Genomic DNA, 57,671 nt, shown 5'->3' with positions numbered 1-57,671 from the left:
TAATTTAACTCTGCCTTCTGTATACAAAAAGGTGTGAAATTCTTAAAAAAAGGTTAATTATGATAAAATAGAAAAGATATTTGTTTGGAGGCGATCATGACGTGAAATTAAAAGGTTATATCGGGACATACACAAAAGGTGATAGTGAGGGTATTTATACCTTTACTCTTGAAACAGAAAACGGAAAGCTAAGCACAGCTACACTTGCCGCCCGATTAGAAAATCCTACATATGTGACAGTAAGCAAAGATAACAGAAATTTGTTTGCTGTAGCCAAGGAAGAGGATTCTGGCGGAGCAGCCGCATACTCGATACAAGAGAACGGAGAACTTTCTTTGCTTAACAGTATAGTAACTGAGGGTGCTTCCCCCTGCCATATTGATGTTGATAGAGCCAAGCGGAACATTGTGACTGCGAATTATCATAGAGGGACAGTGGAATCCTACTTAATTGAAAATGAGGAAGGAGCCATAACCGACCGCTCTTCTATTATCCAGCATGAAGGTATGGGACCAAATAAAGAAAGACAGGAAAAGCCGCATGTACATTATTCTGGTTTTACTCCTGACGAAAGATATGTTGCAGTTGTCGACTTAGGAACCGACAAAATTGTTACTTATCAATTAACGGATCGCAAATTAACGGAAATTCAATCATTAAGCGTAAAACCTGGAAGCGGTCCGAGACATTTGGTTTTCCATCCAAACGGTAAATATGCTTATGTAATGACTGAGTTAAGCAATGAAGTAATTGCTTTAGCATATAATAACGAGGATGGCAGTTTCAAAGAACTTCAATACCTATCAGCCATTCCGCAAGATTTTACTGAAAATAGCCAAGGAAGCGCCATCCGAATATCCGCTGATGGGCGTTTTGTCTATGCTGGCAACCGTGGACATAACAGTATTGCTTTGTTTGCTGTGGACCAGGAAACGGGCAAATTGGAGTTTGTAGAGCACACATCCACCGAAGGGAGCTGGCCACGGGACTTTGAGATTGACCCAACTGGAAAGTTTGTAGTTGCATCCAATCACGAATCACACAACCTTGTCCTTTTCTCCAGGAATGAGGAAACAGGTCGATTAAGCTTAGTTCAGTCTGATGTAACTGTCCCATACCCGGTTTGCGTGACGTTCTTACATGTTTAATTTCTCATATATTTCGCACAATACTTCTATGCAGGATGAGCAGTTTTTTTGCTCATCCTTTTTTAAATCGATATAATTTTGTTGGTTATCAAAAGTAAGTATCGGTAAATTTGTAATGTTACAGTACTTTTTTTAGAAAGAAGATGAAAGTATGTCGAATGGAAGCAACCAAAAGAAATTAAGTGATATTAAATTTTCTGTGCTTGACCTCTCCCCTATTGTGGTCGGGGGAACTGCTTCAGATGCGTTAAAAAACACTCTTGACTTGGCACAGCATGTCGAGAATTGGGGATTTACCCGTTACTGGCTCGCTGAACACCATAATATGACTGGAATTGCCAGTTCTGCTACCTCAGTTGTCATTGGCCATGTAGCTGGGGGCACATCGAAGATTCGCGTTGGATCAGGCGGCATCATGCTTCCAAATCATGCCCCACTTGTTATCGCTGAGCAGTTCGGAACACTCGAGTCCCTCTATCCTGGGCGGATCGACCTTGGACTGGGTCGCGCACCAGGAACTGACCAACTTACCGCTTATGCTTTGCGTCGGGACAAAATGAGTAATGGCGAGGATTTTCCTGAACAAGTTGAAGAGCTCCGTTCTTATTTAAACCCGGCGTTGGGATCAAACAACAACCATGTAAGAGCCGTTCCAGGTGAAGGGCTAAATATCCCAATCTGGCTGCTTGGCTCAAGCGGTTTCAGTGCCCAAATGGCAGGCCAGCTTGGACTTCCATTCTCATTTGCTAGCCACTTCTCGCCAAAAAACACTCTTGGTGCACTAAGGTTATACCGAACAAGCTTCCGTCCATCTGATGTATTGGAAAAACCATATGCAATGGTTGGGGTCAACGTCATAGCAGCTGATAGTGATGAGAAAGCAAAACGCCTTGCCACGTCCATGCAGCAGCAATTTTTAGCACTAATCCGTAATAATCCCGGCCAATTGAAACCACCAGTTGACAACATGGATGAACTATGGACACCGTATGAAATGGCGGCCCTTGAGCAGCAGCTTGGCTCATCCATAATTGGAGGACCAGAAACAGTTAAGGAGAAATTGCAGGCATTCCTAGATGAAACCCAGGCGGATGAAATGATCATCAACGCCCAAATATTTGACCATTATGACCGTCTGAGATCTTATGAAATTGTTTCTGAAATTACTGGAATTAAACCGGCATCCAATCAATAACCAATTTTTTTCACCGGAGGTAAGCGATGTTTCAGAAGCTTGCCTCCTTTTTAATTAAGTATCTTCGATGTATTTTGTTTAGATGGAGGATAGTATAGAAAGACTTTTGAAGAAAATTCTCAAAAAAGAGTATCATAGAAAAAATGCTTGATTCATACTTTAATATGTACCAAGCACTTTCAGTATAAAAGCAAGATTCTTTTTTTCGTTACGCGACTACTTTTCCGGATTTTTGCGCCTTATAGGACGGAAGAAATTGATATCCAGCCCAATAAATGAATGCGCTAATTGGTAAACCAACCATCCAGGAAATTTCAAGGAAGACGATACCGAATACTCCTCCAATGATAAGCGATCCCAGCCCTAACCAATTATATTTTATTGTATCCTGATATAGTGCGTCTATGTTTAGCTTTTGTTTGTGGACCAAGTAATAATCCGCTATTAATATGCCCAGCAATGGCCCAAGGAAAGCGGAGTAAAATGCTATGAATGTGTTAAAAGCAGAGCTGGTTATTAAAAGCCAAGGGAAGGTGACAATACTTAGAATTCCTACAATAATTACCGATACTCCCCAGGATAGATTGAAAGTTTCCATTAATACGAGTGCGGGCGGCTTAATATTAATTGTTAAATTACTTGTGAATTGTGCCACAACGATAAAAATCATCATCGCTACTGCTACAGCTGGGTTAGGAATGACAGATACAAGTGCTTGTACCGGATCCCATATGCCAGTAGCAGCTGCTGCTAAAACACCGATTACAAGCATGATTATATACATAGGGACAATTCCAACCAAATGTCCGATCCAGTTATACCTAGGCTTATTTTCCAAATAACGGCTTAAATCTCCATTATTAATGACAGCTGTTATTAAAACACCCACTGAGGCGGTTATTGCAGCATAAAATGGCATTCCCCAAGTTCCTTCTGAGCTCCAGCTACTAGCAATCTTTAACCCTCCTACATTAATTAACTGCACAGTAATGTATATTAAAAAACCTAGTACGACAATAGATAGCAAAGAGTCGAACCACTTAATAGAATTCATTCCAAAGTATGCGATCATAGTTTGGATAACTTGAAATAAGATAAAATATAACCAGATATTGCTATATCCCCAAATCGTTTTTGTTATATAATCAATAGCTGCAGCACCGATCCATGAACCAATCCCATACCAGAATACAGCTGGCAAAACCCTTATCAGCGATGCAATTCTCGCACCGTTATATCCAAAAGATGACCGTGCCTGGACAATAAACGGAATTCCATATACCAATCCGGGCTTTGAATTGATGACAAACAATGCACCGGTTAAAACAGCTGAAATAATGGTTACTACCCCTGCTTGAAATAAATTCAATTTTCCGGCAGGAGGAAGATACGATTGGCCGATCATAAAAATTTGAATAACAACCATGGAAGAAATCCAAAGTGTTATGTAGGTTGTCAGGCCAAAAAGGCGATTTTCATTCGAGACTGGATTTAATGATTCCCTTTTTGAGCTACTGGTGATATCCGTATTGTTGTGTCCCATTAATATCATTCCCTATCTTTTTTTTAATTTTCCAAGTCTGATTCAAAAGTGTAAAAATGAACAAGAATTATAGCTCGTGAATGCAACAGCATATGCCAATGTTGATTTATCATAAATAAGTAGAAATACTGAACAGTGAAACTTAAATTTCGGGCTGTTCAATTATTTCATATAATGTATTCCTCACAGCAGGAACTCTTCCTAAATCTAGAATCAACCGATTAAATTCTTCTGGATCCATGTCTCTTCGAAAGGGGCACCAGCTGAACGGGTAAGTAAAGAAAAAAGCCAAAAACCAAATACAAAGAGTTACTAAAGTCCTTGTATTTTTTAATATAATGAATATTCTGAAATTTATAAGATGAAAAAATTTTGTACGGCAGCCAGAAATGGCTGCCATACGCAGTTTAAATATGCTCTAAAACCGATTCATAAAGAACCTGTGTTCCAGTAACAATATCATCAATTTCTGCCCATTCTTTGGGCTGGTGGCTGATACCACCCCGGCAACGGACAAACACCATGCCAATTTGTGTGATTTCCGCTAGTAACATGGCATCATGACCGGCGCCGCTAATCATAACAGGAGCCTCTATCCCCAGCGATTTACAGGCTTCCTTTATTGTTTTAACAATGTTCTCGGAGCATTTCACTGGGTCAATATTAATACTCCTTTCAATCTCATATTCTAATCCTCTGTCTTTACATACGTGATTGATCTTTTCTTCTATTTTCTTAATAGTATTGTTTCGTCTTTCCAGATCAATGTCCCTTATATCTAGCGAAAATTCAACTGACTGAGGAATAATGTTACTTCCCCCCGGGAACGCCAATATTCTGCCTATTGTACCTACAGCAGGTGCTTCTGGATCTTCTTTGCAAAGACGTTCCACCTCTATGATCACTTCTGCAGCACCCGGCAAGGGGTCTTTACGAAGACTCATGGGTACGGTCCCAGCATGCCCTGCTTCGCCTTTTAACTTCACATTGAGCCAGGATGGACCAGCTATACCGCTAACAATCCCTACCGGATAATTATATTTTTCCAAATATGGCCCCTGTTCAATATGAATCTCGAAGTAAGCTTTAATATCTCCGTTTTTTCTGATTGACTCTTCTTTCAGGTCTGGATTAATCCCAAAACCAAAAGTTTTCAAGGCCTCGTACCTTGAGATGTTGTTGTCATCAACCATTTTTAAATCATCTTCGGAGACTTTCCCCACCATTCCTCTGCTGCCGAATAAACCGTCATTGAATCTTGAACCTTCCTCTTCGCAAAAAGCGACCACTTCAATCGGATGTTCATGTACGGTATTTGATTCCGTTATATTATGAGCTATTTCTATACCGGCAAGTACCCCAATAATTCCATCAAATTTTCCGCCATTTCGGACCGAGTCTATATGGGAACCGATCATTACCGGTGGCAGGCCAGGTTTGTTTCCTTCTTTGCGGCCAATTAAATTCCCAAAGTGGTCATGAGAAACAGTAAGGCCCGCTTCCTTCATCCATTCAGAAACTAATAGAGTTGCTTCTCTATCTTCATTTGTCAATGCAAGACGCTGGACACCGTTATCTTTTGTCCTGCCTATTTCACCTAGGTTTTCTATACGATTTTGTAACCTTTGTCCATTGATTGCTATAGTTTTCATGGAATCCTCCAATTCTTACCTTAGCGTTTTCTAAGTTGGTTAGTCTTCTGATAATCTATTTCATTCGACTCTGTAATGGCGACTCCATAATATTCTAAAGCATTTTCTCTAGTAATGAAGCCATCTAGATAGTCTGAAAGAACTTTTTCGGGCTCCCGTTCTAGTGGATCCCCGTAGCCGCCCCCACCCGGGCCGGTCAATTGAATCTTGCTTCCCGCTTTTGCAGTTCTGTTTGGAAGCTTTGAAGGGAGTTTGATTGGTTCTTCTGTTACACTTTCTTGAATGGTCAAACTTCCGACAGAACCAGATTTCCCTCCATCAAAACCCCAAGGAGCGAATTTATGTCCATCCGCTTCAACCGAGAAACTGCCATCAGACAAGAAACTGATTTCACGAACGGACCCTATGCCGCCACGCCATTTTCCAGGGGCACATTCATTATCTTTCAGTTCATAACGCTCTACTCTTAAAGGATAATGGGATTCGATATCCTCGATTGGGTTATTTCTAGTGTTTGCATACAGAGTATCAACCGCATCCATTCCATCTTTGCCATAGCGGCCTCCATAGCTACCTTCCATTATATCCATATAAACCCAGTAATTCTCATCCTTTTCGCCGCTGAAGGCAACAACTTGAAGGTTTCCGACACCAGCACTTACTTGGTGTGGAACTACTTGGGCCAATGCTTTCATTAGTGTATCTGCCACGATATTTCCTGAATTGAATCGTGCAATCGTTGGAGCCGGGAAAATCGGATTGCAAAGTGTACCTTTAGGTGCGATGATCTGGATAGGGCGGACCAGCCCTGAGTTTTGCGGGAAACTTCCATAAATTGTAGAGTCCAATATTATAGATCGTAGAGTTAGATAAATTGCTATATCTACAGTTCCCAATAACGGCATATTTACCGGCCTGTCTTTTACTTGTGGACTAGTGCCTGTTAAGTCCACAATCATATCGCTGCCGGTTATCTTAACGGTTACTTTAATTTTTAAATCCTTTTTGGCAGGATCGTCACTATCCAGATATCCATCCAAATAACCTTCTGCTGAGTATTCTCCATCCGGAATCTTTTTAATTGCTTCCCTCATCATTTTTTCTGAGTAGTTCATTAATTCTTCACTTGCCGCCACGACTGTGTCCAAACCAAATTTCTCTATGATTTCAATATATCGTTGGGCACCGATTTTAGCCGCTGCAATTTGCGCTTCCATATCCCCGACAACCATTTTAGGTGCACGGATGTTGTCCATCAGCATATCCCAGACATAGCGGTTCTTCACACCTTTTTCATACACTTTAATCGCCTTGAACTGAAGACCTTCCGCATATGCATCAACCGCATCTACAATCCCACAGCTGCCGGGAGTAGAAGATCCGATATCCAAATGGTGTGCGGTAGTAACGGAAAATCCAATTAATTCGTCCTGATAAAAAACAGGGATACAAAATCCTACGTCAGGTCCATGGGAAGCACCGTGGTATGGCGAGTTATGCATAATTACATCACCAGGATAAAAGGAATCATTACGTTCCTCCATAATTTGACGGATTCCTTTAATGTATCCAGGGATTGGACCGGACTGCAATGGCGTACTATGGGTCGACTCGCATAATTGCTGTCCTCTTATGTCGACCAATGCGCACCCAAAATCCTCAGATTCCCTAATTATGCTTGAGTAAGCCATCCTTGCAAGCTTATGCCCCATTTCTACTGCTACATTTTCCAATGCACCAAGAACAACCTGAACGGTAATAGGATCAATTTTTTTTGTTTCGACTTGTGTCATCTTTATACACCTACCTTAATAATCATATTTCCGTATTCCTCAACATAAACAGTACAGCCAGGAGGAATGACAGTCGTTGTGTCTTTTTGAAGCACAATGCATGGACCATGGAATTCTTCACCAACTGGAATTTTTTCACGTTGATAGAATTTCGTTTCTATTTTTTCAAGGTTTCCATTAGTATTGAAGATAGTTTCGCCTGTTTTTAATAATGCATTTTCCAGCGTGAACTCATGGTTAATTACCTGTTTTTCGATCTTCGGCATAAAACCTGTCCCAGTTACGCGGATATTTACGATTTCAATTGGGCTTTCCAAGAAATGATGTCCATATTCCGCTTTATGGCTTTCATGGAAATTATTAAAGGCTTCCATGATTGTTTCTTCATTTAGAATGCCGCTTGGCAAATCAATCCGTAATTCATACCCCTGGCCTGCATAACGAGCATCAGCGCTTCGATGTATCTGGATCTCATTCTCCGCAACTCCATCTTCTTTCAATTGATTAATAAGTTGGGTTTCAAGTGTTTGATAATCTTCATTAAGACGATTAAAATCCATATTAATGCTTAACATAAATTCTGTTTTGATGACGTCATATTTTAAATCTGTCGTTAAAAGCCCTGTGGCAGAGTTGATGCCTGGATATAAAGGTACAATAACCTCAGGAATGTTTAAGATTCTTGCAACATCAACAGCATGGAGCGGACCAGCGCCACCAAAAGCAACCAATGAGAATTCCCTTGGGTCTTCACCTTTTTGAATGGTTTTTTCACGTATGGCATTCGCCATATTGTTGTTCATGATTTGGAGGATACCCTCAGCAGTTCTTTCCCTTGTTAAATCCAATTTTTCAGCTAATTCGTCAATAACCTTATAAGCGGCATTTGTATAGATGCTCATCTCTCCACCAAGGAAGTTGTGTTCATCAATTCTACCAAGTACTACATTTGCATCACTTACTGTTGGCTTTAACCCGCCATGGCCATAACAAGCAGGACCCGGACGTGAACCAGCGCTTCTTGGCCCTACCTTAAATGCACCGCCTTCATCAATGTGTGCTATGCTTCCTCCCCCGGCCCCAATAGTATGAATATCGATCATTGGTACCATAACAGGGTAACCTGCGATCCATGTATCACGGGCTGAAGATTCGCTATACCCACTATCGGTAATAATACCAATGTCTGCACTTGTACCTCCAACGTCGAAGGTAATCAATTTCTGCCTGTTCGTTAACTCACCTGCCCAGGCGCCTCCTAAAATACCTGCAGCAGGACCTGAAAGCAGTGTATTTACAGGTTTTTCGGAAACTGTCTTAGGTGTTGCCACACCGCCATTTGACGCCATTATATGAAGTTCAGCAGACATGCCGGAATCTTTCAAGCGCTGTTCTAAGTTTTGAATATAATGTTTTACTTTCGGGCCAACAAATCCATTTATTGCGGCAGTGGTAAACCGCTCGAATTCACGGAATTGTGGAGAAACCTCTGAAGAAACTGTCACAAACGCTTCAGGGTATTCTTCTTCGATAATTTCTTTTACTCTCTGTTCATGTGCTGGGTTAATATAGGAAAATAGGAAGTTTACAATAATGGAATCTACACCCTTTTCCTTCAGCGTGGCAACAGCCCCGCGAACTTGATCTTCCTCTAATGGCTTAATAACCTGGTCCTTGGTTGGACCCATGCGTTCTGAAACCGCCAATCGATTCCGCCGTTGGACCAATGGTCTAGCTTGCCAAGGAATATCCTGCATGATGGAATGGTTTTGTGGCCGCTGGTGCCGGCCGATATGTATGATGTCCCTATAACCTTCCGTCGTTAACATCCCGGTTTTGGCTCCGTCGTATTCAAGAATCGCGTTTGTTGCAATTGTAGTGCCGTGAAAAACGTGATCAATTTCCGATTTGTCAATATTTTGCCGTTCACAAAGTTCTAGAATTCCCTGAACCACTCCATTTGAGGGATCCTCCAATGTTGTCGGGACTTTATGGATTGCTGTCATTCTCTTTTCTGTATCGTTAAAAATGACATCCGTAAAAGTTCCTCCGACGTCTACTCCAAATAATTTCATATTCCAGTGCCCCCTTAATTGGTTGTCGTCTAATATAATGCAAGAACCGTGCCAACTCATTAAACACCCAAATATTAAAGAACATGGTATTTTAATTCATTTCAGGATTGCATTTTTGCAATTTATATTTCACTTTAAAATACTGTAATTTCAGAATATTTATTAAAGTAAACGTTATCAAAATGTATTGCAAGATTACAATTGAAATTGCAATTTTGCAACGTTAATTCCGTATTTTTTAACTTTTCTGGTAATCGTAGAAGCATCTACGCCTAATTTCTTACTTGCTTCTTTCATTGTAGAGGAGGATTCTAAAGCTTTCATGAGAAGTTTTTTCTCAAATTGTTCTACTTCCTTTTTTAAGTGTACATTTTCCTTTATTTCATCTTGTACTAGTGCCACAGCCTTTGTGAGTTTATCAGGAAGATGCATTAATTCGATATGACGGGACGGAACGGTTAGGACCAGCCTTTCAATTGTATTTTGTAATTCTCTTACATTCCCTTTCCATTCATGATCCGTCAAACACTGTATCACTTCCTGGTCTAAGGTTTTATAATGATTGTATTTTTCAGCAAATACTTTTAAAAAGTAGGTTGCTAGAAATGGGATGTCTTCTTTCCGTTCAGATAACGGTGGAATAGTTATTGGTAAAACAAACAATCGATAGAATAAATCTTCTCGAAACTTTCCTTCCTTCACCATTTCTTCGAGGTTACGGTTTGTAGCAGCAATAAACCGCACGTCTACTTTAATGGGTTTTGTTTCTCCAAGCGGAGTAAATTGTTTTTCTTGTAACAGTTGAAGTAATTTTGACTGTAAATTAAGTGGGAGTTCTCCAATCTCATCTAAAAACAAGGTTCCTTGATGCGCTGCATGAGCCAATCCTTTTTTTCCATCTTTATTCGCACCAGTAAATGTACCTTTTGCATAACCAAAAAGCTCTGATTCCATAATGCTTTCAGGAATTGCCCCGCAATTGACCTTTACGAATGGAGCATCTTTCCTATTACTTAAATTATGTATGGTTCTAGCCATTACTTCTTTTCCAACACCGGTTTCTCCATGAAGAAATATCGTGGCATCAACATCGGCAACCCTGCATGCCAGCTCATAAACCTTTTCCATCGCCTTAGATTTAACTATCATCTCATTGTCTTTTTTCTGAAGCATCCTAAGTTCTTGCTGGTAGTAATCCAATGCATTTTTTGTCTCTTCCAGCTTTTTTTGCAAGTTCTCAACTTCAGTAACATCTTTTGAGATGTTAATAACTCTATTCAATGATCCATCTTCATTGAAGATCGGGTGGCCCTCCACTAGTAACCGGCGACCGGATTTCGTTACTTGATTCATCGTGACCTTGCGCTTTTTCTCGATGACTTCCTTTGTGGAAGACACATCAATTACACCTTGCTTTTGTAATGTAAAAGCAGTCCGTCCAATGAAATCATGCTCTTTGATCCCCAAAATCTGTTCGCAGGCATTATTGACCCGCAAAACAATCCCCTTGGCATCAGTGATGGTTACTAATTCTCCACTTAGATTCATAATGGCTTGCAGTTCTTGACTTAATTCAAGCACTTTTGGAGAATTACTTATCAGTTCATGGTAAACATCCGAGGGAAAAAATAAAATGGCGCCATACTTCCCATCAACTAAAGGGATATTTATTAAAGACATATGAATGGAATCACTTGTGATGGAAAGTTCGTCTATTGTGATTTTGCACTCCCCGAGTTTTATGGCCTTTATAATACTGCTGTTAGGCAATACATCTTGTATTAATTTCTTTTTAATAGTAGAAACGTTGAGAATGCTCTCGCTATATTTATTTCCAAATTGGATATTACCTTTAGAATCAACTACCAGCAGGCCAAAAGGAAGATCTTCCCCGATAGCAAATACATCAATCAATTCAATCTCCTCCCATCAGAAAAATTTCTATATGTAATAGTAAAAGTAAACCAAGATTTTTAGAATTCATTATATACCTTTGTATCAAAACCTTAAAGGAAAATTAAATTGTTTTGGATTTTATTGGATTATCATCTAAAATTTGTTTAAATGATAATCGTTTTATTTACAAAAAATCGGGAATATATTGAATGTAAGCCAATACAATATGAAGGGACTGGTCAAATTGAAAGGTTTAACAGCGACTTCAAGAACTGTATTGAGTGAATCTATCTCACGGTTTGCGACCCAAACGAAAGGCACTCTGGTTAATAATCGTTGGACGCAGAGTTAGGGCCTGAATAAGGCATTGCAAGTAGTGAAGAAAATGCATGGAAAATCAATACCAAAAAGGAGGGACTGGAAAACATGAGTTTGACAGCGACTTCGACACGTGTATTGAGAACAGGCAATCAGAAAAAGCGATTTGTTTGGATTACAAAAGGAACACTGGTTGATAACCGTTATATTTGGAGGACAGGTCGAAGTTTAGATGGTTATTCATCGGAAATCTACTTTTAGTTGAATGCAGAAGCCCATGCTGATTGGTATGGGCTTTTCATTTGTACGTCTTTATAATTTTGCTTCCCCCATCCCCCATGAACAAGTTTCTTTTTTAATTGTTAGTGATGGTATTCCAGCTATCCAAATGATTTTTCGATTAACCCAATTTTCTCATGAGCTTTTTATAAGAATTGAGATTCCTATATTTGGTCGTGTACCCACTCTCTTTTTTATAGCATAATAGACTTGCATATAAAACCAGAGGAGGAATCAGAATGAAAAAGGGAATTCTGGCAACAGTACTTGCTCTATCTTTGCTCCTTCCAACAACTGCACTAGGAGCCGGTACATATAACGTTGTTGGCGGTGATACTTTTTGGAAGATTGCAGCCAAGCATCAAGTTGGAGTATCAGAACTAATTAAAGCAAATCCACAAATAAGCAATCCAAATTACATAAGAGTTGGACAAACGGTTAATATTCCGACAATAGCAAGCCAATCGGTTGAAGCGCAGGTAGTAACTCTTGTAAACAAGGAACGTGCAAAAGTTGGCCTTCCTGCGTTGAAATCTGACTGGGAGCTATCAAGAGTAGCACGTTTTAAGTCGGAAGATATGCGCGATAAGCGATATTTCGATCACAACAGCCCTACTTACGGCTCACCCTTCCAAATGATGAAATCTTTCGGGATTAATTACGGCTATGCAGGGGAAAACATAGCGGCGGGCCAAACAACCCCGCAGGCTGCAATGTCAGCATGGATGAACAGCCCTGGACATAAAGCGAATATACTTAACAGGAATTTCACGCATATTGGTGTCGGTTATGCCAAGGGCGGATCTTACGGACATTACTGGACACAACAATTTATTAGCAAGTAAATCGAAGGCAGCCACCTGGCTGTCTTTTATTAATTTATACGAATTTGCGTTTGATCTTCTTGTTTCTTCTAAATTAGATTGTTCTCAGATCACCTTTCTATTTGTATTAGCTGCTTTTCACAACATACTTTTTAGCAGGTGTGAATTATACTTTAACTAGAAAAATCAAACAGGAGCCGTTTGCTATTCGGCTCCTTTCTAAAACTTATAATTTGTAAACAGGTAAATGTGTTTCCCTGTATTATTCAATCTCGTAGTTTGATAAAAAGGAAATTGGATCAGACTCTATATACTTTAATTTTTTTGCCAGATTGCTTAGAGAAGAATTTTCACTTACTCTTACAGGATCATCTAACAACTTAAGCCATTCTGTTAATTTATTAATTGACTCCAAATTAACTATTCCTTGTTCAAAAGCAAATTGAGCCAAAGAATCTAATTGATTCAATACATCATCATTAAATCTGCTTTGCTTACTGCTGAGTTCCTTGATACTGGCTAATTGATTTACTGTAGCTTCATTGACTCTCCCTTGATTGGAAACGAAATCCTTTAAACTATCTAACTGCCGTAACGTGTCTAAATTAAGTTTCCCCTGTTTTTCTGAAAATTCCTCCATTTTGACAATATCCTGTAATATTTCGTTAATTAATGTGTTTTGCTTATCATCGAATTTTTTCGATTGAGTGAATTTCTGTAAAGCATCACTATTAAACAACTCTTGTTCTTTAACAAATTCATCAATTCTCAACAAATGATCTGCCGTTTCACCATTATTGATTTTTTGTTTCCTAGCAAAATCTACTAGTACGGCTATTTCATCAGACGTATTATGATTAAATTGTTCTTGTCTTGCGGTAAAGTCACATAGATTTGCTAAGTGATCGAGTGTTTCGTTATTCAGTCTTTGTTGTTTGTCTTTGAAATCATGCAAATCGGACACGTCGTGGGATATATCATTATTGAAAATATCTTGGTTCGCAGCAAATTCATTAATTTTAGTTAGGTGTTCGGTCACTGTGTCATTTGTTTTTCTTTGCTTGGCATTCATCTCATATAGCTGACCCACTTGGTCAGCTGTAATGTTATTAAAAGTCTCCTGCTTTGAAGTGAATTCTTCAAAGCCGGCTAGTCGTTCAGAAATTTTGTCATACTCTGTTCGTTGCTTGGTGTTGAGATCATATACTTGGGTTAACTGTTCAGATATTTGATTATTGAAATTATTATGCATTACCGTGAACCCTTGTAAGTTATCTAACTGTTTAGATGTTTCCTTATTTCTTCTTCTTTGATCCTCAACAAAATCTTTTATGTCGGAAAATTCAATAGAGGCGTCAGCATTTAATACTTCTTGTTCGGTTCTAAACTGTTTCAAGGATTCTATTTGCTTAATTGTATGTGAATTGACAGACCCTTGTTGACTTGTAAAGTGCTGCACCTTTCTCAAGTGTTCCTCTGTGTCCGCATTTAAGGACTTCTGATTTGTTATAAAGTGTTGTATCCTTTTTAGCTGGTCTTGGCTAATTTGAGATTTTTGCTGTAAATCGTAAAATGCCTGATTTGCTTTTGTTAATCCATCGGTAAATCCAGCCATTAATTTTCCTTGTTGCTCCATATAACGAGAAAATTTATTTTCTAAGTAAATCCTTTGATTATTATGGGTTTGTTCATTGTATGGAATCAAAGGACCGTTTTTGATTGGTAAACGTCTATTTAGCCATGGTGTTCTCACTATTATAACTCCCTATCGTAAAGCCTTTTGTCATACCTTATGATAACAGCTGTATATTGGTTACAACGATAGGGTGTCATGAAGAGGGATATAGTAAAAAGTTTACCTGTTAATATAAGAAGAAACCGAAAGCCCTCCCCTTCCTGCTTTTGTATTAAGGGAACAAGCTACTTTCCTTTTTCAATTTTGTCCTGAATTAAAGTTGCTATCGAACTAACACTTTTAAATTTGTCTATCTCATCCATACTTATTTGAATATCAAACTCATCACTTACAGCGACGATCATGCTCACTGTAGCTAGAGAGTCCCATGCTTTTAAATCGTCACTTGTGGTATGTTCATTAATAATTAGTGCCTCATCATCGAAAACGTCCCTAAATATTTGCTGTAATTTTTCTAAAATCATTCATATTCCCCTCTTGCTATAAAACTATTTTTCTTCTCATTTGCTTTTTTGACTTCCATAATCCATTTGCCATGACTATCAGATTCTTCAACTGCTTTAAAGCCCAGGTTTCGATAATGGTCTTTTACCATATTGTTTTTTTGTGTTTTATAATAATACCCATAAATTCTTTCAATCCCTTTTTTTATGCATTCCTCAACTATTGCATCAAACATTGCTTTTTCCATATCCCTTTTTAAAACCCTGCAGCTCATGAGCCACAAATCAATATGCAATTCTTTCCCTTTGACATCACCAATAACTACAGTAATTAAGCCATTATCGCCGAACTTATCCTTAAGCCTTCCATAAAGCGGAATTTTATTTTTAGATTTACTTATTTCTTCAATTTCCGTTAAGGTATATCTTTTTGTTGTAAGATTAAATTGATTTGTTTTATTGGTTAATTGCGAAATCCTTTCTAAATAGATGGGTTTAAAGTAATTAATATCTGCAATCATATTTAACGATTTTAAATAGTCACCGTAATCCTTGTATTTTGACTTTATTTCTTCTCTCTTCTTATTTAATTCATAAAAGTGGTTTCGCTGTAAATCCTCTTTAGAAATACGGATTGGCTCAAAGTAACCATTTCTATCGATAAAATCAATAAACTTTTCTACATTCTGCCCAATGTCAGGAACAGACACATCCGGTAATTGAGATTTTACAATATCTCGTTCTGCAGGATTATCATCGATAAACACAAGACTGTCGATTCCGATGTTAAGTTCTTCAGATATTTTATTAATGTTTGAGAATTTAGGTTCCCAGTTGGCTTTTATATTTGAAATGTTTTCTTGTTTGATTACCATTTCAGGGTGACATAATCCTGCAATAGCGTTTTCGTAATCATTTTTTGATGCGATCGCCAGAGTGATTCCCTGTTTATGCAATTTTTCAATATATGCTTGAAACTCTGAAAAAGCCTCTGCAATGGCAGTTTCTTTCCCAATTTTTATATGATCGACACCGTCATCCCCGATAACTCCCCCCCATAGGGTATTATCAAGATCTAATACTAAGCATTTTTTTGATTTACCATAAGCAGATTTGACGATTGTGGAAATATTTTTAGCTAAATACGGTATGGCATGATAAGAAAGGGCATATTTAAAGTTGTACCAAAAAGATAAATCATGCCATTGTTCAAGTCCAACCCATGAAGATAAATAGTTAATATCATTAATCAAAACATTAGTATTCATCTGGGCATACTCTGAAAGCATTATATTTAGTTTAGTTATAAAATAAGTGAATCCATTAATATGAGCTGTATCCAAATTCCCTAAGCTTCTGTTTCTAGGATAATCAAAGTTATTTTGAATAATTAAACAGTTATGATCAGCAATTGCTTTTTCCCACATAAATTTAAAGGAGTCAAACTCTTTTTTTAGCTTGTTCTGTATCTGATCATTATTGTCATTGATTTCAGGCTGGTTGAGGATGTTCCTATAAGTGGTATGAATATAAATAATATCGGGGCTGAATTTCTTTAGTTCATCACTGAACATAATATCCTCATAATATTTATTAAAACTTGACTCGTAAAAGTCAGGTCTAATTCCTTCATTTAACAAAAATAGCTCTAACATATCCTTTATTTCTGACGTAGTAGAACCACCTAGAATGGCTACTTTTTTGTGTATAAAGATTCCTTTTTGAAGAAGCTCTTTTTTGATGGCCCTTTTCTTTCGGAGTAAATAACCGGTATCCAACGGATATTCAAATAAATCACTCATGCTCTACACTCCGTATCTTTATTAAATCCCTAAGTTGAATTATTGGGGTTTTATTACAAAAAAGTTTCGATCTATTTTTTGAATAATCATTTTGTTTTCGTTTTTTTCTATTTCATCCAATTTATGAAAAAAATTCTTTATTTGTTTTTCGATAAAAAGAGAATCATTGTATATTTCCTCTTCATTTGATGATGCATCGGACACTTGTAAAAGCGATTCCTTCAAGGGGTCCCTACTGTTGACATCCAGACTGTCTAATAAACGTATGATATTTTCATAAGCATAATTATCGTTCATAGCAGCATAGTAGTTAGATAGAATTTCTTTTCGTTCTTTAATGAATCGCATTTCTTCCTTGATTTCGATTTTTCCTTTTGACAAAATTGAATCGATATAAGAATTCAATTCATTCATATTCTTAGCCTGATAACTAACTGCATCTGCCAGGAATTCATCAATATGCTCCTCAAATGTAACTGGCATATATGAGATTACCGGATGATTCAGTAAAAAAGTCTCGATTCCGGTTGTGCATCCATTGTGAATAACTAGTTTAGAAGCTAAACTCCACTTCACTACAGTTCCTTCACGGACTACGTATATATTCTTATAATTCTCAAACTCTTGCTGATAACTGGAAAAAGTTTCGCGCGGATGGGGTCGGACAACAAAATTTAAATTTGGATAATTTTGGCTTAAGTCTTTTGTCATTTCAATAAAATGTTCATAAAGGGATTTTATAAATTTATGCTTTGGGTTGAATCCTTTCGAATGATTGTAAAGGCCAAATCTCGTATTAATTAAAACAAAATCGCCAAACTCTTTTTTTATACTTTCGGCTTCACTTTTATATATTTCACGAAACTTTTCCTTTACAAGATCGAAACGGGGATGTCCTGTTAAGTGAACTTTTTCAGGATGTCCGTACGCTTTAACAAGACAATTCCTTTGATGGTTTCCCCAACAATATATTTGATCGACTAAGTTAAAATAGTCCTCATTTATTCTATGGCGTAAAAAAAATTCTTCATTGAAAATTAATCCTTCCTCGTCCATTTCAACGACAGCGTGACCCAAATTTTTCGCTTCAAACAAAGGACCTTTTTTATTTTTTGGATAACCTTTTGACACAAAGATCCCTTTTGGTAAATATGCAGAGTTTTGATACAACTTGTGTTGTTTAGCAATAATTACATTATAATTTTGTTTTACAGCATAATAGGTTAGAAGTAATTTCCCATCTAACTCCCTTATTATGATTTCAATCGGCAAATAAAGCCATTTTTCTGACATGAGAAACTCCTTTCCAGAACTTCCGAATATATAACCTTTATATTACTCCAATATATTCATCTAATGAGAAGTGGAACACAGGCAAAAGCGTAAAATAACTAGGTTTTTATTCCATATAAATTTGGAGCTTCAGTACTGAATAAATCACCAGTAATTTCATCAGGCCGTTTCATAATAACTACCTCGGAATACTTCCTCACAATTTCGGAAATTTAATCTGAATCCGTACTAACAGATAATGGGAGCCACTTTACTATTTTAGAAAAATTTTGCATTGAATACAAAAATATTTTAATTATTATTTGGTTTTATCAATAAAATATCTTTATCAATTTGATGAAATATTTTTTTATTCTCAAATTTTTCAATATCATTTACTTTGTCAAAAAAAGCATTTATTTTACTAGCTGAAATTCCCTTCTTTGTTTTCCAAATTTGCGTAGTACCAATATTTTGTAAAAATGAACTTTCTAAACAAGACTCATTCTCTACAAATATCTGATCTAATAATCTGATAATCTCTTCATATGCATAGTTTTCATCAATGGCTGCGTAATACTTTGATAGAATTTCCTTTTGTATGGAATTATTTTGATCTTTTGCTTCATCGATCTCCCCATCAGTTAAATAAGCATCAATAAATGAATTTATTTCATCTACGCAGGTAGCTTTATAGCTAATTGCGTTTGGTAAATATTCATCATTTTCTTCTGATTCAAACGGCATATAAGAAATAACTGGTTTGTCAAGTAAAAATGATTCAATTCCAGTTGTGCAGCCATTGTGTATAACGATTTTTGAAGCTATTATCCACTTTATAACACTACCGCTATGAAGGACTGATACATTTTTAAAATTAGACAGTTCATCTTTGTAGCTGTTATAATTTTCACGTTGATGAGGACGTACCACGATATTTAGATCTGCCCTTATTTGACTTAGTTCTTTAATCATTTGAATAAAGTAGTTATAAAGTTTTTTCATTTCCTGATTTTCATTGTCAAAGCCATCTTTTTTGCGGTTGTATCTTGCAAACCTTGTATTGATTAAAATAAAATCTCCATAATTCCTCTTGATTTCTTGTATTTCTTTATTGTAAATAGTGCGAAATTTTTTTTTTGTTAAATCAAAACGAGGGTGACCTGTTAAATGTATTTTTTCGTGATGGCCATATGCTTTTTCTATCACATCCTTTTGTACATTTCCCCAACAATATATTTGATTAACTATCTTGAAATATTTCTCATTCATTCTACGCCTTAAATATGTGTCTTCATTAAAAATTAATCCTTCTTCATCCAATTCAACAACAGCGTGGCCCAACTCTTTAGCTTTAAATAACTCCTTTTTTAATTTTGGGTCTCCTTTGGACATAAGTATGCCTTTTGGAAAAGAACTCAAGTATCTCCACATTTTACGTTTTTTTCCGATAATTACGTTATAATTTTGTTTCACTGCATAATAGGCGAGAAGTAATTTTCCATCTAACTCCCTGGTAAGGATCTCTACCGGTAAGTAAAGCCATTTTTCTGACATAGGGATCATCCTTTCTTGCTCTATTCTTTTTATTAATTGTAAACATTGACGAAGATATTTTTAATATTAATCTGTTAGAATAAGGTTGCTCAGAGGTGGGAGATTAATACAATCAAATCTTTTCAACCAAAACTTTGATAATCCGTTGTTCAGTCCAGAAATAGTTAAAAACCCTCCTTTATAACCATGATCTTTTAATATTGGCTCTAATTTTTCAATCATCGTTTTATATTGTTCCCCACCGCCAAATGCCGGAGTATACCATTTAGGGTCGATTCCTATATTTTCTTTTATGAAATTAGCACATGGTTCAATTTCGTTCTTATAAAAATGTAAAGCATTTCCTGAATATGGTCTGTGATCCACACAATGTACCCCTATCGTCATGCCAGCTTCTTTCATCTTGATAAATTCTTCATTTGATATATAAAATTGTTCTATGAAATTTTTTTTACTTCCGAAGTTTGAAATTACCCTATTTTCTAAAAATTCCAGACTTTGATTTTCACTTAATACATAATTTAATGTGTATTTTATATATCTTCGAAGTAAATCCACTTCATAGTGATAAACGGTAGAACTCAATTTATCTATATCTTTCAGATCGAATTCCTTATTTATTTCAGTCCAAATTTCTTCTTCGGAATAAGTTGACAAAACCGTGTGAACTAAATGGAATACTGGTATTTTCCCTTTTACATAGGGTCCTGACATTACCGTAAAATAAGCAGGTAGCCCTTTACGCTTTAAAATATCGAACGCAATGGTAGACTGATCTTTTGTTGCGTCGTCAAACGTTAAAACACATTTAGGTTTGGAACCTTTTTTATCTAAATCATCAGGTCCAACTATTTCAAAATATTTACTTAATATCTCTATCTGAGTCTTAAATTTTTCAGGCTCTAAAGGATGAATACCATTCCATCCATCACGGTTTCGCACATAGTGATACATTACTGCTATATCTTTCACTTTTTCACCCTCTGATCAATTAATTAGTTGGGACGGTCCTGGTCTGCATCTCCTTTTGTGACATACCAAAGATTATCTTTAATAATGTTATATTCTTTTAATAACTTCGGCGTTACATACATTGAAGCCATTAAATTTGTTACTTCTAAGTCAAGTGGTTGAAATCTTAGAGGGACAACAAGATTATCTGTAAGACTTTTTAGTGTTCTCTTAAATCCGACTGCCTCCAGCCCCCAAGTACTTATAGACGAAAAGCAAAAAAAGTCGAAAAAAAGCATGTCTTTATCTATGTTAATTAAGGAATTGGCTAAAGATATAGCGCTATCCTGATCCGATGAAATAAATTCAACAATTCTCCCTATTGATTCACCGTTTAAAACATTCTCTATCCTAATTATGGCAAGACCTTTATAATTGCCGTCAGCATCTATACACAAAAGGACCTTATATTTAAAATATGGATGTAATAAATATCTCCATTTAATGAATGAATAGTCCCTTGTGAACCCTGCCGACTGTTTTGCGAAATATTCCCAATAAAATTTATCCCACTTCTCTTTTTCTAAGTCATTTACTTCATTGACTATATAATTAGAATTAGTCTGTACCGCTTTTACTTCCTTCCAATATCTTAATAGGCCATGATCTCCACCTAGCATTTTATCTATTGTTTTTTCTTTGTTTAAAATTCCAATCCAACGTGGTGTCTCATATAACACCTTCCATCCCATCATCTTATACAGCAGTGCTACATTTTCGTTAATTCCTAAAGCGAGGATAACACTAGGTTGAAACTTTTGTACTTCCTGCATCAGAGCTAATCCTGCACCGGAATTTCTGTTCTCTTGCAACACAGCCCAGTTTGCAAGACTACATCCAACTTCTTTTCGTCCCTGAATATTCAGATTGAATGGCATAATCCCTAAAATGGCAATTAAGCGACCATTTTTCCATGCACCTAGAAAACTATAATGATTATCATCTATAAATTTATTTTTAGACGGATTCTCAAAAAACATATACTTTAATAACTTTTCTTCTCTAACCAAAATATGATTTTTTCCCCAGATATCATTGATTCCTTGCTGTAATTCATTCGTTTCACTTACTTTAAAAAATCGAATTTCCATTTTCCCTCCTAACAGAACAGTTATTCGGATGTGGTTTATTATATTAAGGAATAACAATATTTTTACATTCAGTTGAATATTTAAGAAATAGTTGGAAAATTATTCTTTTATAACATTACTTTTGTATATCCTAAACAGTGAATTAAGTGTTAAACCGTGACTAGAATACTGTTCTCAAATGCCATAAAATTAGCTTTTCAACAATCCTATATTGATTGGTGTAAGCTATATCCAAAAGGTGCAACTACTATTTCCTATTGCATAGCTTATGAAAAATTATAAAAATGGTGTCAAACGCTCATTTTATTTTGATGAAATCAAACGGGGACGCTAATAATACCGACGCCGGTTAATCATTAAAAATCCAAAACATAGGCTCATACTCTTTAAAAAATATTTAAACTAAAGTTATAGAACGGAAGTATTAACTTTTGTATTTTTGTTACGGCGAATAAATACTCAGGAATCACAAGTTCAACTGGATCTTGCAGCATTTTGTGGTATTTATATTTTTACAGTAAAACTGGACGACTTCTAATCGATTTCGCTATACCTGCCAACTTTTCCCAATCTATGGTTAATGGTTAGGAAAACATATTCCATTTAGGCGAGATAGCAATGAACTTGTGGATTTCTTACACGAAAAAAAGCTGAACAACTTTTACAAATAAAATCAATCAGGCTGATTCAATTTGGTAAACCCGATTGGCACCAGCCTAATTTTTTAGGATCCTTTTCCTAACCATTTGGAGCCCACCAATTAGCTGGCCTCAACAGCTTCATGAGTGCGAGTAGGCCAATGATCCGGATAAACGTAGCATCAATCAAAATGGCACAAAACAAACCCACGCCTAGAGCTTTGGTACACCATTTTTATATAAAAACAAGCTTTAGTGGCTTAGGGCAGATAAACAAAAAAAGGCAATGATTTGTCATCATAGCCTTCATCATTTTATTTGAATTCCTTATCAACTCTTACTTTAATTGGGCCATTCTCGCTTCAATTGTGCTGTGGTCGTAGTTCTTTTGTATAAGGGCATTTAAAAAATATCCTGCCTTGATTGGACAGGATATTTTTACAAATTACATCCTAATGCTGGCTTATCATATGATTTGTCTTGTAAAGCTTTTCATACACCTCCAGTGTTTGTTGTGCACTGCTCGCCCAAGAATAATTTCTGGCTTGCTTCAAACCTTCTTTACTCATTTGGACTAATTGATTCTGATTATTTATGAGTTTTTCAATGGATGTAGCTAAGCTTAACTCATCGTATGGGTTTATCAACACTCCTGCATCACCAGTAACTTCAGGAATAGATGAAGTGTTTGAAGTAATTACAGGTGTACCGCAAGCCATTGCTTCCAGAGGCGGCAAACCAAATCCTTCATACAAGGAAGGGTAAACAAATAATTCAGCTGCATTATATAAAAATGGAAGGTGAAGCACTGGAACCAAACCAGTAAAGATAACTCGATCTTGCAGATTTAGAGTTTCAGTTATCTTTACCAAATGATTAAAGCTCCGATTCCTTTTACCTACTATCACAAGCTTATAATCTTCATTAATGTCTTTTTGAATGTCCCAAAAAGCTAAAATTAGTGCTTTAACATTTTTTCGATATGAAAGACCTCCGACATACAAAAGATAAGGAGAGTTAATGCCGTATTTTTGTTTGATAAACTTTTTTGCTTTATGCTTTTCAATGGGTTTATAAATGTCTTCAGCGGCTCCGTAAATAACCCGAATTTTTTCGTCAGGAAGATTAAAAAAACGTTTTATTTCTTGTTTTGAGTAATGCGACACAGTAAGAATCATATCAGATTGTTCCATTACCCGGTGCAACTCATTTAGAAATATTTTAAGATATCCTGAACTGGTTGTTTCAGGATAAATATATGGAATTAAATCATGAACAGTAGATATATAAAGGCACCGTTTTGCTCTCGGCAGCCCGATTCCATTTTGAGGCACATGATATATATCCACCTTTTCTTGTCCAATTTGGGGAGGAATGCAAATTTCTTCCCAAAAACTATCCTTGTTAAAGTCAATACTTTGAAACACTTTTTCTTTCGTATGATTAAGTTTATCGGATATGTCACTCGGCAAAAAAAAACGATATTGATTCGCTTTATCAATTGCATATAGGTTTTTGACCAGCTGGTACGTATATGTGCCAATACCTGTACCCCGGTACCAAATAGCGGCCCTGGCATCCAAACCTATTTTCATGTTGACTCTCCTCTTTTCAAAGTGCTTTCAATAATTTTGCGGCACTTGTTTCAAATTTTTGTAAGAAGCTTTTGCGATTTTCCTGTTGCTTTAACCATCCAATAAGCCTTGTTTCTAATTTTTGTATATTGTTCCTCTTTTCAACGTAATAAAATCTGGCTAATTCGTAAAAGTCCTGAGGAAAACGAATCATAGCATGGATTAGACGTTCTTCTCCGTCATGGGGTGGCGTGGCTCCGTAATATGTTTTTAAAATGAATAACGCCTTCTCCAAATCCCAACATGAGTCTTTCATATTCCTTAAAATTAGTGACGCTATATCATGGGTCCTAATGTCACTGATGGCATAGTCAAAATCGATAAGGGCAATTTGTTGTGAATCCGATATCAAAATATTGTGGTTTGCAAGGTCATGGTGGCAAAATCCATTTAATTTTTTTTCGTAGAGGCTGATCTCCTGATATCGTGAATTTGATAAAAGACGGACTGCAAATAAAGCTTCTTTGATTGCAAAGTCTACATGTTTCGCATACATTTGATCAAATATGGTCTCTTGTTTTTCTGATGCAGCCTTCCAAATTTGCATCTCCTTTATACGCTCGATAAAATGCCCCTTCCAAGTTCCCCATTGAGTTTTTCCCGGGCAGTATGGTGGTTGAAATCCACGAGTAGCTTCATGAAAGATTGCAAGGCTTTGTACGGTACGGGATAAATCATTTTTATCCGAATATTGAATTTCTCGTCCTTCGAGCAGTTCCATCATAAATGAATGGCTGTTGTTACTTTGTACAAACAATTCCCCGCTTCGGTTAGGAATTACTTCAGGCACTGGAAACCCTTTCTGCTTTACATGACTCATTGCCGCAAACGAATAAAGTAGTTCCTTTTGGGACAATTTAAATTTCTTTAAGACAAAATCTCCTGTAGTTGTTTGAAGCCGAAGCACTTTTCGCAGTTGATGAGCATCGATTACCTCCATATTGTATTCCGATAAAACATCATAGGTGAAACCATTAAGCTCCAGCTCTTGTTTGATAATCTGGTTATTCATAACCCTTTCCCTCCCTAAAGCCTTGTTGGGAAAGACTCTAGGTATTTTAAGCGTTTATCGAATGTAGCAGCTTCTTTGCTTATCATTTGTACTGTCTTCTCTTGTGTGTAGCGCTGTGTTATGAAGCTTCGTTCAACTATTTTCCAGTAGCTTTTCGGTAAATGCATGACTGCTTTTAAAACTTCTAATTCCTCTTTACAAAGAGGATTTATTTCATGATAAGCTTGCAAAATAGTATAATTGAGATCAATATCCCAGTTAGCCCTTTGCATCACTTTTCTTAAAAAACGGGCAACATCGTGGATACGTAAATTTTGTGAACAATAATCAAAATCAATTACGTGCATTTTTCCGTCTTTTGAACGGATAAGATTATGGTAGGCAAAGTCACCGTGGATAAATCCCTTTTCTATAACGGCTTGATTTAGAACCTGTTGGTAGGCGGTTGCATTTAAATGTTTCTTCCCGTCGTCTGCCATTTTAATCATGACCGGTGCTGTCTCGAGAAAAACTGAACCCAAGTGTGATTCAGGTTGTTGTTTCACTTCATTATATAGAGATTTTAATTTCTCCACTGCCGATTCATATTTCTTATCCCAACCATGCCATTTTGTCCTTATGACTGCATAGGGTGAGGGTGAAAAACCCACTGAACAATGGTGTAAGGCAGCTTGTAATCGCATTATTTCTTTTAACTGATCCAGTTTCCTTATATCGCTCTCGGTTCCATCAATCCATTCATTTAAAAAATAAAAATTACCATCACTTGCAGGAACAAAGGACTGTCCATTACATGTAATCCGCCAGCGCGGCTGATTGTGAAAATCATTTTTCCACAGATGTTCCTGGGCTTCGTAAATAAAATGTAGTTTTTGTGGTTTATGGTCAACTTTTTTGAGGGCATAGGTACCCTTATCTGTCTCAACTTTTACTACTGCCCTGACTTGCTCAGCATTTTTAACGGTCAGCCCCCAATGTTTTTCCAGGTTTGCGTCTGAAATGAAATCAATTAGTTTTATCTTGATGTCTTTTTTCCTTTTGGCCATATTCATATCCCAACCTTTACGGTGATTCGTAAGGAAAATGTTCATTTTTCCAAGACAGTTTTTCTATATCCTCCCAAGTCATGCATATCCGTTCAATATCATCTTCTAATAATTCACTTCCCATTTGAACTTCAATAAATTGAAGATCCGTCAATGCCTTTACCGCATGCTTAGCGCCTATCGGAATTTCGAGTACATCACCCGGCTTAACCTTTCTTATTCTTTCATTTAACACGAAGAGACCGGTACCCCATATGATCGTCCATACTTCACTTCTTTTTGCGTGTGTCTGGTAGCTTAAGTTTTTACCCGAATGAATTGAAATCGATTTTGTCAAAACCTTATTTCCATCCTCTAACGTTAGGAAATCCAAAACCCGGTAAGAACCCCAACGTCTTTCTTCAACCATTTGCCTTTCATTTATATGATTCACGAGCGTTTTAATAGCTGAGCTTTTGTCTTTGTGAGAAATTAAGATTCCATCCTGGCTAGCCGCCAATACAACATCAGATAATCCATTAATCACGATAGGAATGTTTAATTCATTTATGATATGAACATTACTTGAATCATCACTTAATATCCCTCTTCCTTTGATATTCGTTTCCATGACCTGAGTAAATTCCCCCCAGGTACCGAGATCCTTCCAGTATCCATCAAAAGGCATTACTATAACATTTTGGGCTTTTTCCAGTACTTCAAAATCAAAACTAATCTTTGGCAATTGTGCATAGTTTGAAACCAAGTCCATATAATCCGTTGGGTAATCTTTGTTTTTTAACAGGTCTATTAAAAATTGGAGCTTAAACGCAAAAACACCACAATTCCATAATGCTTTACTTTGGATAAGCCTCTCTGCTAAATCTTTTGAAGGTTTTTCAATGAAATGCTTTACTTTTTGGCAAGATTGATCATTGGTATGATCCGGAATGATATATCCATACTTCTCTGAAGGTTTAGTAGGCGCAAGTCCTAAGAGTGATATTTCAGCGTTGTTTCTAACATGAATTTGTTCAAGTTGTTTTAAGACAGAAAAAAACTGGTTATCTACCAATTGGTCAACCGGTAATACACAAATAACCTCATTGTTTTCTATGCCTTCAACAGATTGAAGGTAAGCTGCAGCCAAAGCAATAGCAGGAAAGGTATCCCTTCGTTCAGGTTCAATAATTAGACGCACATCATTACCCAACTGGTTGTAAATACTATCAACTTGTTCTTTATTCGTAGACAAATAAGTATGCTTTACGAGCCCAATATCACTTAACTGTCTCCAAATACGCTGTATCATTGATTCGTATCCAGAAGAACTTTGAAGTAATTTCAAATATTGCTTTGATCTAACTGAGTTTGATAATGGCCATAACCTCGTTCCTGAACCTCCAGATAGAAGAATGATTTTCATAGTCAATAACCCCTTTATCTTGTACGATGGGATATTATATGCGGTTGGACTTAAATGGTATGGTTTGCTGTGCCATTTGTTAATCCGTAAATAGGGAGAACTGGTTTTCATCCCCAAAATTAACAAGCATTTTACAGACGAGCCTTTTTTTTCATTGGAAGCTAAATTTTCATTTCGTTTTTTTGAAATTTTCATATGGTACCTATATAGCAGGAAAACATTGCAATTCCATTAAAACTTTTATGTCTAAAAATTTCGGACGCAATGATTAAGAACTTTAATAATAAATGGAAGTACAATAGTGTGAAAAAGGAATTGAGAAAAGGAGTTAATCATGTGAAGGAAGGAACCAACTATTCTGAACTGTCAATTGCTATAGATGGAAGAGAGGTAACTAATCAAGGAACAGGAATCGGAAGATACACTAATAATCTAATCATGAACCTTCTTAATTTAGATAAAACAACAAGATATTTCGTGTTGACTAATGCAGAAAATATCCAATTGGGGGAATATCCAAATCTTATCGTTTTACCTTCTAAGAAGATGAAAAGCAGGGAATGGGAAACGAATTTTATACCCGAGGTTATGAAACAATACAATGTGGACCTTTTTCACAATACCCGTTCTGGCAATACCTACTTTCAACCCTTGGATTTCCCCTTTGTTACAACTGTACATGATATTATTCCGTGGAAATTCCGTAATCAATTTTCTGAAAAAATCGTCAATAGATGGAAGGATTTGTTTCCTCACTACGTAAATTGTGCAAAGCACATCATTTCAGTTAGCAATAAAACTGCGGAAGATCTTGTAGAATGGACGGGAGTCGAAAGTACAAAGATCTCAGTCATCTATCAAGGAATAAATCCTATGTTTAAAAGAATACCTGAGGAAACAGCAAAATTACTCATGAAAGCGAATTATGGTATAGATCAGCCGTATATTTTTACGATGGGAAGAAACCAGCAATATAAAAATGTCGAAACTTTAATTAAAGCTTACGGCTTGCTGCCTGAAGGACTGAAGGAAAGGTTGAATTTAGTGATAACAGGAAATAGAGCGGAAGAATATCAATCAATTATAAATCAACTGTCCCTTCAGGAATTTGTTAAACCTTTAGGGTATATAGCTGAAGAACTTTTACCAGCTTTATATAGTGGCAGTGAATTATTTGTATTTCCGTCCTTATATGAAGGCTTTGGGTTTCCTCCACTGGAAGCTATGTCATATGGAGTCCCGGTTATAAGTTCTGACATGGATACAATGAAAGAAGTGTTAGGAAATTCAGCTATCTACTTTAACCCTTGTGATCCGTGCGATATAGCAGACAAAATTCAGTTAATGATGAACAATCCTTCCCTTTGTATGGAGATGAGTGAAAAAGGAATAGAACATGTGAAGAAATACTCATGGGAAGAAACAGCCCGCCAAACATTACAAGTATATCATTCTATATTAGCTTTATGAGGAGGAAAACCATGAACGAAAAGAAAGTTGCTATCTTTCTGCATATCCCCAAATCAGCGGGATCTACCTTGCGTAGCATCCTGAAAAAAAACTATGATTCACAAGAATTACGTATTGGAAATAGAGAAGAGATGATTGAGTCACTTAAAAATTTATCTAAAGAAGAAATGGAAAAAATAAAATGTATAAATGGCCATGTACTATTTGGTATTCATGATTATCTTAACGAAAGGCCGTACAATTATTACACCATGCTACGAGATCCGATTGAGCATGTCATTTCGGAATACTATTTTATAGTACGAAAACCGAATAATATTTCTTACGAAAAAGTAAAAAGCATGAGTTTTGAAGAATTTGTCTTGTCAGAAGAATTCACGGGACGAACTTCAAACAGGCAAACCTTTTTTATCTCAGGGGGAGCAAAAGATGCTATAGAAATAGCAAAGGAAAATTTAAAGAACTACTTTTCGATTGTTGGTATAACAGAGATGTTTGACGAGTCTATATATTTATTTGCTAAAGAATTAGGCTGGGAAGATTATTATTATAAAAAGAAAAATGTCACAAAAAGCCGTCCATCAAGAGAAGACTTCCCTGCACATCTAATCGAAATCATCAAGAAAAATAATGAGTTAGATATAGAATTATATAATTATGGCAAACAGCTATTAGAAGAGAAGATAGAAAACTTGGGCAATAAAAAAAGGGGAAAAATGGAACAATTTATCCAAAAGCAAGACAGAATAAATAAAAGCACTAAAAATTAAATGGTGTATTTAGCACCTTCAGAGAAAAACTTGTGTTAAGCTATCAATTTCCATGTCGCGATGAAGGAGAAGTAGCCGTATGAACTTCCGGTCACTAACTGGCCCTTCCTGCTCCCGCAATTTCGAATGGAACCTTTTGAATACTTTAGGCACTTCGGAAGAATGGAATGTGTGGGCATCCCTAATTGCCCTTGGTTTCTTTGGTAGTACTACAAGGTAGTGATCAAGAAATGTAATCATCTGATTGCGCTCGTAGGACCGAGGGTGTTCAGCAATCACTTCGTTTCGAGCCTCTACGATTACACGATTCAAAAAAATGTTTTGCCCACACGGCCTGTCCTGCAAAACGTGAGGGCACAGAATAAACGGTTGATTTCAACTGGGATGAGAGAAGTTTTATTAACCTTACATGAAAGTAACTAACAAGCTTCAAATTGGTTTGACGGAAGGGGATAAAGATCTTTTTCCCTTTCCCACATCTCTAGTAGAAATGATTCTTTAAATATGTACAGTAACACTTGAATAAAGATGTACCAAATTGATAGTGTTCTACATACTAATCTCGAGGTGGTTAGAATGTACATACCATTAAATGTTGATAAAGATTTTGAGATTAAGAGTCTACTAGACTTACCAACATTTAAACAACTAATGGAGAATTTGAAAATGAAAATAAATAAAAGCAAACTAGCAGAGGAATTAGGGGCGGATCGGCGAACCACAAAAAATACTTAAATGGTTTTGTGCCAAAAAGGAACCGTGAAAAACCTTCTAAAGTTGATCAGTACTATGAAATCATCGCTGCCCTCCTGTAGAAGGATTCCAAGCAGGTGTTTTACTATCGCCGTGTACTTTGGCAGTATTTAAAGGATCATCATGGTTTGGAGTGTGGGGCTTAGGCATTTCGGGCGAATATTGCACGCATACCAGAATTTAGAGCTTACTTTGAGGCGGACAAGCGTATTGCTTCTCCTAAGGGGACAGTCCGCTATGAAACCCTTTCCGGGCCAACAAGCCCAATTGGATTGGAAAGAAAACATTCGATTTGAGACAAAAGATGGCGAACAGATCGACATAAATGTAGTTGTATTGGTCCTGTCCAGGTCAAGGCTTCGTTCCTTTCACATGAGTATATCGAAGTCCCAAAGCGTATTATTTTTCTTTTTTATCAGAAGCCTTTGAAGGCTTTGGCGGGGGTGCCTGCAGAAATCCTTACGGATAGTATGAAATCAGTCATGGATGAGGCCAGAATAGAGCATCGTCCAGCGAAAGTGAATGCAAAGTTTGAACAGTTTGCGAAGGATTTTGGATTTAATGGTAAAGGTCGCAGCCTTTCCACATTTGAAGGAAATAAAAGATTTTGATTTTACGTTCCAAACGTCGATCAATCAACAGCAAATTTAGTTTTCTTGACTTTTCGTTTTATCAATATGGATTTCTTCATTCAACCACTAATACCTCATCAAGTAGGGTAGCTAGCCGTGTAGCCAACGTACATCCGTTAATCGCCCTCGGGCAATAAACCAGTTAACCTTCATAGCTTGCACCCTCCTTGTGGTTTGTGTAAATAGCTAATTTGTAAATAATTCTGGGAAATGATCGAAATAATAGTGCTGTACTAACAGCTCTAATATTTCAAAATCCTTTTCTTTGTCAATATCAATTACGTAAGTATCTTCCATTTGAATCATTCCGCTTTGGCCCTCAAAAGAAATCCTTTCCAACTTATTACATAGGGAATCTCGATCAAAACAATAGATGGATGCATTCATATCAAATACCTCTGGTGCTTGTTGTCTACAAGCAAAATCGGAGTCCTTTACTTTATTTGCAAAACCGTTTTCGATTTCCACCATATTGAAATACGGATTTCTTCGGGATTCTACAGCCGAAAAGACTAAATCATACTTTCCAGCACTTTCAACACACAGATTGAGCGCTCTTTCAATATCATTTACTTTTCTTAAGAGGGAAGTGATATCAAGATCTATAACATAATCATATTTTCGCTTCTTTAATTTCTCCATTGTCAAAGTAGCATGCTTAATAACCGGAACCTTAGGTGTATCATCCATTGCTAATTCTAAAGGCCTTTTTATTACATTTACAAAATCATATGCACTTGAATAATTAAGTATATCGTCACTATCACTACTTACAGCTATGTCCGTGACATAATCCTTCATTTTATATTCACGAAACATGTTTGCTATTTTTAAAGAATAATAAATTAGTGGTTTACCCATAAAATTTCTTATATTTTTATTTTTTACACCTTTTGATCCTGCCCTGCCGCATATCGTTATTAATATATTCATACTATAATTCCCCTTTAGCTAATTTAAGCACTTTATATGCATTATAAATGTCATTAATATTCCTAGTATGATTACGATTCAAAATCATATCGATAAATGCAGACATCTCACGATAATAATGATCTTCGCTTGAATCAAATTTAACAATATTATTTGAACGTAAATATTTAACTTCTTTATTAATAAAATCTCCAATTACAACATCATCATTGTAATATAGTTCAATTTCCCTTTTATCAAACCTTCCGAAATAATCCAAATGCATTTCTACAACAAAATTATTATAGCTAAAAATATAGACTGCTAAATCACACGCATTCATATTTAAGTTGGAGTAGTGTCCGGCAACTCTTTTAACGCTATTAGGGAGACCAAACAAGTCAACCATATAGTCTATTTCATGTATTAAATCAATATCTACACCTCCTCCTGCTTTTTTATCAGTTCTAAAACTTTTTGTATAGTCACGTCCCTTTTGCCATTCAGGCATAAAGCTAGAACAAATAATTCTTGCAGAAAAGATTTTTTTATTCTGTATAAAATTTTTAATATATAAAAATGTATCCGTATATCTCATTGGTGCAGCAACATAGTATATACTTTCTGAGTTAATATTAATATCTTCTACATCATACTTCGTATGATCAAATAGAGGTTTTTCTATGAACATATTTTGCCCATAATTTACTAAACTTTTAATATAGTCATAATGCATAGCTGTTGGGTTAGTGATAAATATAATATCGTAAGAATCCTCGATTTCTGAGATATTACTTATTTGCTTACTTAAAATTGCTTCATTTTCCGGAGTTAATTTATTAGTCGTATTTCGTAAAGCATGTATTTCCAAATTTAACTGCTTTTCTTTTGCTACTTTTTGAAGATTTTTTAAATGTCTTGTACCGATTGATCCCATTCCGACAAAACATACTTTCAAATTTACATTTGAAAGGGAAATGGTTTTTTCTACCACGCTGTTGTCCCTCCATCAACAGTTACATTAGCGCCCGTCATGTATGATGATGCATCAGAAGCTAAAAGTATAGCAGCTCCTAATAAATCTTCAGGATATCCTATTCTCCCCAACATTGTTCGGTCACTTAAGTTTTTCATAAACAAATCATGTTCCTGAGTTTCGGGATGAGGAAAAGAGCCTGGTGTAATACTATTTACTCTTATTCCAAAATTCGAAAACTGCGATGCACAATGCCTTGTTAGTTGAACTATGGCAGCTTTTCCTGCTCCATAATTAGGAGGACTATTAAATCCTTCAGGATAAATCCTAAAATCAGGAGCAATAAAAGCGTATAGTGAACCAAAATTTATAATACTTCCCTTTAAGTTCTTTTTCATAAATGGAATAACTTCGCGAATACAACGAAATGTCATACCTAATGTACCTTCGATGCCTTGATTCCATATTTCGTCAGACATTTGATCCGCATCCCCTGTGCCACCGTAACCTGTATATGCAGCGCAATTAAACAAAACATCGATTGATCCCAATAATTGCTCCGCTTTTTCATACATTTGTTGCACTGATTTTGTATTAAGTAAATCACATTTAATAAAAAACAATTTATTAAAATTTTCTTTATCGTTTAACATTTCCAGGGAATCTTCTTCAACCATGTCTGCAATAACAACCTTTGCTCCGAAGTCCAATAATCCTTCTACAATTTTAGACCCTAGATATCCAGCCCCCCCAGATACTATTACACCCTTATCCTCTAGCGAAAAGATTTTACTATAATTCATCTTTTTCACCTGCCCTTTCAACATACGTTATTATAAGTGAAGCTCATCTAAGATGTTCCAAATAGTCTTTTCCCAAAAATCTATAGAGGAATCTTATATACCCGTTTCTCAAATCCCAGCTCTAGAATTTCGATAAGATTTTATTTTGCCATAATCAGCGCGGGTTTCCGTTACAAACAAAGCCGTTTTACTGCTCAATATCATTCCAATTAAGATGATGATCTTTTAAAATATAGCCATTCGCTCTCTTTCCAAGGATTGACTCATAATACTCTGCTTTTATCTCTCCTGTACCAGGTCTTTTAACCCAAATATTACTTTCAGTTAGAAGATCACCTTTTTTGATCTCTTTTATTGCTACTACTGTAGCAAAGGCGAAATCACTTGTAACTTTTTCCTCTTTAGCAGCTTCTTTCTTTCCTCCACGCATTCTAAAAATTTCATAGGCACCTTTTATTAATTCTGCCATCTCTTCCGAATCCATAGAATTGACAATGTCCGGACCTTTTCTATTCTTCGAGTCAGTAAAGTGTCTTTCTAAGATAGAGGCACCTAGCGCAGTTGCTGCTAAGCATGCATTGTTATTAATTGTATGATCGGACAATCCAATAACAGCATTAGGAAAGTTCTCTTTCAACTCCATCATTGCAGCCAGCCTAACCAACTCTGGCGGAGTTGGATATAAGTTTGTTGTGTGTAGCAACGCATATGGAACATGATAGCTTTCAATTATTTTTACTGCTTTTTTTACACTTTCGATATTGTTCATTCCTGTTGAAAGAATTATTGGTTTCCCGAAAGAAGCAATGTGTTTTATGAGAGGATAATTATTACACTCACCTGAACCAATCTTATAAGCTGATACTCCCCATTTATTTAATCTATCTGCAGCTGCTCTGGAGAAAGGCGTTGATAAATAGATCATATCCAGTGACTCTACATATTTTTTTAATTCATATTCATCTTCTTCATTCAGGGCAGCTTCCGACATAATTTCATAAATTGACTTATCGGCATTCCCTGGTATAACTTTTTTTGCATCCATTGACATTTCATCTTCTATAATATGTGTTTGATGCTTGATTATTTCAGCTCCTGCTCTTTTCGCTGAATCTACCATTTCCTTCGCGACTTTTAAGCTGCCTCCATGATTAATTCCTATTTCAGCAATTACTAATGGTGGGTACTCCTCACCAACAGTTCTTTTTCCTATATTAAATTGATTCATTTTCTTCACTCCTCCATACTCGCATGTCCAGGGGCATGCGGGATAAAGCCATGGAAATGATTTAAGTTTAAAAATGATGGGGTTAAAAACTTTTACTTGACAGGGGGGATCCGTCATGATACTTTGTAAGCTGTTTGGATGACAGTTCAGTAAAATACATCATTTGCATCCCTAAACAGGCGATGAAAAAATTCAGTATACGAAAGATCCTGATCGAGTCGTAGTGAACCAAGTGGAAGGCAAAGAAAAATGCATTGCGTTCACCTATTTCGAGAGGCAAATAGGAAGTCCTCATAGACGAAGCTGATGGATCAATTTAGGTATGCAAAAATGTAAAGAGCTATATTTTGGACGCACCAAATTTTTCCACAATGGACTATAAATAAATCTGTTGGATGTTGTCTTTTCTGATGCCACTTCATCAAAAGAAATGGATTAACTCATAATCTAACAATATTGCATGGCTGAGCTGACTGATGAAATCTTACGTTTTAAAATCCAATAAAGCTTTAGTTTATTTTTTATTAAAAATTATGAATATCCAAAAAATATTTATGTTAATAGGATTATCCTAAAATTGGACATCATTAAATTTTTTTTGTATTTCAAGTTCCCATATTTGGTTTCCTTCTAATATTTTCATAAATTTCTCATCACTTTTTCCATCACCAAAATTTTTACTTATTATCTTGTGATTACTCGTTTCATTAATTGCATTTAGCAATGCATCTTTTTCATTATCATTAACATGTATTATATTTTTTAATTCATTTGGTGAATATCTTCCTTCTTGCCGTTTTCCAATATCAATTGAAGGAATGCCATACACTCCACTTTCTCTAACACCTGCACTTGAATTTCCAATTATAAACTCACTATGTTTTAATAGTGTTAAAAAGTATTCAAATCTCATCGAAGGGAATATTTTAAAAAACCGATTATTTTCAAGTTTCTTATATTCATTAATTATGATATTACTCCCATGATCGTTATTTGGATAAATAACAATAAAGTTTTTTTTCGTACTAATTAGTGTATCAACAATGCATTTAATGTTATTATGAAGATTATAAATTTCTGTTGTTACAGGATGAAACATTAAAATAGCAAATTTTTCAAATGAAATGTCATAATTTTTCTTTACTTCTTCTATTGTCGGTAAATTATCTGAAAGCATAATGTCTATATCTGGAGAACCAATAATAAAAATAGAATCAGCAGGTTCACCTAATTGAATAACTCTCTTTTTTGCTTCCTCATTACTTACTAAATGCAAATGTGACAGTTTTGTAATTGAATGCCTTATAGACTCATCAATTGTTCCAGATACTTCTCCGCCTTCAATATGTGCTACTCTTATGTTGTTTAAAGCACCTACAATTGCGCCAGCTAATGCTTCAAGTCTATCTCCATGAATAATAATCATATCAGGTTTCAATTCATCTATATAATTACTTAATCCTAAAATAGTATTGCTTAATGCAATGTCCATATTTGAATTTACTTTTTGGTTAATAAAATTATATATGTTATTAAACCTATCTTTTTCTATTTCCTTCCAAGTCGACCCATATTCTGAAAGCATATGCATACCTGTTACAAAGATATATAGTTCAAAATGGGGACTTTTTTCAACTTGGTTCATTAAAGACTTCAATTTTCCATAATCTGCTCTTGTACCTGTTATAAACAGTATCTTTCTCATTTTAAACACTCCGAATCCTAATATGCAAAATCTATGTTGCTGAGAAACAAGCGTTATGATAACAATATGATCAGATAACCCGAGTACTCAATTTTAAATTCTTTTTAGTTCTTGCATCTCACCTTGTCTCACACATTGAGGCGAAGTTGGGTATAAGTTTGTGTAATACAGTAAATCACCTAACAGATTGATTTTTTATAAAGTTACCTTTTTTCTAAATTATTTAATTCTATTAAATAACAATTACTTCCTAGTTTATTTACTGTTATTTCGCTTTTACATTTTTCTATTTCATCTAATTTATTAAAAAAACTCATTATATAAAGGAACATAGGGTCTTTTTTGAGTTCATTATCATTCTGCTGTTTCGAAGTTAGAGCCTGAAATTTCGATTTATTAAATGTATGCTCTCCACTAGTATTTAAGTTATTTATTAAACGTAATATCTTTTCATAGGCGAATGTTCCATCCATAGATGCATAATAGTTTGATAGAATTTCCCTTTTTTTTCCAATATCCTGCTGTTCAAAAGTTGAATTATTTTTACCATCAGACAAAAAAGAATTTATTAACGATAGAAGATCATCTAAATTAGTAGCTTTATGACTAAGTTCATTGGCCACATTTTCATCAGTATGTTCTTCAGATGTTATGGGCATATAAGATATTACTGGTCTTTCCAGTAAAAAAGCCTCAATACCTGTTGTACAACCATTATGAATAACGATATTGGCAGCTAAATTCCATTTCACTATATTTCCTTCATGGACAACAATTACGTTTTTATCATTTTTAAATTCATTTTTATAGCTATCAACATTTTCCATTGGATGAGGACGAATAACAATTTTATGATTGGGATACGTTTGGCATAATACTTTTATCATTCGTATGAAGTGTTCATATAACGTCTGTATAAATTTAGATTTTGTTCTTTTTGCAAATCTTGTGTTTATTAGAATAAAATTCCCAAAATCATTTTTAAGTTTTTTTACTTCATCATTATATAAACCGCGAAATTTTTTTTGAAGTAAATCAAATCTAGGGTGTCCTGTTAAAAATAGTTTGTCAGAACTACCGTATCCTTTTACAAGTGTAGACTTTTGAAGATTTCCCCAGCAGTATATTTGATCAAGTACATTAAAGTGCTGCTCAGGTACTCTATTTTTTAAATAGGATTTTGGATTACAAATTAACCCTTCTTCATCCAACTCAACAGCAATATGGCCTAGCTTCTTTGCATTACGTATACGATTTCTATTTACTGGACCAGCATATCCTTTTGACAAATAAATTCCTTTCGGTAAACAGTCTTTTATTCCGGCTAACTTTTTTTGTTCTGCAAGAATTATATTTATGTTTTGCTTTACACAATAATACGTTAATAGTAATTTTGCATCTAATTCTCTAGTTGTAACTTCAAGTGGTAAATAAAGCCATTTTTTTGACAAATAACCACACCTTTCTTATGACATCATGATCTAAATAAAGGGTTTATTAGGAATGGGAGATTCAAAATCATTATTTTACCTATAACAACGCCATAAGGATTCAATCTACCAATAATTCCGGATGCAAACAAAACTGTTTTTTACTACTGTATCCCCTATTTATAAATATGTCGTTTAAATAGAGGTACGATGTTTTTGTTGATATATACCGCTTATATGGACTCAGTAAATAATATTTGTTGTTTGATAACGCGTCCGTAAAATGGTTTAAATTTCAACGTCTTCCACTAATTAACTGTATGAATCATTACAGACAAGTGCTCTCAATTAACCAAAAAACAATTGAATACCTATAGGATTATGAGGTCAAATGACAAATTGCTAGGATATCGTACACTTATATAGCTTGGCTATCCACTCAGGCTGTCACGCCCACGCCTCAATGAGATTTTCAGTTTGTAATCCGAAGTGGTTTTCTTTTTTCTTTCATTCATTTTCGCTGTATACTAATCGTAATTCGAAAATAGGCAACTTCTATCCATTTCTTCAAAGTCTAAATAATACATCTAATATTGAGAAATATATTAGGATTTTTGGAGTCATAAATTAGAGGAGTATGATGGGCCGTGTGGTTACTTACTACGTTTTAGCAATATTTATTAGCTTTGAACTTTTCATTGAATAGTTTATTAAACTCATCTTACTAATATAGTTTGTTTACAAAGTTATAATCTGGACTTAAAAAGCTTCATTTTGAAAAAAATCTCTCTTTCTAATTTTGTATTAATTTAATTCTCACAGGTATTATGCAAAGGAAACATCTTTTGCAAATAAGATATGCATGGCCTTGTATTAAGGTTCTAATGTTTTTCTGTAATTTTGCTAGACAATGGTACATAATTGAGAATAGAGAAACTTAATATTAAGGGGGAGAGTTGTCCAAGGTAGGCCGCGATAGATAAACCGCATATTATTAATGACATTTTCGTAATCCTTTTTCCCTAAAAAACCGAGAAGTGGACTATAAGCTCCATTTGAAATCAATTCAATGTCAGATATGCTCCAATTTGAGATTGTGAGCTTATTTAAATGTATGGCGTTCTTTATGATATTTTCTCGTTCAAGTCCTTTTAATTCTCATTGAATCAGCTTTCCCCCATGAGGTTCAATAGGAGTTGTATCCATATTCCCTCACTCCAATTTTATGCTAAATTAGAAACTGTTCTATTACATACTACACGTGCCTATTACATCCAAATCGTTTTAATTCAAACATTGCTAAATACTAGCCTTGCATGGTTATTATATTATGTGGACAGGTTCACAATTGATTAAGTTAAACGTTCCAGTCAATATAAAAAATTAAATGGGAAATTTATATTAAATTCACAATGAAGAGTTGTTATGTAAGTGTAGAAATTTGAGGAATTATGTAGATTGGATTTGTTAAGGAGCAAATAAACATATTCACAGCGGCCAGCTTACCTTATCTAGATTCCGATTGGTACGTTTTTAAGAAATAAAGCCTTTCATAGTTGATTCTGTATTGAGGAAGTATCAGTATAACCATTTATTAGAAAGGAGCATGCCTGCTTTTGCTCCTTTCTAAGCTATATTTTAAAGGTAAATCACTATTCTGGGCCGTTTTAAAATGTTTAAATCTAGTTACACTCGAGTATGTTTTATAAACTTCGGCTTTGCATAAGCTGAAGCCTAAAGGACTGATCCTAATAAGAAGACCCCTTCAATCAACACTTTATTTGAGAATTTCCACAAAGTGTGCCAAGATCCTCGCTGTCAAGCCCCAGATAACCCTGTCTTCGTAAAGATAAAAATATTCCTCCATTTTCCGTGTCTGCCAATTATAATTTTCCCCGCCCGCTATGAGGTCGAATGGGAAGTTTTCTTCTGGTTCGGCCCTGAAGTTAATATGATGCACTTTTGGATCGTTCTCCAGGAAAAAAGATAAAGGTACTGTGAAAATCTCCCCCACTTCAGCTGGATTTGTTTTGATGCTTTCCGGGGTATTGATAAATCCTACATAGGGGTAAATGATCATTCCGAATGGCGAAATCATATAATCTATAGGGTACACATTGGAAATGTCGTCCCTGTCAATGCCTAATTCCTCAATTGTTTCACGGATGGCGGCACCTTTTTCGTGTTTGTCCTGTGGATCGATTTTGCCTCCAGGAAAACAGATTTCTCCTGGCTGCCTTCTTAATGTTAGGGAACGCACCTCGAAAATAATGTGAATCCCGTCCTCTTTCCTGATTAGAGGCAAGAGGACGGCATACTTCGAAAAGCTCTCACTCCCCAGAATAGTTGGAGTGTGGCCCTTTATTTTACTAACGACAGTATCAATTTCCATCCTTTCACCCCGCTTTTTTAATTTTCTGTTTTGCAAAGGGGCAATCCCGGGAATCTGAGTTTGCCCCATTTAAATGGGTTTTTTTTATGTAATTAAAATTAGCTGTATCTTTCCTCTTTAAAGGGATTTGCAGACATTGAATAACCGAGCTGTTCCCAGAAGCCTGCTATGTTTACATTCATAAAACGGATTCCTGAAACCCATTTTGTGCCTTTCCATAAATAAAAGGAAGCCGGCGGGATGAATCTGAGCGGGTATCCATGCTTCGGTGAAATGTCTTGCCAGTCATGGTTGGCATCCTTCCAACGATACACAAATAAAGCATCATCACCCTGTAAATCCGCTAGTGGCATATTTGCGCTATAGCCAAACCTGTCTCCGTCATAATATCCATAAATTTGAATATGCGTTACATCTTCATATAGTTCTACGAGTTTTACAAGCTCCCTTAGAGCAATTCCTTCAAAAGTAGTATCAAATTTTGACCATGTGGTCACACAGTGCATATCAACTGTTGAGGTGGTTTTCGGGAGGCTCATTACTTCCGCAAACGACAAGGTAATTTCTTCTTTCACTCTTCCAAAGAGCCTAAAATTCCAGGAGTTTTCGTCAAATTGGTAAACATCGCCCTGATGCAGGATTGGCCAAGTATCCGTCTCGAATTGGCCGGGAGGCAGCACTTTTCCCATACAAGTTCACACCCTCTCAATTTTTTATTATGATAGCTGTTCCGGAATATAGATGCAAGCAGGCTGCTGTGTCTGTTCCAACGGACACAATTAGAAAATGCCCTGTACGACCCATTCTGCTTTTAAATATGTGTGGGAGAATTCCCTTTCTATAATATGGCTCATTACATCTGCAAATTTGTCAGATTCTTTTTCGAGATAAACATCGATTTGTTTCTTCATTGCTGAGATTTCTTCTTCATTTAAAATGACTGTTTTCAATTTGTCGATAAAGTTATCTGGTGCTACACACTTTACCACTCCTTGTTGCAATAAAAACTTTAAATTAATCTCTTCTTGTCCCGGAAGCCAATTATGAATAAAAATCGGAAGCCGCTTGTGAAGCGCTTCACTGATTGTGACACCTCCAGGCTTTGTCAGGATTGCGTCGACCTCATTGTATATGGCGTTTAATTCCCTTGGATTCTCAATATACCCTTTAGGCCGGATATGGCTCTTATTAAGGTTAAATAATTGGTCAAATAATTCTTTATTGTTCCCACAGAGCACTGTAAAAGTAACGAAGTGACATTCCTTCATCACTTCAATGAATTCACCGCTATTAAATAAACCATTATTACCACCCGCAACTAGTATGTGCTTTCGTTTATTTTTTGTCTTTTTGCCAGGAATGGTAAAAGAGGATTTTATAGGAATGCCTGTTGCAAAGATGCAGTCCTCTTTAATATTGTGCTCATTAATCAAAATTCTTTTTGCATCTCTATGAGGGACAAGATGATATTCAATCTCTTTCTTTGCCCACACATCATTGATGAAAAAATCAGTATAAATATTCACGACAGGAATATCCATCAATCTTCCCTTCTGTTTTAACTTTCCTATGATACTTGAAGGAAAGGAATGGGAACAGATAATTAAAGAAGGTTTAGCCTGTTCGATAAGCTGCATCATTTTACCCTCGAAATAAAGGGAAAAAAGCCGGAAATCCACTTTAAATTTTCGGTGATTCTCCGAATACATGATGGTTTTATATAAAGTTCGATAAATAGAAGGGCTCTTATTAATCCAGCTAAAATAAATGGAAGACACCATTCTTTCCAAACTGACATTAGAATAACTTAAAAAATCAACGATTTGAATGTCATAAGCCGGGTATTGGTTTCTGATGTATTCATTTATTGTTTCTGCAACTTTTAAATGTCCAGTAGGAAATTGGAATAACGGCAATACAAGAATCTTCATAAACAAGCTCCTTCAGAACTTATCTTCTTTTTTTTCTAACATACTTTATGGATACATATATAATAAAAATAAATGAGAATAAAATCCCTAAATAAGGTACATACATCGGGTTTATATCAAACAAGTCTCCTGCAACATACCCGGCAACGATAAAGGGCACTGCCCAGCAAACGGTGCCTACTAAGGAATAGATAAAAAATGTGGGAAACCCAATATTCGCAATTCCTGCGAAATAAGGGCTTATTTGCCTTAGTCCTGGTATATAAAGACCGAATATAATCGTTTTACCAACGTTTTTGGCATATTGATTTTTAGCTTTTTCCCATCGTTCGGCTGTTATTCCCACATATTTGCCGAATCGATTGATGAATGGGTATCCTACGAATTTCCCGCAACCATATGCGGTTAACATTCCTAAGAATACGCCGAGCGTAGCACTGAAAACTGCTAGTCCAAAATCAAGCTGTTGGTGGATAACTAAAACTCCGATTAGAAACAATAGCGATTCCTCGGGAGCCGGAATGCCAACCACGCCAAAATATAAAAAAAGAAATATAATAAAGTAACCGTATATATTAATATAATGAGTTATTGTATCAACCGTCATATAATCCTCTTTAAGTTATGATCTTCATATGCTTCCTCCATCGATATAAAAACCGATCCGCTTTTTTTGCTTTCTTTCAAAAAAATTTCCAGTTTTTCAATCATATACCGGGGTGCCTCCTGGTCCGCTCCGAACGTTTCACCGCTGTCATGGAGAAGTAAAATGGAACCTGGTCTTGTAGCTGTCCGTAATCGGTTCAGGAGTGTTGTTTTACATGCTCGTACTTTCCAATCACTGAAAATATCAGACCACATAATGACATTGTATTTCTTGCTCACGAGAAGTGTAAATATATTAAAATGCCCCCAGGGCGGACGATAAAAGGAAACCTCTTCTTTTATGCAATCATGGATGGCTTGTTCCGTCAATTTTAATTGTTTCCGCAAAGCGGAAGGTGTCAAGATCCAGCTGGAAACATGATTATAATGGTGAATCCCAACCGTATGTCCCTCTTCATGCATCCGTTTTATAATTTCCGGATGCCTTTGCACTTTATGTCCCACCACGAAGAATGTTGCTTTGGCTCCATATGTTTTTAACAAATCCAAAAGCTGTATAGTATATACTGGATCCGGTCCGTCGTCAAATGTTAAAGCTAGCGCTTTTTGCTCCATTAACCTTTTTGTGATCCCGATTTTTCTTGTTCGAATAAGCACAGTAGGAATGATTGTATATAAAATAAATAGGAACATAATGAAACTTATAATGGCCACTTTTCAATCCCTTTCGTATTAAAAGCTTAATGAATATATTGTACTACGAATCCATTAAACTACAAAAAAAATCGTTGGCCATCTAGAAAATAAAAAGCAGCCTTACTAATGAAGTAAAGCTACAATGTAGTAGTTAACTGTTTAAATCATATCTTCTGCCTTTGACCATGTAATAAACACTTTCTGCAATGTTTGTGCAATGGTCGGCTGCTCTTTCTAAAAAACGGCATACAAACGATAGCTGAGTGACTTGCGGCAGCAGCTCTGGATTGTTCTGGTTCGTGGATAGGAAGCTTCTAATCGTTTGCCCATATAAATCATCAACTTGGTCATCCATATCCGCTACCCTCTTTGCTTTTTCAACATCCTCTTCATTAAACGCCTCTAGAGACAATGCCAGCATATCCAACATAATGCCATGCATCTTTTTGATGTTATCTAGAGGCTGTATATAAGGCTCCGAACCAATGCGGATCGTGGATTTTGCAATATTTACAGCAAAATCTGCAATTCTTTCCACATCGGTTGCAATCTTGATCGCCGCAATAATTCTACGAAGGTCAATGGCAACAGGCTGCTGTTTGGCAATCAGCCAAATCGAAAAATCATTAATTTCTTCTTCGAGAATATCTGCCTTTGTATCATCTTCCATGATTTCAAGGGCTAATTCAACATTTTGTGTTTCCAGGGCTTCCATCGCTCTTGTAAGCGCGTCTTTTGTAAAATCTCCTAATTCCAATAACTGGTGCTGCAGTTTGTTTAAATCCCCTTCAAATTTCTCACGTATCGCCATATATTATTCTCCCTTCGTTTTCCATGTAATCACCCTCAGCAAATACACCCTACCCAAACCTGCCGGTGATATAATCTTCCGTTCTTTTATCATCCGGTTTTGAAAACATTTTGGTTGTTTTCGTGAATTCCACCACTTCACCATTCAGGAAGAATGCCGTTTTATCCGAAATCCTTGCGGCCTGCTGCATATTATGTGTCACAATAATGATGCTATAGCTTTTTTTCAATTCCTGCATCAGTTCTTCCACCTTTAATGTGGAGATTGGATCCAGTGCAGAGGTTGGTTCATCCATTAAAATAACGTCCGGTTCGATTGCAAGGCACCTTGCGATACAAAGGCGCTGTTGCTGTCCGCCTGAAAGGCCATATGCATTTTGATTTAAACGATCTTTTACTTCGTCCCAAAGCGCAGCACCCCGTAAGCTTTTTTCAGCAATCTGGTTTAGGACTTTTTTATCGCGGATTCCATGGATCCATGCACCATACAAAACATTTTCATAGATGGATTTTGGAAACGGGTTAGGTTTTTGGAACACCATCCCAACCTTGGTCCGCAGCTCCTCAACCCGGTAAGATCTGTCCAGAATATTTCTCCCCCTATAGGCAATTTCCCCCGCAGTGCGAACACCCGGTACCAATTCGATCATCCTGTTTAATGTCTTGATATAAGTTGATTTGCCACAGCCTGAAGGACCGATGATTGCTGTTACTTCATTTTCATTAATATCCAGGTTGATGTTTTTTAACGCTTGGTTTTCACCGTACCATAGGTTTAGTTCCTTTGTTTTATATACAATATTATTTTCATTGTTTCCTGGCGCATTTGCTTTGTTTTCTGTGGTGGGCTGGTTGGTCTCCATTGTTTTTGTCATCTTAGACCTCCTCTTTAAGGTAATCCAGTAATCAATATCTCTTTTGAAATTTATTGCGAATCAAAACAGCGATTGTATTCAATACAATCAATAATGTAAGCAATACTATGATACCCGCAGCTGCAAGGGCATGAAACTCCTCCTGAGGCCGGCTGGTCCAGTTATAAATTTGCATCGGAAGAACCGTGAATATATCAAATACCGTTCTTGGCAGAAAGGCAACGAATAATGGTAGGCCGAGAACGACCAGCGGAGCCGTTTCACCGATTGCTCTTGAAAGTGCCAAAATTCCGCCAGTCAAAATTCCTGGGATGGCAGCAGGAAGAACAATCCTTATAATTGTCTGCCATTTTGTTGCACCGAGGCCATAAGAAGCTTCCCTTAACTCTTTCGGCACTGCTCGGATGGCTTCCTGTGAAGCCACTATAATTACAGGCAAAACAAGTAGGCTCATCGTTAGGCCGGCTGCCAGGACACTTGTTCCCAGGAAAAGGGCCCGTACGAATACAGTTAACCCTAAGAGTCCAAACACTATAGACGGCACTCCCGCCAAATTTGAGATGTTTATTTGGATAAAAGTTGTGATGGCATTTTTACTAGCATATTCTTCAAGATAAATGGCAGTACCTACACCAAGAATTAATGATACGGGGGCAACAACAGCCATTAACCACATGGAACCAATGAGTGCGGTAAATACGCCTGCCTGTTCGGGTCTTCTGGAAGGAAGACTTTGTAAAAATTGGAGATCCAAATAGCCAAGGCCTTGTGAAAGAATGCGGTAAAGTAATATTCCTAACACCAAAAGGCCGAATAACGTAGCGAGCAGGAACAAAGTGCGAAAGATGACGTTCCGGGCCATTCTCGGCCTCATTTGGGAAATGACTTTGCGATCATCTATATATTTCATCAATACTCCTCCCTAAACCTGCGGGAAACAAACTGGGCTATAAAGTTCATCACAAGAGTAAATAAAAACAGCGTCATCCCTACCGCGTAGATGCTGTAATAAATCGTTGTGCCGTAGCCGACGTCACCCTGGCTCACCTGTACGATATAAGCAGTCATTGTCTGAATAGATCCAGTTATATTCCAATTGAGATTTGGTGAGGAACCTGCTGCTACGGCAACGATCATCGTTTCTCCTATTGCCCTTGACACCGCCAATACGATAGAAGCAACAATTCCGGAAGCCGCTGCTGGCAATACAACTTTAAGGGCTACCTCGAACTTGGTAGAACCTAATGCGAGGGCGCCTTCACGCATTGCGCTAGGGACCGAAGACATTGCGTCTTCAGAAAGCGAGGCAATCATGGGTGTGATCATAATCCCAATGACGATACCAGGGCTCAGCGCATTAAAGATTTCCAGCCCAGGGACGAATTCCATCAGCAAAGGAGTTACAAATGTCAGAGCGAAATACCCATATACGATGGTAGGAATTCCAGCCAGTACCTCAAAGATTGGTTTAATAATCCTTCGGGCACGGTCCGAAGCATATTCGCTTAAAAAAATGGCTGCCGCAATGCCGATAGGAACAGCGACCAAAACGGCAATGCCAGTTACTTTTAAGGTGCCAGAAACAAGTGGCAAGATCCCATACGACGCCTGCGTCTCAGAAAATGGGTACCATTTATCTGCTGTTAGGAATTCTTTTATGGACACCTCATTAAAGAATAGAATTGTTTCAAAAATCAAAGTTAGGACAATACCAATCGTTGTTAGCACCGAAACCGCCGCAGTTACGAACAATAAAATGGGTACAAGACTTTCAAGAGAAGTTCCTTTCCGTTTATTTTGCATCTTCTCTGATATCATCGCCTGCACACTTTTTACAGCAGCATCTTTTTCCATACAAAAAACCCCTTTCCTTTTGGGGGTCAGTCCCCCACTGCTTTACCCTATTAACGGGATGGGGGACTGACCCCCAAGTAGGGGGACCGAACCCGAACTATTTGATTGCTTCCAGTGATTGTATATCTTTTTTGTATTCATCATCGGGTAGGCGCACATATCCGACATCCTCAGAGAATTCCCCGGCGTTTTCTAATGTAAATCGCAAGAAATCATTTACCTCTTTTTTCTCTTTTACCGCTTTATTGCTGGCATAGACGAATAATGGACGGGAAAGAGGAGAGTACTCACCAGATTGGATCGTGTCGTGTGATGGTTCAACAGGCCCTTTTCCGCCATCTATGGGAACTACTTTGATATCATCTTTGTTTTCCAGGTAGTACGCAAAACCGAAATAGCCAATTGAATTCTTGTCCCCTCTAACACCTTGAACAAGGATATTGTCATCTTCAGAAAGGGTAGCACTCTCAACCATTGGTTTATCTTCCAAAATAACTTCATTAAAGTAATCAAATGTTCCAGAATCTGTTCCTGGAGAGTAGTACTTTATTTCCTGGTCTGGCCAGCCTTTTCTAATATCTGACCATTTCTTAGGGCTTCCTGTTTCTAGCCACATCTTTCTTAACTCATCGACAGTTAAATGGTCCACCCAATCATTATCCTTATTTACGACTACCGAAAGTCCGTCAAACGCTAGCCTGAATTCTGTGTAATCAATACCCTTTGTTTGAAGCTGTTGTTTTTCTTCATCCTTAATGGGACGGGAAGCATTCGTTAGATCGGTTTCTCCTGCAGCAAATGATTTAAAGCCACCTCCTGTTCCTGAAGACCCAACAGAAACTTTAACATCAGGCTGCTCTGCTCCATATTCCTCCACGACTGCTTCCATGATTGGATAAACGGTGGAAGAGCCGTCTACTTTAACGTTTCCTGACAACTGTGCTCCTCCGCCACCACCGTTGTTATTGTTATTTCCTCCCGCGTTATTGTTGTCTCCATTTCCACAAGCGTTAATTACCAACATCATCAACACAATTACTGCAAATTGTGATAACTTTTTCATGATCCATTCTCCTTGTCAAAATGTTTTGGTTAAAATTTATCCTTTTTTATTTCTTTCCGGTAGTTTCCCAATAAAATGCACATTTTATTTGTTTTAATACAAAATTAGCAATTCAAGCGGCGAAAAGTGTATGTATATTCTGTTCTGAATTTTGCACTATAACTTTATACTTCTTTTTTTACAAAATTGGGCAGGCTAAAATAATCAATAATATTGAGAAAGTGAGAAAACCAATGGAAAACGGAAATATTATTTCAGAACAGGTAAAAAACGTTAATCTAAAATTAAATAGCCAATTTGGTTCCACTTCACAACATGAACAATCCGAAACGGAAAGTGCAAATGAACAGCTGCAAGAAGCCTTTTACGGAAATGAGGAAAAAAATATACGCCCAAGATATATTTACACCGATACTACTGTTATTGATGGGATAGACCAGGATAAAAAATAAGCTTCCCTGTTGGAAAGCTTTCTTTTTAAACTTTATACAATATTTTCATCCTTTAAGATAATAACTTTTCATGATGTCGTGGGGAACTATACTTCCTCCGGTGGCCCAAATGATATGATGGGCATTTTCCATTTTCTGTGTCAAATCATGTTTTCTTAAATAATTTACGCCCTCTGAGATCAATTGGATGGGACCGTAGAAGCCTGCGAGTGCAGATGGTTCTAAGTGGATATTTTCGATGTCTGCAAGATTCTTCAAAAAGGAAAAAAGCCTTGTGTCATGAAGGGTTAAGCAGCCGCTTACCAGATTGCCTATCGCATTGCCGACAAACCTAGAAGGTCTGCCTACCGCCAATCCGTCTGCTTCGGTTGTATTAGTAAGCCCAAAGTCCTGTACGCTTGCTTTATCTTGAAGCCCGGTCATTTGCCCAATCAAAAAGCAGGGCGACTGGGTGGGTTCCACAAAAAAGCAATGGACATTCGAACCAAACTCCATTTTTAGGCCAAAGGTAATCCCGCCAGGAGCTCCACCCACACCACAAGGCAAATATACAAATAACGGATGAGTATCATCAACAGTGACATGCATTTGTTCAAGCTGCTTTTTTAATCGGGACGCCGCCACAGCATAGCCTAAAAAGAGGTCCCTCGAATTTTCATCATCGATAAAATGACAGGACGGGTTAGACAAAGCCTGCTTCCTGCCCTCTTCGACCGCTTTACTATAGTCTGAAGTATATTCAATTACCTGGACGCCCTTTTTTCTAAGCATATCCTTTTTCCATTCTTTAGCGTCAGCAGACATGTGGACCGTTACATTAAAACCTAGCTTTGCCCCGATGATTCCAATGCTCAAACCCAAGTTGCCGGTTGAACCCACTGCTATGGAATATTTATTAAACACGCTGCGGAATGCATCACTGTCAAATACAGCGTATGATTCCTGTTGTGTAAGCAGGCCATGCTTAGCGGCAAGAGTCTCAGCCAATTTTAATACTTCATAAATGCCTCCTCTTGCCTTTATTGATCCTGATATGGGTAAATGATTGTCACATTTCAATAGCATACTCCCGGGGATGTTTATTCGGAAAGTCTGTTCCATTGCCTTCTTCATATTTGATATGGGTACGAGAGGAGATTCAATGATCCCATTTGTTCCTTTAGTTTCGGGAAATGCTTTTTCTATATAAGACGAAAACCGGTCCAAACGCTGCGACGCAGCCGTTACTTCTTCTTTTCTTAGATTGCTTCCGCAGGCTACATCACCATAATGTGGGTTTATCCACATTACTTCTTCCCCCAGCCCGATCTCATTTAATAAAGGATGTTCCTCGAACCATTCCTGTATACTCTTTCCCTCCATCATCTTTTTGTCCATAATCCTTCCTTTCTACTCGCCTCTATTTATAAACATAAACCTTAACATTACATGTGCTGCGAGACGACTGGTTATGTCCTGGAAATCCTTTGAAGGATCTATTTCAACGATGTCCAGGGCTTTTACTTTTTTGTGCTTCGCTGCTTCGGCAACACTGTTAAGAAGTTCCCTGGACGTTAACCCCCTGGACCAATCGCAGGACAACCTGGTGCAAACGCTTGGTCGACAACATCCATATCAACAGAAAGGTAAATGAAATGAACCGTTTCGGATAGCCGATTGATTTCTCGTTTTATAATCGGGATAATTCCCTCCTGTACAACGTCATCTATTGAATAAACGGTGACACCTTTCTCTTTTGTGTACCTGTGGTATCTTTGCGAATTTGAGAAATCACGGATCCCGATTTGTACAAGATGCTCCCCCTTTATAAATCCACCTTCCAGCAGACTTCTAAATGGAGTTCCATTTGTACGTCCGCCATCCTCAAGGTTTCTTACATCATGATGAGCATCCCATTGAACCACACCTATTGTACCAAATTTTTCTTGGAAAGCCCTTATTGAAGGAAAACTGACTCCGTGATCGCCGCCCAGCATAATAAACCGGCTGCATGATTTGGAATCAATCATTTCCTTAACACTCATGGAAATACGATATAAATTTTTCTCAACATCTGTAGGGTGGCTGGCTACATTTCCGAAATCAATAATTTTCTTATTTTTAAAATCCCTTTCCCATTCCCCTGAATAGGTAGAAAAATTACTTAAACAGGCCCTTATGGTTTGGGGGGCATCCGCTGCTTGTGAATACGAAATAGAGGATTTGGAAAATGGGAGGCCAATCAATCCGATTTCTCCTTGCATTCCATTCGAATACGGAAGAATGCAATCGTTTATTTTGGTCACATACCGGTCTTGAAAACCTGTGGCATTTACGGGTAAAAGATACGTAAACTTATCCATATGGCTTTAACTCCCAGGTTTTATCGCCTGCAATATATACACTTTCGGTATGGTTAACACCAAAATGATAAGGAATATATCTAAAATTCGGAACATTCCATAGAACAAAGTCTGCCTGTTGGCCAATCGCTAGTGTACCAGCTTCCATCCCCTTACCAATAGCATGAGCCGCATTCACCGTTACCGCGTTCCAAATTTCTTCAGCGGTCATTTTTAGCTTTAGGGCAGCCAGGCACATGATCATCTGCAGGTTCTCCGTGACACAGCTTCCAGGGTTAAAATCTGTAGCTATGGCTACAGCCGTTCCATGGTCAATTAATTCCCGTGCTTTTGCATAGCGATCTTTCCCTAAGTAAAAAGTTGTTCCGGGCAGCAGAACAGCAACCGTATCCGTTTCGCTAAGACATTTAATCCCTTCATCAGATGAAGCAACTAAATGGTCCGCACTCGCTGCTCCCAGTTGTGCAGCCAATTGAGCCCCTCCCAGCGAATGGATTTCATCCGCATGAATCTTTAAACCAAAGCCTAACTCCTTTGCTGCTTGTAAAAACTTTCGGGACTGTGAAATGGAGAACACACCCGTCTCGCAGAAGATATCCACAAATTGAGCCAACTGTTCTTGCTTAATTTCTGTAAGCAAGCCTATCATTTCATTTATAAATTGATCTTCATTCCCCTTGTAGCTTGGCGGGACGGCATGCGGCCCTAAAAAAGTGGACACGATTGCTGCAGGATATTTCTCCTGCAATCGCCTGATAACCTTTAGCTGTTTGAACTCTGTTGCCCTCTCCAATCCATACCCACTTTTAGCTTCTATTGTTGTGACACCGAAGGAAATCATTCGTTCTAAATGGACAGATGTTTTCATAAATAATTCTTCTTCGGTAGCAAGCTTCGTGGCTTCAACTGTGGAGAGAATGCCACCGCCTTTGGCTAGGATTTCCAAATAAGAAAGACCGGCCTGCTTAAAAGGAAGCTCATGTTCACGGGAACCACCAAATACCAGATGTGTATGCGAGTCGACCAGTCCCGGTGAAACAAGCTTTTGTCCCGCATCCAGTTTCTCCCTTACAGACAGAGATCTTCCGACTTGATCATGGCCAATCCAGGCGATTTTTCCATCCAATACTGCAAATGCTGCATGCTCCTTAACTACAAGCTCCTTCATCTCTTGCCCTTTTAACGGTGTCTGGGAAGCTTTCGGCAAAATTAATTGCCCAATATTATAAACTAGTAAATCGTATTTCATTTCTCCCGTCCTTTCAGTTGTAACAGCATACGGAGCCTATGAACATAAATCCTTAACCTTTTTTAGAGCATTGGGATGTCAATCCTTTTTTCCCTAGCTATTTCGATGGATTTTTCATATCCGGCATCGGCGTGGCGGACTATACCCATTCCAGGATCGGTAGTTAATACTCTTTCCAACCGTTCCGCTGCAAGATTTGTTCCATCAGCAACAGCCACCATTCCGGCATGTAGAGAATAACCCATTCCGACACCGCCACCATGATGAACGGAAATCCAGGAGCCTCCTGCTGCAACATTGATAAGTGCGTTTAGAATCGCCCAGTCGCCCACTGCATCACTTCCGTCTTTCATCCCTTCAGTCTCACGGTTTGGGGAAGCCACCGAGCCGCAATCCAAATGGTCACGTCCAATAACAATTGGCGCTTTTAATTCCCCTTTCCTTACCAATTCGTTTATGGCCAGGCCCAGCTTTACCCGTTCACCGTAACCCAGCCAACAAATTCTCGCGGGAAGACCTTGGAACTTGATTTTTTCACCAGCCATCTTAATCCAGCGAATGAGCGGTTTATTATCTGGAAAAAGCTCCTTTATCAGGGCGTCAGTACGATAGATATCCGCGGGATCCCCTGATAAAGCCGCCCAGCGAAATGGCCCTTTTCCTTCGCAGAATAAAGGTCTGATATACGCGGGCACGAAGCCTGGAAAGTCGAAGGCATCCGTCTGTCCATAATCTTTCGCAACCTGGCGGATGTTATTTCCATAGTCAAAGGTGATTGCACCCTTACGTTGAAATTGAAGCATTGCCGTAACATGCTCTGCCATCGAATGGGATGCTCTTTTTACAAATTCGTTTGGGTTTTTTTCTCGCAAGTCTGCGGCTTCCTTTAAGGACAGTCCCGCAGGAATGTACCCATTTAGCGGATCATGGGCAGATGTCTGGTCAGTCACAATGTCTATTTTTACATTCCTATTCAAAATTTCCTGATGGATTTCAGCCGCATTCCCCAAAAGCCCAATAGAGAGTGCTTCACCATTCTTCCTTGCTTCAATTGCCCAGTTGAGTGCTTGGTCAACGGAGTCTGTCATTTTATCGCAATACCGGGTCTTGATCCTTTTTATAATCCTGTCAGGGTCGACCTCAACAGCCAGGCATACGCCTCCGTTCATGGTCACGGCTAAGGGTTGTGCACCTCCCATCCCTCCAAGGCCGGCGGTGAGCGTAATCGTACCCTTCAACGAATCATTAAAATGCTGGCGGGCCACTTCCGCAAACGTTTCATAAGTACCTTGTAAAATTCCTTGAGTTCCGATATAAATCCAGCTGCCGGCAGTCATTTGACCGTACATCATAAGCCCTTTGCGGTCCAGTTCATGGAAATGCTCCCAGTTGGCCCACTTGGGCACGAGTACTGAGTTAGATAATAGTACCCTGGGGGCCACCCGATGTGTTTTAAAAACAGCAACAGGCTTTCCTGATTGAATAAGCAAGGTTTCATCGTTTTCAAGCCGACGCAGTGTTTCGACAATTGCGTCGAAAGATTTCCAGTTTCTCGCTGCCTTTCCGATGCCTCCATAGACTACAAGATCTTCAGGTTTTTCTGCTACTTCCGGGTCGAGGTTGTTATATAGCATCCTTAAGGCAGCTTCCTGCTCCCACCCTTTACATTCAAGCTCCAATCCTTTTTTCGCCCGGATTTCACGATTTTGCTTTTCATCCATACTGTCCACTCCTTATGAAAAAAGTCATTCGGCGGCTTAGCCACGTTCTACGTTTTTGTACTTTTGGATATTTTTTTTAACCATTCCGCCATTTGTTCAATGTCTTCTGAAAAAACTCGATCTGCTGTAATCGGAGGAACTACTTTTCTTGCTTCATTATAAAAATCTCTAGTTTGCGGTGACATCTTTTCAACCCCGCGGTATCGAACTGCTTCCATGGCACAGATACATTCAATTGCAAGCACCCTGCGTACGTTTTGAATAATGGCATATGCATGCCGTGCTGCAATTGTACCCATGCTCACATGGTCCTCCTGATTGGCTGAGGAAGGAATGGAGTCTACGCTGGCCGGGTGGGCAAGCGTTTTGTTTTCCGAAACAAGGGAAGCCGCGCAATATTGCAGAATCATTGCGCCCGATTGCAAGCCCGGCTGTGAACTTAAAAATGGCGGAAGGCTATTTAGTTGAGGATTCACAAGCCGTTCAATCCTTCGTTCAGAGATACTGGCAAATTCTGCTGCTGCTATTTTCATGAAATCCATTGCAAGGGCGATCGGCTGCCCGTGAAAATTTCCACCGGAGACTATGGTTTTACCTCCATCAAAAATTAGTGGGTTGTCGGTAGCGGCATTGAATTCGATTTCTAGCTTTTCTTTTACATAATCCAATGCCTGCCAGGAAGCGCCATGTACCTGGGGGATGCAACGCAATGAATAAGCGTCCTGGACACGTTTTTCCCCTTGTCTTGTGACAAGTTTGCTGCCAGAAAGAATATGTCTTATCCGCTCGGCCACCGCGATTTGCTGTTGGAATCCACGTGCTTCATGTATAGCCGGATGAAAAGCATCAATAATTCCCTCTAATCCTTCCATAGTGAGTGCGGCTATCCATTCACTTTGAAAAGCAAGTTCATTCGCTTCTAGCCAATTGACCGCTCCCATAGCCGTCATTGCCTGGGTCCCATTTATTAAGGCAAGACCTTCTTTTGCTTTCAATACAATAGGTGTTAACCCTTGTTGTCTAAAGACATCATTTGTATCGTAGACTTTCCCTCTAAAATGTACTTTCCCTTCACCAATAAGGACGAGTGCTAAATGAGACAGTGGGGCTAAATCACCTGAAGCTCCTAGCGAGCCCTGTTGTGGAATGATGGGATGGATCCGGGTGTTCAGTAATGTAACAAGCATGTGGGCAATGGCCGGACGAATCCCTGAAAACCCTTTTAATAAGGCATTCAGTCTAAGCAATAACATGGCTCTGGAAACAACCTCCGGAAAAGGCTCACCCACCCCGCAGGCATGTGAGCGGATTAAATTGAGCTGCAATGAGTTAACATCTTCTTCTCCTATCATGACATCGCTAAATTTTCCAAAACCCGTGTTGATTCCATATACTGTCTTCTTTTCTGAAACCACTTTTTCTACAGCAGTCCTGTTCTCCTCTACCTTCCGCAGGCTGTCCGGATGGATTGTCACCTTTTCACCATTAAGACAGATCAGCTTTATCTCCTCTAATGTTAATGTATGGCCGGATAACACAACCATGAACTTCCCTCCTGAAAATCTGTTACGCACATACAAAAGGAGGCGACAATGGCACAAAGATACCATCATCGCCTCCTATTGACTGTTGGACTTTAGGCAATGCAAGCTTATATGTGATTTACTCCCAAACCAATTGTTTCATGTTCTAGTCCCTTCACAGGGGCGCCAATCGTTCCGTAAAAAGCGACAGAAACCCATTCTCCTTCCCCTTCATTTATATATGGTTTCCCCCGAACTACTGAAAATCGCAAACCTACTGTTCTGCTCATTTCACCGATAGAAGGCTGCCCTCTTGTTACTCCTCTAATGGCTTCGACGATTGCATGATACAGTGCATGGGTTTCGCGGTATAAGCTGTCATGGATGAGCCCGTTTCTCTTTGCGGCCGTTTCCACTGCAGATATAACCTTCTGCATATTCATGGACCCAACTCTTCCCTGGCAATATTTTACCTCTTCTAAAGATTCACGAAAGTAATCCGATTCTTCTTCTGTTAAAGCACACAAGAGGATCGCAATTTTCCCAATTGGAATTCTCTGGCTCATACAATTCCTCATTTTCATAATATTCACTAATATCTATTACCTGCTTTTATTTTAGTTGGATCCCACTTAACATGTCACCAATTTTGGAAAATTTTAGTATAACACTGTGATGCTAAGGTGCATTGCTAAAGGTAATTTTCCAGGACATTTACGCATTAGACAATGATTTATAAACATTGAATGATATAATGTGAAGGGAATATATGGATAGGATTGGAGAGGGTTGAAAACATGATCGTACTCTATTTAGTAACCGGTGGCTTAATTTTATGGGGACTCGTTATGTTATTTAAAAATAGTAACGGACTATCAAGGACCGAACGATTTAGCAACGAGTTTAAAAGCAGTTACCCACATACATTGTCTATATTGCCGACCGACGCAGTAAACACGGACCTCGTCAACAAATTAAATGAAGCGTTAAACTTCGATTTTATGGAGAGCGTGAATACTGAATTTCGAGTTCAGTTCCCGCGCTATTCACAAAACAAGGTTAATGACTATTGGCGAGAGTTAAAACGTTATTTAATATTCGCATCGATTTTCCAAAGAGTTGACATGTTCAACAGCAAAGTCGACGAATTATGGCATATCATGTTAAAACATGAGGCAGAGTATGATAACTTCTGCAATCAGTTCATTGGAAGCAAAATCTTACACATACCCATTTCCCAGCCTACCTTCAAGCCTTCTGAAAGAACTTTTTTTGACTTTTGCTATGTACAGCTGTTTACTGTGGATTCCATAACGGTTAAGGTGTGGGGTAAACTGTTTAAGCATGGCAAGGGGCAGGAATTTCTTGAAGAATTTGAAACCGAATCCATTTCAACCTTAAAAGAGAAGTACATGCGGCAACCGACAAGCAGCCTTGCTGTATCAACGTTTGAGCTTTTTATAAGCAGGTTTAAGGAAGATAACACTGGAAGAATCAACCGTTGGCATGAAGCATATAAAAAAAATAACGACGTAAGCTTTGGTTATTTCGTGTACGTAGACTCAGATGATCATGACAATTCATTACGCCATGTTTTCGGCAATGACCACTCATCTAGCAACAGTGGGCATGGCAATGAGGGCAGCCATAGTGATACTAGCTCTAGCTGTTCTTCATGCAGCTCCTGTTCATCATCTTGAATTATAGTACTCTTTGTGCTAGCAGCCATAGTCAAGGGCTGCTTTTCTTTATATTTTGTCATTTCTACAGATTCTACCTGTTAACTAATAATATTAAGTAATCAATTTTTGTCTGGTTATTTATGTTTTTCAATAATATTCTACCGAGGTTTTTGTTTAAATACTTACCAGATGTTTTCTTATCATCGCATTTTCAAATAATATTGTAGCTTGAGCTTGCACTAAGACATGAAAAAAGAGCAGCTACGTGTGCGTTAGCTGCTCCCTAATAATACAACTATGGGATTATGTGAATAACAATAGAGCATGTTAAACCGTTAATGCCCCTCCATCGACGACGATTGTTGTTCCGGTAATATAAGAGGAGTCAGCTGAAGCTAAAAACAGGACGGCTTTAGCCACTTCTTCTGGTTGCCCTACCCGGCGAAGGGCATTGCTTGTAGATATA

The 57,671-nt window shown here is 37.5% G+C and carries 48 protein-coding genes and 2 pseudogenes (1 of these 50 cut by a window edge); 9 read left to right on the top strand and 41 right to left on the bottom strand.

Annotation, left to right across the window (positions count from 1 at the left end; all coding sequences use genetic code 11):
- Positions 1-101 precede the first annotated feature (101 nt).
- On the top strand, positions 102-1,148 hold the full coding sequence (locus CUU64_RS02525) for a lactonase family protein (protein ID WP_101631706.1): 1,047 nt from the start codon (positions 102-104) through the stop codon (positions 1,146-1,148).
- Between the two features lie 151 nt (positions 1,149-1,299).
- Positions 1,300-2,343, top strand: a complete 1,044-nt coding sequence (locus CUU64_RS02520; protein WP_101631705.1) for an LLM class flavin-dependent oxidoreductase — start codon at positions 1,300-1,302, stop codon at positions 2,341-2,343.
- A gap of 208 nt (positions 2,344-2,551) precedes the next feature.
- On the opposite strand, the gene CUU64_RS02515 is transcribed toward CUU64_RS02520, so the two are convergent.
- The 5 genes from CUU64_RS02515 to CUU64_RS02495 form a co-directional block, all read right to left on the bottom strand.
- Complete coding sequence (locus CUU64_RS02515) at positions 2,552-3,886, bottom strand: NCS1 family transporter (protein WP_180954441.1); 1,335 nt, start codon at positions 3,884-3,886, stop codon at positions 2,552-2,554.
- A gap of 407 nt (positions 3,887-4,293) precedes the next feature.
- A complete protein-coding gene (locus CUU64_RS02510) occupies positions 4,294-5,538 on the bottom strand; it encodes a hydantoinase/carbamoylase family amidase (protein WP_101631703.1) in 1,245 nt (414 codons plus the stop codon).
- Positions 5,539-5,558: 20 nt separating this feature from the next.
- The gene (locus CUU64_RS02505; protein WP_101631702.1) at positions 5,559-7,331 is read right to left on the bottom strand and encodes a hydantoinase B/oxoprolinase family protein; all 1,773 of its coding nucleotides are present in this window, start codon (positions 7,329-7,331) and stop codon (positions 5,559-5,561) included.
- A gap of 2 nt (positions 7,332-7,333) precedes the next feature.
- Positions 7,334-9,406, bottom strand: coding sequence for a hydantoinase/oxoprolinase family protein (locus CUU64_RS02500; RefSeq protein ID WP_101631701.1), 2,073 nt, complete (start codon positions 9,404-9,406; stop codon positions 7,334-7,336).
- A gap of 195 nt (positions 9,407-9,601) precedes the next feature.
- Complete coding sequence (locus tag CUU64_RS02495) at positions 9,602-11,320, bottom strand: sigma-54 interaction domain-containing protein (RefSeq protein ID WP_101631700.1); 1,719 nt, start codon at positions 11,318-11,320, stop codon at positions 9,602-9,604.
- A gap of 408 nt (positions 11,321-11,728) precedes the next feature.
- Here CUU64_RS02495 and CUU64_RS21815 point away from each other — a divergent pair, with 408 nt between their 5' ends.
- Entirely contained in the window at positions 11,729-11,881 is a 153-nt protein-coding gene (locus CUU64_RS21815; RefSeq protein ID WP_180954440.1) for a hypothetical protein, read from the top strand.
- 257 nt (positions 11,882-12,138) lie between these two features.
- The gene (locus tag CUU64_RS02490; RefSeq protein ID WP_101631699.1) at positions 12,139-12,744 is read left to right on the top strand and encodes a CAP domain-containing protein; all 606 of its coding nucleotides are present in this window, start codon (positions 12,139-12,141) and stop codon (positions 12,742-12,744) included.
- Between the two features lie 241 nt (positions 12,745-12,985).
- Here the strand turns inward: CUU64_RS02490 and CUU64_RS02485 are convergent, their stop codons facing one another.
- The 11 genes from CUU64_RS02485 to CUU64_RS02435 all read right to left on the bottom strand — a co-directional run bounded on the left by CUU64_RS02485 (position 12,986) and on the right by CUU64_RS02435 (position 27,330).
- Positions 12,986-14,476 (bottom strand): hypothetical protein, encoded by a 1,491-nt coding sequence (locus CUU64_RS02485; protein WP_101631698.1) that lies wholly within the window; start codon positions 14,474-14,476, stop codon positions 12,986-12,988.
- 167 nt (positions 14,477-14,643) lie between these two features.
- A complete protein-coding gene (locus tag CUU64_RS02480; protein ID WP_101631697.1) occupies positions 14,644-14,883 on the bottom strand; it encodes an acyl carrier protein in 240 nt (79 codons plus the stop codon).
- Positions 14,880-16,664: an HAD-IIIC family phosphatase gene (locus CUU64_RS02475; RefSeq protein ID WP_101631696.1), complete on the bottom strand. Its 1,785-nt coding sequence runs from the start codon at positions 16,662-16,664 to the stop codon at positions 14,880-14,882. Before CUU64_RS02475 ends, CUU64_RS02480 begins: the two co-directional genes overlap by 4 nt.
- A 39-nt stretch (positions 16,665-16,703) precedes the next feature.
- Positions 16,704-17,957, bottom strand: coding sequence for a surface carbohydrate biosynthesis protein (locus CUU64_RS02470; protein ID WP_101631695.1), 1,254 nt, complete (start codon positions 17,955-17,957; stop codon positions 16,704-16,706).
- Between the two features lie 291 nt (positions 17,958-18,248).
- On the bottom strand, positions 18,249-19,493 hold the full coding sequence (locus CUU64_RS02465) for a surface carbohydrate biosynthesis protein (RefSeq protein ID WP_257985379.1): 1,245 nt from the start codon (positions 19,491-19,493) through the stop codon (positions 18,249-18,251).
- 66 nt (positions 19,494-19,559) lie between these two features.
- Positions 19,560-20,465 (bottom strand): polysaccharide deacetylase family protein, encoded by a 906-nt coding sequence (locus tag CUU64_RS02460; protein WP_101631694.1) that lies wholly within the window; start codon positions 20,463-20,465, stop codon positions 19,560-19,562.
- A gap of 23 nt (positions 20,466-20,488) precedes the next feature.
- A complete protein-coding gene (locus tag CUU64_RS02455; protein WP_101631693.1) occupies positions 20,489-21,595 on the bottom strand; it encodes a GNAT family protein in 1,107 nt (368 codons plus the stop codon).
- Between the two features lie 1,090 nt (positions 21,596-22,685).
- A complete protein-coding gene (locus CUU64_RS02450; protein WP_101631692.1) occupies positions 22,686-23,828 on the bottom strand; it encodes a glycosyltransferase family 4 protein in 1,143 nt (380 codons plus the stop codon).
- 16 nt (positions 23,829-23,844) lie between these two features.
- Positions 23,845-24,879 (bottom strand): CotS family spore coat protein, encoded by a 1,035-nt coding sequence (locus tag CUU64_RS02445; protein ID WP_101631691.1) that lies wholly within the window; start codon positions 24,877-24,879, stop codon positions 23,845-23,847.
- 14 nt (positions 24,880-24,893) lie between these two features.
- The gene (locus CUU64_RS02440) at positions 24,894-25,925 is read right to left on the bottom strand and encodes a CotS family spore coat protein (RefSeq protein WP_180954439.1); all 1,032 of its coding nucleotides are present in this window, start codon (positions 25,923-25,925) and stop codon (positions 24,894-24,896) included.
- A gap of 16 nt (positions 25,926-25,941) precedes the next feature.
- On the bottom strand, positions 25,942-27,330 hold the full coding sequence (locus tag CUU64_RS02435) for a sugar phosphate nucleotidyltransferase (protein WP_101631689.1): 1,389 nt from the start codon (positions 27,328-27,330) through the stop codon (positions 25,942-25,944).
- Between the two features lie 336 nt (positions 27,331-27,666).
- On the opposite strand from CUU64_RS02435, the gene CUU64_RS02430 reads away from it, so the two are divergent.
- Positions 27,667-28,800, top strand: a complete 1,134-nt coding sequence (locus CUU64_RS02430; protein ID WP_180954438.1) for a glycosyltransferase family 4 protein — start codon at positions 27,667-27,669, stop codon at positions 28,798-28,800.
- 11 nt (positions 28,801-28,811) lie between these two features.
- Positions 28,812-29,570, top strand: a complete 759-nt coding sequence (locus tag CUU64_RS02425) for a sulfotransferase family 2 domain-containing protein (RefSeq protein ID WP_180954437.1) — start codon at positions 28,812-28,814, stop codon at positions 29,568-29,570.
- 18 nt (positions 29,571-29,588) lie between these two features.
- On the opposite strand, the gene CUU64_RS21645 is transcribed toward CUU64_RS02425, so the two are convergent.
- On the bottom strand, positions 29,589-29,882 hold the full coding sequence (locus tag CUU64_RS21645) for a hypothetical protein (RefSeq protein ID WP_142383586.1): 294 nt from the start codon (positions 29,880-29,882) through the stop codon (positions 29,589-29,591).
- Between the two features lie 264 nt (positions 29,883-30,146).
- On the opposite strand from CUU64_RS21645, the pseudogene CUU64_RS02420 reads away from it, so the two are divergent.
- A pseudogene (locus tag CUU64_RS02420) lies at positions 30,147-30,883 on the top strand (transposase); the annotation flags it as partial.
- A gap of 258 nt (positions 30,884-31,141) precedes the next feature.
- Here CUU64_RS02420 and CUU64_RS02415 read toward each other — a convergent pair.
- The 17 genes from CUU64_RS02415 to CUU64_RS02335 all read right to left on the bottom strand — a co-directional run bounded on the left by CUU64_RS02415 (position 31,142) and on the right by CUU64_RS02335 (position 48,236).
- On the bottom strand, positions 31,142-31,888 hold the full coding sequence (locus CUU64_RS02415; RefSeq protein WP_101631686.1) for an acylneuraminate cytidylyltransferase family protein: 747 nt from the start codon (positions 31,886-31,888) through the stop codon (positions 31,142-31,144).
- A 1-nt stretch (position 31,889) separates the two neighbouring features.
- Positions 31,890-32,861, bottom strand: coding sequence for a Gfo/Idh/MocA family protein (locus CUU64_RS02410; protein WP_101631685.1), 972 nt, complete (start codon positions 32,859-32,861; stop codon positions 31,890-31,892).
- A complete protein-coding gene (locus CUU64_RS02405) occupies positions 32,855-33,646 on the bottom strand; it encodes an SDR family oxidoreductase (RefSeq protein WP_180954436.1) in 792 nt (263 codons plus the stop codon). Before CUU64_RS02405 ends, CUU64_RS02410 begins: the two co-directional genes overlap by 7 nt.
- A gap of 187 nt (positions 33,647-33,833) precedes the next feature.
- Positions 33,834-34,874 (bottom strand): N-acetylneuraminate synthase family protein, encoded by a 1,041-nt coding sequence (locus CUU64_RS02400; RefSeq protein ID WP_101631683.1) that lies wholly within the window; start codon positions 34,872-34,874, stop codon positions 33,834-33,836.
- Between the two features lie 571 nt (positions 34,875-35,445).
- The gene (gene neuC / locus CUU64_RS02395; protein ID WP_101631682.1) at positions 35,446-36,579 is read right to left on the bottom strand and encodes a UDP-N-acetylglucosamine 2-epimerase; all 1,134 of its coding nucleotides are present in this window, start codon (positions 36,577-36,579) and stop codon (positions 35,446-35,448) included.
- Positions 36,580-36,782: 203 nt separating this feature from the next.
- Complete coding sequence (locus CUU64_RS02390) at positions 36,783-38,030, bottom strand: surface carbohydrate biosynthesis protein (RefSeq protein WP_101631681.1); 1,248 nt, start codon at positions 38,028-38,030, stop codon at positions 36,783-36,785.
- Positions 38,031-38,912: 882 nt separating this feature from the next.
- Positions 38,913-39,140: a hypothetical protein gene (locus CUU64_RS02385; protein WP_101631680.1), complete on the bottom strand. Its 228-nt coding sequence runs from the start codon at positions 39,138-39,140 to the stop codon at positions 38,913-38,915.
- Between the two features lie 646 nt (positions 39,141-39,786).
- On the bottom strand, positions 39,787-40,401 hold the full coding sequence (locus CUU64_RS02380) for an NUDIX hydrolase (RefSeq protein ID WP_101631887.1): 615 nt from the start codon (positions 40,399-40,401) through the stop codon (positions 39,787-39,789).
- Between the two features lie 98 nt (positions 40,402-40,499).
- Entirely contained in the window at positions 40,500-41,090 is a 591-nt protein-coding gene (locus CUU64_RS02375; RefSeq protein ID WP_101631679.1) for a molybdopterin-dependent oxidoreductase, read from the bottom strand.
- Between the two features lie 90 nt (positions 41,091-41,180).
- Positions 41,181-42,332 carry an MGDG synthase family glycosyltransferase gene (locus tag CUU64_RS02370; protein ID WP_101631678.1) on the bottom strand — a complete coding sequence of 384 codons (1,152 nt, stop codon included), beginning with the start codon at positions 42,330-42,332 and terminating at the stop codon, positions 41,181-41,183.
- A 19-nt stretch (positions 42,333-42,351) separates the two neighbouring features.
- Entirely contained in the window at positions 42,352-42,939 is a 588-nt protein-coding gene (locus CUU64_RS02365; protein WP_101631677.1) for a DedA family protein, read from the bottom strand.
- The gene (locus tag CUU64_RS02360; protein ID WP_257985378.1) at positions 42,936-43,652 is read right to left on the bottom strand and encodes a polysaccharide deacetylase family protein; all 717 of its coding nucleotides are present in this window, start codon (positions 43,650-43,652) and stop codon (positions 42,936-42,938) included. Before CUU64_RS02360 ends, CUU64_RS02365 begins: the two co-directional genes overlap by 4 nt.
- A gap of 133 nt (positions 43,653-43,785) precedes the next feature.
- On the bottom strand, positions 43,786-44,445 hold the full coding sequence (gene phoU, locus CUU64_RS02355; RefSeq protein WP_101631676.1) for a phosphate signaling complex protein PhoU: 660 nt from the start codon (positions 44,443-44,445) through the stop codon (positions 43,786-43,788).
- A gap of 49 nt (positions 44,446-44,494) precedes the next feature.
- Positions 44,495-45,307 (bottom strand): phosphate ABC transporter ATP-binding protein PstB, encoded by an 813-nt coding sequence (pstB, locus tag CUU64_RS02350; protein ID WP_101631885.1) that lies wholly within the window; start codon positions 45,305-45,307, stop codon positions 44,495-44,497.
- A 43-nt stretch (positions 45,308-45,350) separates the two neighbouring features.
- Positions 45,351-46,229 carry a phosphate ABC transporter permease PstA gene (gene pstA / locus CUU64_RS02345; protein ID WP_101631675.1) on the bottom strand — a complete coding sequence of 293 codons (879 nt, stop codon included), beginning with the start codon at positions 46,227-46,229 and terminating at the stop codon, positions 45,351-45,353.
- Positions 46,229-47,137: a phosphate ABC transporter permease subunit PstC gene (pstC, locus tag CUU64_RS02340; protein ID WP_257985406.1), complete on the bottom strand. Its 909-nt coding sequence runs from the start codon at positions 47,135-47,137 to the stop codon at positions 46,229-46,231. Before pstC ends, pstA begins: the two co-directional genes overlap by 1 nt.
- Before the next feature lie 133 nt (positions 47,138-47,270).
- The gene (locus tag CUU64_RS02335) at positions 47,271-48,236 is read right to left on the bottom strand and encodes a PstS family phosphate ABC transporter substrate-binding protein (protein WP_101631673.1); all 966 of its coding nucleotides are present in this window, start codon (positions 48,234-48,236) and stop codon (positions 47,271-47,273) included.
- Positions 48,237-48,469: 233 nt separating this feature from the next.
- Between CUU64_RS02335 and CUU64_RS02330 the strand changes: the two genes are divergently transcribed.
- On the top strand, positions 48,470-48,688 hold the full coding sequence (locus tag CUU64_RS02330; protein ID WP_101631672.1) for a hypothetical protein: 219 nt from the start codon (positions 48,470-48,472) through the stop codon (positions 48,686-48,688).
- Positions 48,689-48,733: 45 nt separating this feature from the next.
- Here CUU64_RS02330 and CUU64_RS02325 read toward each other — a convergent pair whose 3' ends face one another.
- The 6 genes and pseudogenes from CUU64_RS02325 to hutP all read right to left on the bottom strand — a co-directional run bounded on the left by CUU64_RS02325 (position 48,734) and on the right by hutP (position 56,089).
- On the bottom strand, positions 48,734-50,065 hold the full coding sequence (locus tag CUU64_RS02325; RefSeq protein ID WP_101631671.1) for a D-serine ammonia-lyase: 1,332 nt from the start codon (positions 50,063-50,065) through the stop codon (positions 48,734-48,736).
- Between the two features lie 12 nt (positions 50,066-50,077).
- Positions 50,078-50,931 (bottom strand): annotated as a pseudogene (hutG, locus tag CUU64_RS02320) (formimidoylglutamase).
- Positions 50,932-51,022: 91 nt separating this feature from the next.
- Positions 51,023-52,279, bottom strand: a complete 1,257-nt coding sequence (gene hutI, locus CUU64_RS02315; RefSeq protein WP_101631670.1) for an imidazolonepropionase — start codon at positions 52,277-52,279, stop codon at positions 51,023-51,025.
- Positions 52,280-52,341: 62 nt separating this feature from the next.
- A complete protein-coding gene (gene hutU / locus CUU64_RS02310; protein WP_101631669.1) occupies positions 52,342-54,000 on the bottom strand; it encodes a urocanate hydratase in 1,659 nt (552 codons plus the stop codon).
- Between the two features lie 47 nt (positions 54,001-54,047).
- Positions 54,048-55,544, bottom strand: a complete 1,497-nt coding sequence (gene hutH, locus CUU64_RS02305; RefSeq protein WP_101631668.1) for a histidine ammonia-lyase — start codon at positions 55,542-55,544, stop codon at positions 54,048-54,050.
- A gap of 107 nt (positions 55,545-55,651) precedes the next feature.
- A complete protein-coding gene (hutP, locus tag CUU64_RS02300) occupies positions 55,652-56,089 on the bottom strand; it encodes a histidine utilization transcription antiterminator HutP (protein WP_101631667.1) in 438 nt (145 codons plus the stop codon).
- 231 nt (positions 56,090-56,320) lie between these two features.
- Here hutP and CUU64_RS02295 point away from each other — a divergent pair, with 231 nt between their 5' ends.
- Complete coding sequence (locus CUU64_RS02295) at positions 56,321-57,223, top strand: glycine-rich domain-containing protein (protein ID WP_101631666.1); 903 nt, start codon at positions 56,321-56,323, stop codon at positions 57,221-57,223.
- A gap of 309 nt (positions 57,224-57,532) precedes the next feature.
- On the opposite strand, the gene CUU64_RS02290 is transcribed toward CUU64_RS02295, so the two are convergent.
- Positions 57,533-57,671, bottom strand: the final stretch of a protein-coding gene (locus tag CUU64_RS02290) for an SDR family NAD(P)-dependent oxidoreductase (protein WP_101631665.1). The gene runs 614 nt beyond the window's last position; only the last 139 of its 753 coding nucleotides appear in the window; its start codon lies beyond the right edge, outside the window — the gene reads right to left on this strand; its stop codon occupies positions 57,533-57,535.

This window comes from Bacillus sp. V5-8f (genome assembly GCF_002863565.1).
Taxonomy (GTDB): domain Bacteria; phylum Bacillota; class Bacilli; order Bacillales; family DSM-1321; genus Peribacillus.
Note: the sequence above shows the minus strand (reverse complement) of the source record. Positions and strands in the feature narration are given on the sequence as shown.

Bases quoted from the DNA above. Each gene is read 5' to 3' on its own strand.
- CUU64_RS02520 (WP_101631705.1), top strand. From the start codon at position 1,300: ATGTCGAATGGAAGCAACCAAAAGAAATTAAGTGATATTAAATTTTCT.
- CUU64_RS02515 (WP_180954441.1), bottom strand. From the start codon at position 3,886: ATGGGACACAACAATACGGATATCACCAGTAGCTCAAAAAGGGAATCA.
- CUU64_RS02510 (WP_101631703.1), bottom strand. From the start codon at position 5,538: ATGAAAACTATAGCAATCAATGGACAAAGGTTACAAAATCGTATAGAA.
- CUU64_RS02505 (WP_101631702.1), bottom strand. From the start codon at position 7,331: ATGACACAAGTCGAAACAAAAAAAATTGATCCTATTACCGTTCAGGTT.
- CUU64_RS02500 (WP_101631701.1), bottom strand. From the start codon at position 9,406: ATGAAATTATTTGGAGTAGACGTCGGAGGAACTTTTACGGATGTCATT.
- CUU64_RS21815 (WP_180954440.1), top strand. From the start codon at position 11,729: ATGAGTTTGACAGCGACTTCGACACGTGTATTGAGAACAGGCAATCAG.
- CUU64_RS02490 (WP_101631699.1), top strand. From the start codon at position 12,139: ATGAAAAAGGGAATTCTGGCAACAGTACTTGCTCTATCTTTGCTCCTT.
- CUU64_RS02480 (WP_101631697.1), bottom strand. From the start codon at position 14,883: ATGATTTTAGAAAAATTACAGCAAATATTTAGGGACGTTTTCGATGAT.
- CUU64_RS02475 (WP_101631696.1), bottom strand. From the start codon at position 16,664: ATGAGTGATTTATTTGAATATCCGTTGGATACCGGTTATTTACTCCGA.
- CUU64_RS02470 (WP_101631695.1), bottom strand. From the start codon at position 17,957: ATGTCAGAAAAATGGCTTTATTTGCCGATTGAAATCATAATAAGGGAG.
- CUU64_RS02465 (WP_257985379.1), bottom strand. From the start codon at position 19,493: ATGTCAGAAAAATGGCTTTACTTACCGGTAGAGATCCTTACCAGGGAG.
- CUU64_RS02455 (WP_101631693.1), bottom strand. From the start codon at position 21,595: ATGGAAATTCGATTTTTTAAAGTAAGTGAAACGAATGAATTACAGCAA.
- CUU64_RS02450 (WP_101631692.1), bottom strand. From the start codon at position 23,828: ATGAAAATAGGTTTGGATGCCAGGGCCGCTATTTGGTACCGGGGTACA.
- CUU64_RS02445 (WP_101631691.1), bottom strand. From the start codon at position 24,879: ATGAATAACCAGATTATCAAACAAGAGCTGGAGCTTAATGGTTTCACC.
- CUU64_RS02440 (WP_180954439.1), bottom strand. From the start codon at position 25,925: ATGGCCAAAAGGAAAAAAGACATCAAGATAAAACTAATTGATTTCATT.
- CUU64_RS02435 (WP_101631689.1), bottom strand. From the start codon at position 27,330: ATGAAAATCATTCTTCTATCTGGAGGTTCAGGAACGAGGTTATGGCCA.
- CUU64_RS02425 (WP_180954437.1), top strand. From the start codon at position 28,812: ATGAACGAAAAGAAAGTTGCTATCTTTCTGCATATCCCCAAATCAGCG.
- CUU64_RS02415 (WP_101631686.1), bottom strand. From the start codon at position 31,888: ATGAATATATTAATAACGATATGCGGCAGGGCAGGATCAAAAGGTGTA.
- CUU64_RS02405 (WP_180954436.1), bottom strand. From the start codon at position 33,646: ATGAATTATAGTAAAATCTTTTCGCTAGAGGATAAGGGTGTAATAGTA.
- CUU64_RS02400 (WP_101631683.1), bottom strand. From the start codon at position 34,874: ATGAATCAATTTAATATAGGAAAAAGAACTGTTGGTGAGGAGTACCCA.
- neuC (WP_101631682.1), bottom strand. From the start codon at position 36,579: ATGAGAAAGATACTGTTTATAACAGGTACAAGAGCAGATTATGGAAAA.
- CUU64_RS02380 (WP_101631887.1), bottom strand. From the start codon at position 40,401: ATGGAAATTGATACTGTCGTTAGTAAAATAAAGGGCCACACTCCAACT.
- CUU64_RS02375 (WP_101631679.1), bottom strand. From the start codon at position 41,090: ATGGGAAAAGTGCTGCCTCCCGGCCAATTCGAGACGGATACTTGGCCA.
- CUU64_RS02370 (WP_101631678.1), bottom strand. From the start codon at position 42,332: ATGAAGATTCTTGTATTGCCGTTATTCCAATTTCCTACTGGACATTTA.
- CUU64_RS02365 (WP_101631677.1), bottom strand. From the start codon at position 42,939: ATGACGGTTGATACAATAACTCATTATATTAATATATACGGTTACTTT.
- phoU (WP_101631676.1), bottom strand. From the start codon at position 44,445: ATGGCGATACGTGAGAAATTTGAAGGGGATTTAAACAAACTGCAGCAC.
- pstB (WP_101631885.1), bottom strand. From the start codon at position 45,307: ATGGAGACCAACCAGCCCACCACAGAAAACAAAGCAAATGCGCCAGGA.
- pstA (WP_101631675.1), bottom strand. From the start codon at position 46,229: ATGAAATATATAGATGATCGCAAAGTCATTTCCCAAATGAGGCCGAGA.
- pstC (WP_257985406.1), bottom strand. From the start codon at position 47,137: ATGATATCAGAGAAGATGCAAAATAAACGGAAAGGAACTTCTCTTGAA.
- CUU64_RS02335 (WP_101631673.1), bottom strand. From the start codon at position 48,236: ATGAAAAAGTTATCACAATTTGCAGTAATTGTGTTGATGATGTTGGTA.
- CUU64_RS02330 (WP_101631672.1), top strand. From the start codon at position 48,470: ATGGAAAACGGAAATATTATTTCAGAACAGGTAAAAAACGTTAATCTA.
- CUU64_RS02325 (WP_101631671.1), bottom strand. From the start codon at position 50,065: ATGGACAAAAAGATGATGGAGGGAAAGAGTATACAGGAATGGTTCGAG.
- hutI (WP_101631670.1), bottom strand. From the start codon at position 52,279: ATGAAATACGATTTACTAGTTTATAATATTGGGCAATTAATTTTGCCG.
- hutU (WP_101631669.1), bottom strand. From the start codon at position 54,000: ATGGATGAAAAGCAAAATCGTGAAATCCGGGCGAAAAAAGGATTGGAG.
- hutH (WP_101631668.1), bottom strand. From the start codon at position 55,544: ATGGTTGTGTTATCCGGCCATACATTAACATTAGAGGAGATAAAGCTG.
- hutP (WP_101631667.1), bottom strand. From the start codon at position 56,089: ATGAGCCAGAGAATTCCAATTGGGAAAATTGCGATCCTCTTGTGTGCT.
- CUU64_RS02295 (WP_101631666.1), top strand. From the start codon at position 56,321: ATGATCGTACTCTATTTAGTAACCGGTGGCTTAATTTTATGGGGACTC.